The organism is Nocardia sp. NPDC050435, from assembly GCF_040655395.1.
Classification (GTDB): Bacteria; Actinomycetota; Actinomycetes; order Mycobacteriales; family Mycobacteriaceae; genus Nocardia.
Genome location: NZ_JBFAJW010000005.1, coordinates 626,446 through 682,358, shown reverse-complemented (window position 1 = coordinate 682,358; position 55,913 = coordinate 626,446). Strand labels below are relative to the sequence as shown.

Here is a 55,913-nt window from a genome sequence, read left to right as displayed (position 1 = left end):
CCAGGTCGGGTAGCGCGGTGAAGTCTGACATATCTTCTCCCTCAACTCTTCTCGATGAAGCGGCCCGCCGTGGACTCGCTCTCGACGGCGACGCCGCGCAGCCAGGTGGTGCGCACGACGCCCGAGAGCTCACGCCCGGCGTAGGCCGTGATCTTGTTCTTGTGCTGCAACGCCGCCGGTTCGACGGTGAACGGCGCGTCCGGATCGAAGGCCACCAGATCGGCGTCGACGCCGACCGCGAGGCGGCCCTTGTGGTCCAGACCGACCAGCTCGGCGGGCGCGACGGCCATCCAGCGGATCACGTCGGTGAGGCCGAAGCCCCGGGCGCGCGCGGCGGTCCAGACCGCGGGCAGGCCGATCTGCAGCGAGGAGACCCCGCCCCAGGCACTGGCGAAATCCCCCTCCTTCATGGCGGGCGGGCACGGCGAGTGGTCGGAGACCACGCACGTCAGCACCCCATCGGCCAGGCCCTGCCACAGCGCGTCCTGGTTGGCGGAATCCCGGATGGGCGGACAGCATTTGAACGCCGTCGTGTGCGCCTCGGCCGCGGCCAGCGTCAGGTAGTGCGGGCAGGTCTCGGCGGTGATCCGGACGCCGCGCGCCTGCGCGGCCGCCAGCGGTTCCAGGCAGCCCGCCGCCGAGACGTGCAGGATGTGGGTGCGCGCGCCGGTTTTCTCCGCCAGCTCGATGACGGCCTGCACCGCCGCGACTTCCGCTGCCCCGGGCCGTGATTCCAGGAAAGCGTCGTAGGACCCGTCGGCGGGCTCTTCCAGCCTACCCGGATCCTCGGCGTGCACGATCAACAGCCCGTCGAAGGCGGCGAGTTCGCCCATCACCTCCTCGATCTCGGTGAGCGACAGCGGCGGGAACTCGTCCACGCCCGAGGGCGAGAGGAAGCACTTGAACCCGAACACGCCCGATTCGTGCAGCGGGCGTAGCGATTTCAGGTTCCCCGGGATGGCACCGCCCCAGAAACCCACGTCCACCCGGCATTGCCCGGTGGCCGCCGTGCGCTTCTCCCGCAGCGCGGGCACGTCGACCGTGGGCGGCAGCGAGTTCAGCGGCATGTCGATGATCGTCGTGACACCGCCCGCCGCAGCGGCTTTCGTCGCCGAGGTGAAACCCTCCCAGTCGGTGCGGCCGGGTTCGTTGACGTGCACGTGCGAGTCGACCAGGCCCGGCAGCAGCACCAGATCACCCAGATCGGTGCTCGTGGCTGCCGCCAATTCCGCCTCGTACGCGGCGATCTCCGCGATGCGCCCGTCCCGCACGGCGATCGCCGCGGGACGGATCCCCTCCGGCAGCACCGCGCGCCGAGACCGGATCACCAAGTCGTACATGCTCACTCCTTGCCCGTCATGGAACCCACCGCGGCGCCGATCAGTCCCGCGGTGGCGCCCACCACACCCGCGACGATGCCCACCTCGGTGGCGATGCCCAGCGCGCCCGCGGTCGCGCCGACCGAGCCGGCGGTGGCGCCGACCAGTGCCGAGGCGACACCCACGGTCTTGCCGGCCACCGCTGGAAAGGCGCGCCGGGCGGGGACGGCCTGCCTATCCATGGCCACCCGCCACCTTGCGCAATTCGGTTTCGGCCAGCCACTTTCCGGCCACCGCGCCGGCCAGCCGCTCCAGCATCGGCCCGGCGAAGGCCATGCAGCGGGTGCGGTCGGACTCGAGATCGGTCAGGGCGTAGGCCTGTTCGATGTCGATCCGGCGCAGCTGCTCGTCGCTGATCTCGCGGTGCCCGGCGACCGCGACCACCGGGACACCGGCGGTCTTCGCGATCCGGGCCACCCCGACCGGCGCCTTGCCGTGCAGGGTCTGCTGATCCAGCGCGCCCTCGCCGGTGATCACCAGGCGCGCGCCGTCGACCTGCGCGGCGAAACCGAGCTGGTCCAGGATCATGTCGATGCCCGGGCGGGCCTGTGCGCCGAGGAACGCCATCGCCGCGTAGCCGACGCCGCCGGCCGCCCCGGCGCCCGGCCGCTCGGCCACATCGACGCCGAGATCGCGCTTGACGATCATGGCCAGCCGCGCGAGCCCGCGCTCCAGATCCTCGACGTCGGTCTGCCGCGCGCCCTTCTGCCGGGCGTAGACATTGGCCGCGCCCCGCGTGCCGAGCAGCGGGTTGTCGACGTCGGAGGCCACCGTCACCAGCGGCACCCGCACCATCTCGCTGGCGTCGATGCGGGCCAGCCGCCGCAGCGCCGCCCCGCCCGGCGGCAACTGGTCGCCGCGCTCGTCGAGGAATTTCACGCCGAGCGCCGACATCATGCCCGCGCCGCCGTCGGTGCAGGCGCTGCCGCCCAGTCCGAGCAGGATCCGCCGGGCGCCGCGCTGGGCGGCGGCCCGGATCAGCTCGCCGGTGCCGGTGCTGGCGACGGTCCGCGAGGTCGACGAGGTCGGCGGGTGCGGCATCTTGCGCACGCCCGACGCCTCGGCGAGTTCGATCACGGCGGTCTGGTCGCGCATCGCGAACGACGCGACCACCTGATCGCCGATCGGCCCGGTCACGCTGGTGCGGAAGCGGGCGAACCCCGACGCCACCACGGCGTCGACGGTGCCGTCGCCCCCGTCGGCGACCGGAACGGTCACCACGGGGACATCCGGGCGCACCCGGCGCAGGCCGGCGGCCACGTGCTCGGCCACCTCGGGAGCGGTCAGCGAGCCCTTGAACTTGTCGGGCGCGATGACCACATACCCCTCCCGCCACCGGGGGCGCGGTGCACGCCGGGGGCTGATCACCTGCCGCCTCCGACGGTTTCGGGCTCGGGCAGCGCGGCGATGGCGGTGGGCGCGTCGTCCAGCGACTCGGCCAGCTCCTCGAACTCCATGATGTTGTCGATCTCGAGGCCCATGGACACGTTGGTGACGCGCTCCAGGATGACCTCCACGACCACCGGCACCTTGTGCTCGGCCATCAGGCCCTTGGCCTGCTCCAGCGCGGAACCCAGCTTGTCCGGCTCGGTGACCCGGATCGCCTTGCAGCCCAGGCCCTCCACCACCTTCACGTGGTCCACGCCGTAGCCGGCGACCTCGGGGCTGTTGATGTTGTCGAAGTCGAGCTGGACGTAGTAGTCCATGGAGAAGTTGCGCTGTGCCTGCCGGATCAACCCCAGGTAGGAGTTGTTCACCACGACGTGGATGTAGGGGATGCCGAACTGCGCGCCGACCGCCAATTCCTCGATCAGGAACTGGAAGTCGTAGTCGCCGGAGAGCGCGACCACGGTCGCGTCCTTGTCGGCGGTGGCGACGCCGAGCGCGGCGGGCAGGGTCCAGCCCAGCGGTCCGGCCTGGCCGGCGTTGATCCAGTGCCGCGGGTGGTAGACGTGCAGCAGCTGCGCCGCCTGGATCTGAGACAGGCCGATGGTGCTGACGTAGCGGATCTCGGGTCCGAACGCCTTGTTCATCTCCTCGTAGACGCGCTGCGGCTTGATCGGCACCGAATCGAAGTGCGTCTTGCGCAGCCCCTCGTTCTTGCGGTGCTTGCACTGCTTGGCCCAGTCGGCGCGGCTGGGCAGGGTCTCGGCGGCCTTGCGCTCACGCGCGACCTCGAGGAACACCCGCAGCGCGGCGCCGGCATCGGAGGTGATGCCGAAGTCGGGTGCGAAGACCCGGCCGATCTGCGTCGGCTCGATGTCGACGTGCACGAAAGTGCGGCCCTTGGTGTAGGTTTCGACGCCGCCGGTGTGCCGGTTGGCCCACCGGTTGCCGATGCCGAGCACGAAATCGGACTCGAGCATGGTGGCGTTGCCGTACCGGTGCGAGGTCTGCAGGCCGACCATGCCCGCGTGCAGCGGGTGGTCGTCGGCGATCGTTCCCCAGCCCATCAGGGTCGGGACCACCGGGATGCCGGTCAGTTCGGCGAACTCCACGAGCAGTTCGGCCGCGTCGGCGTTCACGATGCCGCCGCCGGCGACGATCAGCGGACGTTCCGCGGCGGCCAGCATGTCCAGGACCTTCTCGGCCTGGGCCCGCGAGGCGGCGGGCTTGTGCACCTGCAGCGGCTCGTAGGTGTCGATGTCGAACTCGATCTCGGCGAGCTGCACGTCGATCGGCAGGTCGATCAGCACCGGCCCCGGGCGACCCTCGCGCATGAGGTGGAACGCCTTCTGGAAGGTGCCGGGCACCTGCGCGGGCTCGAGCACGGTGACGGCCCACTTGCTGACCGGCTTGGCGATCGAGGCGATGTCGACCGCCTGGAAGTCCTCCTTGTGCAGCTTGGACACCGGCGCCTGGCCGGTGATGCACAGGATCGGAATGGAATCCGCACTGGCGGAGTACAACCCGGTGATCATGTCGGTGCCGGCCGGGCCGGAGGTGCCGATGCAGATGCCGATGTTGCCGGCCTCGGCGCGGGTGTAGCCCTCGGCCATGTGCGAGGCCGCCTCGACGTGGCGGGCCAGCACGTGCTTGAGCCCGCCGTGCGCGCGCATGGCGCTGTAGAACGGGTTGATCGCGGCGCCGGGCAGGCCGAAAGCCTGTGTCGCGCCTTCTTTTTCGAGGATCAGGACCGCCGCGTCGACGGTGCGCATTCGCGCCATATCAGTTCTCCCTGGGGTTGGTCGCCGCGTACCGGCGGTCGGGCGCGTACGGCCCGTCGATGCGCACCCAGCCCGCCGGGATCCGCACCGCGCACTGCGCGTGCTGGATCACCGGCTGAGCCTGTGTTGCTTGGGTTTTCACGCGTTGTCCCGCTTCGACAACGCCTCGGCGACCAGCAGCAGACCGGAGTGATCCAGGTTGCCGTAGCCCATGGCGCGCGCGGCGGCGATGAGCTGCGCGGTCAGCGCGCCCATCGGGATGGCGACCTCGGCCTCGCGCGCGGCGGCCAGGATGATGCCCATGTCCTTGTGGTGCAGGTCGATCCGGAAACCGGGGACGAACGAGCGCTCCAGCATGGTCTTGCGCTTGAGCTCGAGGATCTTGGAGCCCGCCAGGCCGCCGGCCAGCACGTCCAGGCCCTTGGCCGCGTCCGCGCCCAGGTTCTCCATCAGCAGGATGGCCTCGGCCACCAGGGCGTAGGTGCCGCCCACGACCAGCTGGTTGGCCGCCTTGACGACCTGACCGGCGCCGTTCGGGCCGACCAGCTCGAAGGTCTTGCCGACCGCCTCGAAGATCGGCTTGGCCGCTTCGAAGTCGGCTTCGGCGCCGCCGACCATGATGGACAGCGCCGCGTTCTTCGCGCCCGGCTCACCGCCGGAGACCGGCGCGTCCAGCACGCGCAGGCCCTTCTTCGCGCCCTCGGTGGCGGTCCACTTGGAGGTCTTGGGGGTGATGGTGGAGAAGTCGATGTAGAGGGTGCCCTCGGCGGCGTGCTCGAGCACGTCGGCGAACACGGACTCCACGTGCTCGTCCTGCGGGAGCATCGTGATCACGATGTCCTTGTCCCGCACGGCTTCCGCCGCGCCGGAGGCGATGTTGCCGCCCGCGGCCTTCAGCTTGTCCAGGGCGGCGGAGCTGTGGTCGTAGCCGGTGACCTCGTGGCCCGCGGCGACCAGGTGGCCCGCCATCGGGCCGCCCATGATGCCCAGTCCGACGAATCCGATTTTGCTCATTTGATCCAGCTCCAATCCAGGTCTGCGTCTTTGTATTCCAGGCCGATACGGCCCTGGTAGCCCGCCTTGTCGAGGCTCGCGAAGAGCGCGTCGAAGTCGAGGTCGCCGGTGCCGGGGCGGCCGCGGCCGGGGTTGTCGGCGATCTGCACGTGGCCGAGGCGATCGGCGTAGGTGGCGATCACCTGGTGCAGGTCCTCCCCCATCCGGGACAGGTGGTAGAGGTCGCACAGGAACTTCACGTTCGGCTCGCCCACGGCGTCGATGACGCGCACCGCGTGCTCGGCCGAGACGATCGGGTAGTCCGGGGACTCCGGCGCGTTCAGCGCCTCCAGCAGCACCACCGCGTCGATGCGCGCGGCGGCCTGGGCGGCCAGGCGCAGGTTCTCCAGCGCCAGCTCGTCCTGCTTGGCCGGGTCCTCGCCCTCGACCCGGTTGCCGTAGAGCGCGTTGAGCGCCTTGCAGCCGGTCCGCTCGGCGATGCCGACGGCGACCTCGATGTTGTCGCGGAAGGTGGTGACCGCGCTGGGCACCGAGACCAGGCCGCGCCCGGCCGGGATCAGGTCGATGAAGTTCAGCCCGACCAATTGCACACCGGCGTCGGCGAGCGCGGCGACGAACGCGTCGATCTCCTTGTCGCCCGGCGTCGGATCGGTGCCGAAGGGCCACCAGAATTCGACGGCGTCGAAACCGGCGGCCTTGGCCGCGGCCGGACGCTCCAGCAATGGCAGATCAGTGAAAAGAATCGAGCAGTTGACGTCGAACTTCGGCATTCTCAGGCTCCTTTCTTGTATTTCTTCCAGCTGCCGATCTCGGTGATATCGATCAGCTCCGGGTAGGAGGTCGGCGGCTTGCGCATCACCATGGACAGCACCGAGCGGTTGTCCTGCAGCTCGATCACGCCGAGCTCCAGCTCCGGCGGCTCGGCCGGCAGCAGCTTCTCCCGCAGCACCTCCAGCGAGATGTCGAACAGCTCGCCCGAGATCGGCGCGCCGCCGTCGGCCACCGGCGCGAGACCGGGGAAACGGTCGCCCACCGAATAGAAGCGGTAGCGCGCGGCGGTTTCCGCTTCGCCGGCGAACGGGGCGCCACCGAGCAGGTAATTCAGAGGTCCTCCGCGCATGGCGGAGCCGTTCAGGAAAATCAAAGGCATAGCGATTGTCTTTCTAGTGACGGATATCGTCGTCGAACCGGTCGCCGAGTTCGTCGAGCCGGTCCTCGGCCGCGCCGAACACCGACGCGCCTTTCTTCTTGCCGGCCCGGATCTCGTTGAACGCCACGTTCAACACGATCGCCACCACGGCCGTCGCACTGATCCCGGACTCCAGGACCACCGCGATCGACTTCGGGAAGGCGTGCCAGAAGTCCGGCGCCGCAATGGGAATCAGGCCCACGGCCACGCCGACCGCGACGATGACCATGTTCAGGTTGTCCTCGTAGTCCACCCGCGAGAGGGTGCGGATGCCGCTGGCCGCCACCGTGCCGAAGAGCACGATCGCCGCGCCGCCGAGGACCGGATACGGAATCCCGGCGACCACCGCGCCGACCACGGGCAGCAGCCCGAGCAGCGCGAGGATGACACCGCCGACCGCGACCACGTAGCGGCTCTTGATTCCGGTCAGCGCGACCAGGCCCACGTTCTGTGCGAAGGCGCTGCACGGGAACGAACCCACCAGCGGCGCCGCCGCGCTCGAGACCATGTCCGCGCGCAGGCCGTTGGCCAGCCGCTTCTTGTCGACCTCGGTCGGCAGGATCTCGCCGATGGCGAGAATGTCGGCGGTGGCCTCGGTCATGATCACGAACATCACGATCGTCATGGCGACGATCGCGCCCACTTCGAAGGTGGGCGAACCGAAATGCAGGATCGAGGGCAGCGCGACCAGCTTGGCCTCGCCGACTCCGGAGAAGTCGGCCTTGCCGGTGACCACGGCGACCAGCGTGCCGACGATCAGGCCGATCAGGATGGACAGCCGCGAGATCGCGCCCTGGAACACCCGGCTGATCACCAGGATGATGACCAGCGTCATGCCGGCGTAGCCGATGTTGGTCATCGACCCGTAGTCGCCGGCCTTCGCGTCGCCGCCCATTGCCCACCGGAACGCCACCGGCATCAGCGACAGCCCGATCACCGTGATGATCGTGCCGGTCACCACGGCTGGGAACAGTCGCACCAGGTGCGCGAAGAACGACGAGGCGATCAGGCCGATGATGCCCGCGACGATGATCGCGCCGAACACCGGCCGCAGCCCGCCCTCGGTCGCGATGGACACCATCGTCGAGACACTGACGAACGAGATGCCCTGCACGATGGGCAATCTGGAGCCGAACGGCCCCAGGCCCAGCGTCTGCAGCATGGTGGCCAGGCCCGAGACGAACAGTCCGGCGGTCACCAGCAGCGCCATGTCGGAGGCGGACAGTCCCGCGGCTCCGCCGATGATCAGCGGCGGCGCGATGACACCGCCGTACATCGTCAGGATGTGCTGCAGCCCGTAGGCGATCAGTTGCAGCGGTGGATATTTCGTGTCTTCCGGCCGGACCGTCTCGGTTGAAGCGAGCCCCGGGGACTTGCTACGGCGGTTGAACATGGGCGTCGCCTCTCCGCGATCAGCAAAAACCGGGCACGCCGTGCCAGGCGGAGCCGGCATCGGTGGCGTCGTCACGGACTACGGAGGCCTCGATCAGGCCGTAGGGCCGATCGGCGGCGATGAACACCTCGTTGTTGTTCTCCAGGGCGAAGGGGCTCAGGTCCACCAGGAAGTGGTGCTTGTTCGGCGCGGAGAACTTGATCTCGGCGACCTCGCGGTGCTGCTCGAGCACGGCGCGGCCCATGCTGTAGAGGGTCTGCTGCAGCGCGTAGGAGTGCACGGCGGCGAACTGGCGCAGCAGGATCGAGCGGATCGAGTCGTAGGACTTGTCGAAGTCCGGCACGTCGGCGGAGTCGTAGCGCCACTTGGCGACCAGCGAGGTGGCCATGATCCGGTCGTTGGTCGGCTGCAGGGTCGTGTACTTGTCCTTGAAGTACCCGTGGAACTCCGAGCCGGTGGTCTTGAGCAGCACCAGGTCCTTGATGCCGGAGATCACGTGGGCGCGGCGGTCCGGACCGGTGCCGTCGACGTTCACGATGGTGGTGCGCACGCCGGCGCCGCTCTTGACGAAGGAGTGATCGTGGCCGAGGCCGTCGACCGGGATGCGGTCCCAGGCGTACTCGTCGATCTCCACGCGGGCGCCGTCGGCGCCGGGGCAGCGGGCGATGAAGTGGTCGGCCAGGGTCAGGCCGTAGTTCTCGATCGCGCCGATCTCCTTCTCCTTGGCGAAGGCGAAGGCGGTGTTCTTCTGGGTGTCGGTGGGGAGCACGTCCTTCTGATCACCGGTGATGTGCGCGTCCTCGAAGCGGCCGCGCAGCGCCGAGGAGACGTTCAGATCGCGGATCTGGTGGCGCGCGGTGTCGCGGTAGACGCGGACGACACGGCTCTCGGCCTTGCCGTACTGGTTGGTTCCAAGCTGGATGGCCATGGGTGAGGATCAGCTCCCTCGGTAGGTGGAGTAGGCGAACGGGCTCAGCAGAAGGGGAATGTGGAAGTGGCTTCCCGCCGGGCCACCGGGGGTGAAGGTGATGATCGCTTCGGGGAAGAAGCAGTCCTGCCCGGTGGCGGCGGCGTAGCTGGCGACGTCGAAAACCAGTCGGTAGGAACCGGTTTCGAGTTCGTCGGGGCCGAACTCGCCGACCCGGCCGTCGGCGTTGGTGACCGCCTGGGCCAGCAGCACCGGCTGCCCGTCCTTGACGTGCTCCAGCCGGACCGGCACACCGGCGCCGGGCTTTCCGAGGGCCGTGTCGAGCACGTGCGTGGTAATCGCACTCATGCCGTGGCCACCTCCATCTCATCGATTGCCTTGCGCAGCCGCAGGATCGCGATCTTGCGCAGTTCCTCCGCGACGACGGCCGCTTCGGTCTCGTCGTCGTTGCCGAGGCGCTCGTGCAGGGCGGCCAGGATCTGCTCGCCGGACAGGCCGGTGGCGCAGATCAGGAAGACCCGGCCGAAGCGCTGCTCGTAGGCCTGGTTGCCGGACATCAGGGCGGCCGCGGTGGCCAGGTCCTGGCTGACGCCGGACTGTTCGCCGCGGGACCATTTCGCGTCGACGCTGCTGCCGTTCGCCCGTTCGCCGATGCGCGGGTGCGCGGCGAGGGCGCGGTCGACGTCGGCACGGGTGAAGCTGCGGGCGGCGGCGTCGGCCACCTCCAGCAGGAGTTCCAGATCGGCGTACGGCCGGCCCGCCAAGACGGCGTCGGCCCAAGCCGGAACGTCGCAGCAAGCCAGCAGAACCGGCCGGAGTTGTGCACTCGCAGTCGAATTGAACGCTGCGGAAGTTCCCATTGCCTGGCCTTTCTCGTGTAGCGGAGGTCACATCCGCTTACTCCGAGAAGAGTGGCACAGGTCTCAGTTGAAAATCAACAGTTTGTTGAATTTTGGGGTGAAAGTCCAAGTGGCGGGCTCACACCACGGCTCCGTTGAGCGGGTCCTACAGGACCCGAGCTCAGGAACGCGTTCGATTCAGGTAGTTGTACACCGTGAACCGGGTGACGCCGAGCGCTTCGGCGACAGTCTCCGCGGATTTGCGGTAGCTGAACGCGCCGCGCTCTTCCAGCAAACGCACAGCACGCTGCTTGTCGGCGCGCTTGAGTTCGGTCAGGGAGCTGCCCAGCTCCGCCGCCACATCCTCGAGCAGCCGGGCCAGACCGCCCTCGCTCGCGGGCTCCGCCTCCGCGGGCCCGCCGATGCGCACACCGGCCAGCGTCGCGCCCTCCCACACCAGCGGAATGTCCTCGGGGCCACAGTCGTCGGGCGGCACCAGCCTGCCGTTCACCCGCTGCAGCAGCGGTGTGATCGTCACCAGCACCGGATGGGAGGCGTCCAGTCGCAGATCAGTCATCGGCGTCTCGTTCCACCTGCAAGGTCACCCTGGTCGCGCCGTGCGCGAAACCGGTGGCGAGCACTTCACGCAGCAAATCCAGCAGCTTCTCGCTGGGCCCGGACACCGAGGTGCCCAGCGGGCCGAAATCGCAATCGAGACCGGCGGCTTCGAGCACGGCCAAGGTCTCGGCGGCGTGCGGCGGCGGATCGCCTTCGCCATGGAACGGCTCGGTGGTGAATTCAGCACGCAGCCACATGGGCACAGGTTACCCGCGCTTCCGGCTCGGACGGACAGGGACGAACGCACAGCGCCTCGCGGCACAGCCCCCCGGAGGGAGCCGTGCCGCGAGGCCGCGTGCGGAGGTGGGACCTACCCGAGCAGCAGCTCGATGGCGTTGATGCCGAAGTAGGCCAGGAAGACCGCGCTGACCGCGTACAGCAGCCAGTGCACCTCGCTGAACTTGCCGCGGGCCGCCTTGATCACCACGTAGGCGATCAGGCCCGCGCCGACACCGTTGGTGATCGAGTAGGTGAACGGCATGAGCGCGATGGTCAGGAAGGCGGGGACCGCGACTTCCAGGTCGTTCCAGTCGATCTTGCGCGCCTGGGTCATCATCAGCGCGCCCACCAGCACCAGCGCCGGGGCGGCGGCCTGGATCGGCACCACCGCGGCGATCGGGGTGAAGAAGATCGCGGCGATGAACAGGCCGCCGGTCACCACGCTGGTCAGGCCGGTACGGGCGCCCTCACCGACACCCGTCGCCGACTCGACGTAGACCGTCGCGCCCGCGCCGCCGGCGGCGCCGCCGATCACCTGGCCGACACCGTCGACCGTCAGCACCTTGCCCAAGCCGGGCATGGTGCCCTTCTCATCGAGCAGTTCGGCCTCGTCGCAGACGCCGAAGATGGTGCCCATCGCGTCGAAGAAGCCGGTCAGCACCAGGGTGAACAGCACGATCGAGGCGGTCAGCGCGCCGGCGGAGGCGAAGCCGCCGATCAGGTCGACATCGAACATCAGGCCGAAATCGGGTGCGGCGAAGAGCTTTTCGGGCGTCTCCGGCACCACGGGGCCCCACGACTTGGGATCGATCGTGGCGTTGGCGTTGATGACCACCGCGAGCACGGTGGCGATCGCGATGCTGATCAGCATGGCGCCGGGCACCTTGCGGATGAACAGCGCCAGCATGACCAGCAGGCCGACCGCGAAAACCACCACGGGCCAGCCACTGAGGTGACCGCCGGAACCCAGCGTGACCGGCGGGCCGGTGGCCTCGCCGTGGCCCACCACACCCGCCGAGACCAGGCCGATCAGCGCGATGAACATGCCGATGCCGACGCCGATGGCGTTCTTCAAGGCCACCGGAATCGCGTTGATGATCATGGTGCGCAGGCCGGTGGCGGCCATGATCACGATGACCACGCCCATCAGGATGACCAGACCCATGGCCTGCGGCCAGGTCATGTGCGGAGCCGCCTGGAAGGCGACCACCGGGACCAGACCGAGCCCGGCCGCCAGCGCCAGCGGCACGTTGCCGACCAGACCCATGAGCACGGTGCTCAGCCCGGCCGAGAAGGCGGTCGCCGTGGTCAGCTGGGCGATCGAGAGCTTGTCACCGTTGATGTCGGTGACGCCGCCGAGAATCAGCGGCACCAGCAGGATGACGTAGGCCATCGCCACGAACGTGGTGATACCACCGCGAACCTCGCGCGAGAGCGAGGATTTCCGCTCGCTGATGCGGAAAAACCGGTCATACCAGGCTTTTCCGGGCGCCGCCGGCTCTTCGGCGACGGGCTTGGTCTCTATCTGGGTCATTGGGCTTGCCCTCCTCAGGGCGTGGCCGACCTGCGTTCCGGTTGATGTTCCGTCGCGCCGGCGGTTATGCGGTTGTGGGACACCGCCGCCTCGTTGCGAAAGATGCGGCGTCCCCGTTGATCAACAGCTCCGGAACGTGCGTTCCGGTGGTTCCGGCACCCGGATGAGGTGCACGGAGATCTCCCGCGGGCGGCGCGCGTCACGGCGGACGGCGACGCCCGCGGGAGTGGCGGAGCGCATGGGTGGCACTCCGGCGCCACGCAACCCGGATGGGGTACGCGGCTGGGAATCGTCCCGAATCTCCGGCCGCTGTGGCGGCGTGGCGAGACGCGGGATCGGACTGTGGTTCTCGCGGCGCTCGCCGATGACCCCCTCAATCAGGACATCGGCGTACTCCGGGAGCACCGCGGAGGAAGCGACTGTCATCGGGTTCCCTCCTGCAGCAAGCGTTTACGGGCATCGGCGCCGGCGCGGCCGGTCGCGTCGTGGGCGACGGTGCGCAATTCGTTGTTCTCGACCACGGTGTGCCCGCCGACCAGCAGCCGGGCCAGCGGCGGCGTGGGGCCGAAGACCAGGGTGCAGACCGGGTCCTCGATGGCCGAGCGGAAGCCGTCGACGCGCCAGACGGCGATATCGGCGAGCTTGCCCACCTCGAGCGAGCCGATCTCGTTCTGCCGCCCCAGGTTTCGCGCGCCGCCGAGCGTGCCGATCTCCAGGGCCTGGCGGGCGGTGAACGCCTTCGGGCCGCGCACCGCCCGCTGGAACAGCAGCGCCTGGCGCATCTCCCCGGCCAGCGAGGTCAATTCGCTCGAGGCCGCGCCGTCCACGCCGAGGCCCACGGGCGCGCCCGCGGCCATCAGTTCGGTGACGCGGGCGATGCCCGCGCCCAAGCGGGCGTTGGAGGTCGGGCAGTGCGCGGAACCGGTGCCGGTCTCGGCGAAGCGGCGGATATCGGCGTCGTGCAGGTGCACCGCGTGCGCGAACCACACGTCGTCGCCGAGCCAGCCCAGCTTCGCCATGTATTCGACCGGGGTGCAACCCATCTGCTCGAGGCAGTGCTGCTCCTCGTCCAGCGTCTCGGCCAGGTGGGTGTGCAGCCGCACGCCCTTGTCCCGGGCGAGCGCGGCCGACTCGGTCATCAGCTCGGCGGTCACCGAGAACGGCGAGCACGGCGCGACGGCGACCCGCAGCATCGAGTCGAAGGACGGATCATGGTACTTGTCGATGACTTCGGCAGTGTGGGAAAGGATTTCGTCGCGGGTCTCCACCACCGAGTCCGGCGGCAGGCCGCCGTCGGACTGCCCGCGATCCATCGAACCGCGGCACGGCTGGAATCGGATGCCGATCTCCCGCGCGGCGCGGATCTCCGCGTCGAAGAGATCGCCCCGGTCCTTGGGGAAGATGTAGTGGTGGTCGGTGCTGGTGGTGCAGCCGCTCAGCGCCAGCCAGCCCAGGCCCGCCGAGGCCGCCCCGTAGACCACCTCGGCGTCCATCCGCGCCCACAGCTGGTAGAGGCCCGTCAGCCATTCGAACAGCGTCGCGTCCTGGAACAGGCCCTGGCTCGCCCACTGGTAGAGGTGGTGGTGGGTGTTGACCAGGCCCGGGGTGACGAGGCAGCCGGCGCCGTTGATGCGTTCCGCGCCCTCGACTTTCGGCGCCGGCCCAGCACCCAGCGCGGTGATCCGGCCGTTCTCGGCGACCAGATATCCCGAGGGGATCTCGGGCCCGGCGACCGGGGCGATGTACGCGTTCTCGATGACAGTTTTCATTCGACTGCTGCCTTTGCGATGGTTTCCGGAATGCGCATCAGGCGGCCATCCGCCCGCAGACAGCATCGATCACCGCATAGCTGACCGGTAGCGCGGGGTGGTCATCCCCGGTTCGGCGGTTTTTGTCGAACTCGAACTCGGCGGTTTTCTCGGCTCCGTCCGGGGCAGTCCCGGGACAGGGGCGAACAGCCTCGAGCACCAGCGCCTCGGCCCGGCACGCGGGTCGCGGTAAATCCATGTCCGTAAGTACAGCTGGCCGGAAAGTGAACAGGTAGGAACAAGAAATCTGAACTGTGGCCCAGTTCACACCCCGAGGTTTGTACGTATCTCCAAATGCGGTGGGCACCCGCCCCACTGTTAGCGTAGAAAACTGTGCGATTACGTTCCCTGCTCACCATGACGGCCCTCGGTCTCGAGCTCCTCACCGGGGAGGAAGACCTGGACCGATTCGTGCGCTGGGTGGTAACCACCGACCTCCTGGACCCGAGCCGCTACCTGTCCGGCGGCGAACTCGTGCTGTCCGGTCTGCAATGGCGCGACGACCCGTCCGACAGCGAGACCTTCGTCGGCGCACTCGCCCGAGCCGGGGTCGCGGGCCTGGCCGCCGGTGACGCGCGTTACGGCGAGATCCCCCAGGACATCGTCGAGGCCTGCCGCCGGCATCGCATCCCGCTGTTCTCGGTACCCGAGAACATCGCCTTCGCGACCGTCACCGAGCAGATCACCCGCAACCTCTCCACCGGCCGCGCGGCCGACCTGAGCGCGGTGCTGGACCGGCACCGGCAGCTGGTCGCGGGCAGCGGGCTCGGTTCGGTGCTGGACCTGATCGAGCGCGACCTCGGCATGAGCTGCTGGGTGATGTCCTCGACCGGGCGCGTGGTCGCCGGGTCGAGCGCGCCGCCGGCCGACGTCACCGCGGCCTTCCTCAACGCCCGCCGGCTGCCCCTGGTGGTGCGCGAGGACGAGGCCCCGTTCTCGGTGTTCGCGGTCGACGAGCACAGCACCTCGCGGGTCGCGGACTGGTTCCTGGTCTTCCAGGGCGACTACTCCGAGTGGTCCGAGGAACGCCGCGCGCTGCCCGGCGAACTGGCTGCCGTGGTGTCGCTGGAACGCGCGCGCCTGGACGACCGGCAGAGCGCCGAGGGCCGCCTCGCCCAGGAACTCATCGAGCTGATCGTCTCCGACGCCAAGCCGGCCGAGATCATCTCGCGCCTGGAACTGACCGGGCTCGGCCCCGGCGAGACCTACATCGCGGTCGCCGCGGCGGCCGAGGGCGACACTCTGCGGCCCGGTGAATTACGTGTCCTGTTGCGCGAAATCCTTTACGGCAGGCGGCCCGCCGCCGGCGTGGTGGACGGCGAGGCCATCGCGCTGATCCCGGCGCGCGCCTCGATCCTGGACGAAATCCAGCTGGCGATCGCCGAATTGGCGCCCGGACTGGGCGCCGGCCGGCTCTTCGTCGGCGTCAGCGGCGTGGTCGACGGCGAAGGCCTGCGCGGCGCGGTCGAGGAGGCTCGCTATGCCCGGCGCATGGCCGCGCGCGGCGATCAGCCCGCGGGCGTGGTGGGCCACGATCAGCTCGCCACCCACATGCTGCTGCTGGCCAGCGTCCCCGACGAGGTGCGACGGATGTTCCGCACCCGGCTGCTGGACCCGCTGAGCAGCTACGACCAGGACAACCGCGCCGACCTGGTGCACACCCTGGAGACCTTCCTGCAATCCTCGGGCTCCTGGACCAAGTCCGCGGAGTTGCTGCACGTGCACGTCAACACGCTGCGCTACCGCATCCAGCGGATCGAGGAGCTCACCGAACGCGACCTGTCCCGGCTCGAGGACCGCGTCGACTTCTTCCTGGCGCTGGCGCTGCGCTGAGGACCGCGGCGGCGCAGAGGGCGATCAGGGCGAACGCCTGGGTGGTCTTCGGGCCGAGGGTGCCGACTGTCGCCCAGGTCGACGTGACGCCCGCCAGGGTGCCGAGGATCAAGATGAGCGCGGCGGGCCTGCACTGAATGCGGCGTCCGGCCAGGCCGCCACGACGTTCGGCCGGAGCGCGGACTCGAGCTGCTGCGGGGTCCCGCCCGGCTCGGGCGCTGCCCGTGGGGTCGTCCCGCACCGTGGGCAGTAGGTCCGCAAAGGCACCGACCAGGAGAAATGCCAGCAGCACATCGCCCGGGCGATGCCAGCCCGCCACCACCAGCTGCACCCCGATCAGTGTGGCCCAGCCCGCCACCACCACCGCGATCCACGGGCGCAGAAGTGCGGGGGCGACCTTGACCAAGACCACGGCGACGGCGACGGCGGCCGTCGCGTGTCCGCTGGGGGCGGCGTTCGCGGCGGCCCACTGCGCGGCCCCGTCCAGCTGCGGCCGGTCGAGCACGACCGTGCGCAGCAGCCTGGCCAGCAGAATCATCGACGGCGGGAACGCCAGATAAAGCATTGTCCGCCAACGCAATCCACACACGACACCGAGCAGCCCGATCAGGGTGGCAGTCCCGATCCACATCGCGGGACTGGAAACCCACGGTATCCGCGCCCATGCGGGCACCGGCAGTACCGACAGCCGCGACCGCGCGGCCAGGAACACCTGCTGATCCCATTCCTGCCCGGCCGTGGTCCAGGCCGTCACCCCGTAGACGAGCGCGGCCGCCGCGAAGAACCCGACCGCCAACAACGTCGGCACGCGGGTCCGTCGCGAAGCCCGCACACCGGATTCGTCGCGGGGCCGAGGCGGCAGACGTCGGAGTGGTTCCGTCGGAGCGTGGGTCAGCAGTCGCCGGGGACGCCGCGGCGGTCTGGTCACGGACACAGGGTGCGCACCTGGTTCGCGGAGTCCCGGGCCAGGACGCACCCGCCGTCGACCGTGCCCAGCCCGGGGACGGTGTAGGGCGCGGTACCGAAGTTGGCGACCACGACGAGGCGGTCGCCGAAGCCCGTGCGCTGCACCAGTTTGTCCTCGGTCAGCCAGCCGAAGTCGGTGAGCGCCGTGGTGCCCGCGGCGTCCTGGAGGAAGCGGAAGTACTGCTGCGCGCGGGCCATCGACGGGCCCCACTCGGCCAGGGTGTCGAGGTTGACGTTGTAGTTGAGCGGCGCGTTGTAGAGCATCGCGGCCAGGGTGCGCCGCTTCGCCAGGGCCGGAAACTTGTTCAGCCCCAGTTCCCAGCGGTCCGTGCTGACCACCGCGTCGTGAAACACCGCCTGGTACATCGGAATCCGGTATCCGAAGTCGAACATCCGGTCGGCGAGCGACGCGGGGAGTTCGACCGGCTGCAAGAAGTTCGCGGGTCCGTTCGCGCCGTACCACGCGCCCCAGCGCTGCTTGTCGCGCTGTAGTGCCCAGAGTCCGTCGGCGATCGGGGTCGAGGAGCCGTGGCTGAACGCGACGGCCGAATTCGCCCAGGCCCCCACGGTTTCGGAGCCGACGACGAATCGGGGCAGCAGGGCGCGCAGCCGCGCCAGGCGGTGCTCGCGGTCGTCCTGCTCGGTCATCGGATGCCGGGGCGAGTAGTCGCGGAAGGTCTCGCCGGTGGCGTCGACGTCGACGAAGTAGCTGTTCACGCCGTCCGCGCTCATCTGCTGTTCGCGCTGGGCCAGCAGGTCCGGGCGCTGGGCCAGCGCGGCGGAGCTCAGGTAGCAGCCGCGACCACCGAAACCGGTCTCGGGCTTGCCGTTCGCGTCGAGCACGCAGCCCTCCGGCCACAGGGGTGCGGGCCATCGTGACGTGGGCGCGTCGATCGCGCCGGCCGGGTCCTGCACGTTGGAGAAGGTGTCGTACGGGCCGATCAGGTATCCGGCCCGCTTCGCGGCCTCGATCGCGTCCGCGCCGATCCGCGGGTCGCCCGAGTCGTAGCCGAGCCAGAGCCGGTCCAGGCCCGCCTCCCGCAATGCCCGCACGCCGCGCGCGCTCCGGGCGTCACCCCACAGGTAGACGTGGAACGCGCCGAGCAGCTTCGCCACCTCGGGGTTCTGCCGGATCTTGGCGTCGAGCGAGCTGAGCCCGCCGTGGCCGGCCAGCCAGCGCCGGTAGTCCAGCGCGCTGTCGATCGGGCCGCCGCGGGTGGGGTCGAGTACGACGGTGTAGGTGCCGGTCGCGGCGGCCGGGTCGAAGTCGTGGCGCACCGTGAGGCCGAGCCGCCGGTCGCGGTCGGTGAAGGTGACGGTGCTGCCCAGGTCGGTCGGGATGATGTAGCTCGCGCCGGTGCCCGGGTGTGCGCCGGTGAAGCCGAGGCCGGGGAAGGTCAGGTCCTGGAGGCGGCGGCCGGCGGGGTCGACGACGCCGGAATCGGGATCGGTCCAGAGCGGGTCGCCGACGGGGATGTTCAGCCCGTCGCCCTCGGGCACCTGGATCGCCTGGGCCTCTGCCGGGACGACCGGCCAGGTCAGCGTGGCCGGCGTGGTGGCGGTGAGGTCGAGGGCGAGCCGGTCGCCGTCGGCGCGGGCCGAGACCTCGAGGCCCGCGCCGGGCAGTGACCAGCGCACCCGGTCTCCGTCCCTGGTGAGCGCGCCCGGCGTGCCCAGCGCTTCGGCCGCCCCCTCGGACAGCGGTCCTGCGTCCGAGTCGACGCGCAGCGTGGCCGGGTCCACCTCGATGGTGTGCTCGGCGGTAACCAATCGGGGCTTCCCGTCGACGAGCTGCACTGTCGCGGGGGCGGTCCGGTCGCTCCGCAGCAGTCCGCAGCCCGACGCGGCGAGAGCCGTCGCACCGCAGAGCAACATCACCGCATACCGTGTTGGTCGTGTTCGCACTGTTTTCCTAGGCACCCGGGCGAAGGTAGAGAGCGACGATGAGCGATTTATTAGAGGCGCCGCGCGTCCTGGTCGTCGACGACGACCCGAACGTCCGCGACGCCCTTGGTGACGCGCTGTCGGCGCTCGACCGCTACCAGGTGGAACGGGCCGCCGACGGCCTGGCCGCCTGGCGGATCCTCGAGGACGGGCCGGTCGACGCCATCGTCCTGGATCTCTCCATGCCGCGCCTGGACGGCTCCGCGCTCTGCCGCCGCCTGCGCGCCGCCGGCGACGCCACCCCGATCCTCATCCTGACCGCCCACGACACCACCGCCGACCGCATCCAGGGCCTGGACGCCGGCGCCGACGACTACCTCGGCAAGCCCTACGACCTCGGCGAACTCCGCGCCCGCGTCCGCGCCCTGCTGCGCCGCGCGCAGCACCGCGCACCCGCGGACAGCGCGGACGTCGAGCTCGGCCCCCTGCTGCTGCACGCGCACTCGCGCCAGGCCACCCGCGCGGGGGCCGTCGTCGCCCAGTTCACCATGACCGAATTCGCCGTGCTGGACCTGCTCGCCCGCAACACCGGCCTGGTGCTGTCCCGCGACACCATCGCCGAACGCGTCTGGGGCGGCGCCCTCCCCCAGACCAGCAACGCCATCGACGTCTACATCCGCTACCTCCGCCGCAAGCTCGACGCCGCGGGCTGCCCGGGCGTGATCCACACCGTGCGGGGCATCGGCTACCAGGTTCGGACATCGTAATGCGCTCATCACCAAGGCATTTCGCCTCGCGTCGCGTTCCGGCGGGCGCGGCCGGTTGCGCGCCGACAGCATCCGGTGGCATGCGCCTGCGCCGCTTGTCCTTACGTCAGCGAGTGGCGGTGCTGGCCGCCGCTGCCGCCACGCTGCTGGCGACCGGGATGGCGGTGGGGGCGTTTCTGCTGTTCCAGCGCGAGGTCCATCGGCAGGTCGATCAGACGCTCGTGCAGGCGGCGACGTCGACGGTCCGGGCGGAGCAGCACGATACCTGGGTGCCGGAGCAGGCGGGCACGTGTCAGTGGCTGACCTCGCCGCCGTGCAGCCGATTCGTCTCCGGCACAAATGATTCCGGCGACGGGCTGGCCGTCACTGCGGGCGAGGCCGCGATCGCCCGCGACGGCGGCCGGATGTTCGAGGATCGCGACTACCGCGGCCACCCGGTGCGCGTACTCACCGCCGCGACCGGAGACGGTCGCGCCGTGCAGGTCTGGACCCGCACCGACGGCATGGCCGCGAGCATCCGCACCTACGCCCGGATGCTCGCGCTCGGCGTGCTCGCCGCCGTCGTACTGGCCTGTACCGCCGGATATCTGGTGACCCGCTTCGGCCTGCGCCCGCTCGGCGCGGTCGCCGGCGTCGCACGCCGGGTGGCGCGCACCGCCGACCCCGGCGAACGGCTGCCGGTGCGCGGCGAGGACGAACTCGCGGATCTGGCAACGAGTTTCAACGAGATGCTCGCCGCGCTGGCCGCCGCGCAGGCCGCGCAGCGGCAGCTGATCGCCGACGCCTCGCACGAGCTCCGCACACCGCTCACCGCGCTGCGCTCCGACATCGAATTGCTCGGCGCGCCCGGTCTTTCCGAGTCCGGCGCGCAGCGGGCCCGGGCCCGCGTCCGCTCGGGCATCGACACCCTGACCGAACTCGTCACCAACCTGCTGGATCTGGCGCGGATCGAGGAGGCCGGACGGAATCCACCTCGCGAACCGCTCCCGCTCGACGATCTCGTCGAACAGGCCGCCGCCCGGTACCCGCACGCCGCCCTGGTGCGCGATCTCGCGCCGCTCGACGTCCACGGCAACCGCACCCACCTGCTGAGTCTGCTCACCAACCTGATCGACAACGCCCTGAAATACGGTGCGCCGCCAGTGGTCATCACGATCCGCGACCGGACCCTCTCGGTCGCCGACCACGGACCCGGCGTCTCCGGCGACGACGCCGGCCGGATCTTCGATCGCTTCTACCGCTCCCCCACCGTCTCGGCCGTCCCGGGCTCCGGTCTCGGCCTGGCCATCGTGGCGCGCGTCGCGCACACGCACGGCATCACGGTGACCACGCGGCGGACCGAACCGACGGGCCTCACCGTCGACCTGCGCTTCCCCGCGACCGGGTAGAACTCCCGCGCTCCGTTCGCGAGGCGAAAGAGTGGGTAGTCCCCCTTCGGAAGATGCCGACCTGACCGGTCGGTCGTTTCACCGAAGGGATATCCATGATTTCGACGAAGGCAGCGGCGACAGCCGGGATCGCGGCGGCCGCGGCGGCGGGCCTGTGCGCCACGGCCGCGCCCGCCGCGGCGGTCTACGACGTGCGCGAGTTCCCCACCGTGTACACCCTGGGCCAGGACGGCCTGTGCTTCGGCCGGATCCAATCGGCCATCGGCCCGGAAGGCCAGGGCCTGGCCAGTTTCCAGGTCGACGCCCAGCTCTACGGCGTGGGGTCGTGCTCGGTCCCGCTCACCCTGGACTGGCGCAACCTCGACACCGGCGAGACCGGCACCCGCACCGTCACGGTGCCGGGTCCGGGCTCCTGGAACATCGGGCGCTCGGCCATGTTCCGACCCGGCGGCGTCGGCCAGTTCGTCGCCACCCTGCGCGTCGGGCCTGCTCACCTGCCCGAACCCGGCACGATCACCTTCCGCGTGGACTGATCACCGTGCTCCGGACCACTCTCGGTGGTCCGGAGCGGGGTCGATGTAGTACGTTCGCTTTATATAGATCGAGCCTTCTACATCGCCGAGGAGAACTCCCATGTCCGACGAACTCTTCACCTTCGCAACGGAAATCGTGCGTGCCAGCAAATACGGGTTTCTGACGACCACCGCCGCGGGCGTACCGCACACTCGCCTGGTACAGACCATGCAGGTCGACGCCGACGGCACGATCTGGATCGGAACGAGCCCCGAATCGCGCAAAGCGCGGGAGATCGCCGCGCAACCCGAGGTGTCCTACGCCGTCGAGGACCGGGCCACGCTGGCCTACACCTGCCTGTACGCGACCGCCGAAATCATCGACGACACGGTCGAATCGAACGCCAAGTGGCAGCCGGGCTACGAGGTCTTCTTCCCGGGCGGCCCGGACGGCGGCGACTTCGTGCTGCTGCGGCTGCGCCCGCACGCCGCGGAGGTCATGGACTTTACGCGGCAGATCCACCCTGCCCCTTACGGATTGGTGCCCGCGCGCGCCGAGCGCTGAGGCTCAATCCGCGACAGCGCCCGGCCGCCGCGAGTGCGCGTAGATGCTGACGCCCATCAGCAGCGCCATCAGGACACCCGCCACAGGCACCGGGTGCGGCGTGAAACTCGCGCCCAGCACGAACAGGCCCAGGAGCGGCATGGTCCAGGCGAAGGGAGCGTTCGCGCCGTGCGGCCGGACCATCAGCCACCAGACCACCAGCAGGTAGCAGAACACCGGGATGGTGACGGCCAGGCCCGCCTGGGTCGTGGACAGCTCCGCATGGTGCTCCACCTGGGCGATATTCACCGACAGGCCCGCGCCCACCGCCGCGCCGGCCGCGAAGATCACATAGTGGCCGTAGCCCCATCGGAACGCGACCGCGGCCGAGGTCAGCAGCTCACCGGCGTTGAGCGAGAAGTAGACCCACCACATCGCGAACACGATGAGCAGTCCGCCGCCCGCGATCAGCAGCAGTTCGGTGTTGGTGACGGCGGCGAAGGCGTCGCGAAAGGCATTGGTGGCGGACAGGATCGTCTCGCCGAGCACGATGATGGTCAGCAGCCCGTAGCGTTCGGCGATGTGATGCGGATGCCACGGCATGTGCCAGGCGCGCTCCGCCCACAGCGGCACCAGCAGCTCGGCCGCCGCCATGACCAGGAATCCCCAGGTGCGCAACTGGTCCGGCAGCCCGAAGATGACCACGGCCCAGCCGAGCATGCACGCCGATTCCCCGCCCGCGTAGCGCAGCATGGCGATCCGGCCCTGCGGATGGGCCACCGCCGCCCGTACCTGCTGGGCCACCAGCCCGACCCGCATCACCAGGTAGCCGGCGAACACGATCCCGAAGTCGCCGTCGTCGAAGGCGCGCGGCACGCCGGCGGCCAGCACCAGCACGCCGGTCATCACCAGCAGCGTGGACAACCGGTAGGGCACGTCGTCGGTGTCGAAGGCGGAGGCGAACCAGGTGAAGGTCATCCAGGCCCACCAGATCGCGAAGAACACCAGGAAGTAGCTCAGCACCCCGTGCGCGAAATGCCCCTCGGCCAGCGCGTGCTCGAGCCGGAGCGCGAGTTGCGCGATCGCGACGACGAAGCACAGATCCAGTAGCAACTCGAGCGGCGTCGCCGCCCGGTGCCGCTCCTGTGGACTGCGCGGCACCATCGAATGCCGCCACGTCCACCCGCCGGTCGCCTGCTCGGTCATAGGGGCATCGTAGGGACGCGCCGAAGGTGGCGGCGGTCCGGCGCGCGGGACGGGTCAGAAGGCGCGGGGCTGCGGCCGGGCGACTTCCAGCTGCGCGGCGACGGGCAGGATCGTGGTCTCACCGTTCGCCGGGCCGACCAGCTGCACGGCCAGCGGCAACCCCTCGGTGCCGACGCCGACGGGGATCGAGGCGGCCGGATGCCCGGTGACGTTCCACATCCCGGTGTAGGCGGCCATCGGCATGGACCGCAGCAGCGCCCGCACCGCGCCCGCACCGTCGAGCACGCCCACCCGCGGCGGGCGGATGGCGATCACCGGCGTCAGCAGCAGATCGCACTCGGTGAAGAGCCGGTCGACCTTGCGCGCCAGCGCCTCGCCCCGGCGGATCGCCCGCTCGATCACCGGACGACGGGCCCAGGCGCCGAGGGCGACGGTCTCGCGGGTGCGGCGTTCCAGCCGCGCCGGGTCGTCCACCAGCTCGGCTTCGGCGCGGACGCCCCCGAAGAACTGCGGCAGGAACGCGGGCGTGGGATCGGGGTAGCGCGGGTCGATCTCGAACACGGTGTGCCCCAGACCGGCTAGCAACTCGGCCGTGTCCAGCACCGCCTGGACGTGCTGCGGATCCGGTTTCGACAGCGGCACCGGCGATTTCGTGCTGTACCCGATGCGCAGCGCGGGCGCGGGCTGCGCGGCGGCCGCGGCGAAGGACATGATCGGGTCCGGCGCCTGGAAGCGATCGCGCGGGGTGCTGCCCCGGATCACGTCGTAGACCAGCGCGCTGTCGTGCACGCTGCGCGCCAGCGGCCCGATCACCCCGAGCGCCCACCACAGGTGCTCGTTGGGTGCGGTCGGGACGCGCCCGCGCTGGGACTTCAGCCCGAACAGCCCGCAGCACGCCGCGGGGATCCGGATCGACCCGCCGCCGTCGCCGCCGATCGCGACCGGCACCAGCCCCGCCGCCACGGCCGCTGCCGACCCGCCGCTGGACCCGCCCGTGGAGCGGTCGCGGTCCCACGGATTGCGGGTGACGCCGTGGGTGGTGGACTCGGTGAAGGGCCACTGCCCGAACTCCGGCATGGCGGTCTTGCCGACGATGATCGCACCGGCCGCGCGCAGCCGCCGCACGACTTCGCAGTCCGCGGCGGCGGGCCGATGATTGGCGCGGGTGCCGTAGGTCGTCACCTCGCCCGCCAGATCGAGTTCCTCCTTGATCGCGATCGGCACGCCGTGCAGCGGCCCGAGATCGGCCCCGGCCGCGCGTTCCCGGTCGCGCTCGGCGGCCTCGGTGACCGCCCGCGCCCGCAGCACGGTGCTGAAGGCGTTGAGGTCGGACTCCTCGAGGCCGCGCAGGGTCGCCTCGACCAGTTCGGCGGCCGAGATCTCCCCGCTACCGAGTAGCTCCCGTTGCTCGCGCACTCCCGCGGACACGATTTCACGCATGCTCGACCCGATTCTCCGGTCCGGCCGTCACGACCGGATCACCTGTGTGGCTGTCGAGCCTAGTACCTGCGCCGATACCGCCGAGGCGGCATCACGGTTTCATAACGGCCGCAACGGGGTAACCGGAGGGTATGACGGACTACCGACCTACCCGGATTGCCGGTATGGAACCGGGGACCGCCGCTTTGGCTTCATCGACGTGCCTGGCCTTCTCGGCCGGGATCGCCGCCATCACGCGGTCAACCGGCATCACCCTCGCCGCCTGCGCCAGCTTGGCGATCGGGCTCGCCCTCGTTCTGAACATCCTCCCGCACAAGGCTTAGCGCCGCTTCACCCGGGCGCGTCACCGTAGACGGTGAGCCAGATCGCGCGGCCCAGCGCCGTGGCCAGCACCTCGTCGCCCACCGCCTGCGCGTCGGAGAAATTCACCGCGATCGCGCGCTCCACCATCGAGGTCAGCACGAGCGCTGTTGCGGCGGCGTCCAATTCGCCGCTCACCCGGCCGCGCCGCTGGTCGGCTTCGAGCCGCTCGCGCACCACGCCCATGAACAGGGCCACCCGCGCACGCCAGTACGCGCCGACATCGCGGTCGTAGGCGGCCACCTCGGTGAGCGCCAGCAGCAGGTAGCGATGCTCGCGGAAGCCCGCGATCATCGCGCGGATCGCCGCGACCACGCCGGCCCGCTCGTCGGCGTGCTCGGCGCCCCACCACAATTCGGCCGCACCGAAGAGTTCGGCGGTGGCCAGGTCGGCCATGCGGATGAGCAGCTGACTCTTGTCCGGAAAGTAGCGGTAGAAGGTCGAGCGCGCGATCCGCGCGGTGGCGGCGATGCGCTGCACCGCGATCTCGGTGAACGGAATGCCCTCGGCGAGTAGCTGTTCCAGCGCGCCGAGCACCCGCTGTTCCAGCTCCGCGCGGCGGTCGTCGCCGGGGCCGCGGGCCGTGCGCGCGGGACGCGTCAGCGAGGGCATCGGAGGTCCGGTGTCGAGACGGCCATGGGTGCCATTGTGCTCCTTTCCTTTCCGTCCGGCCGATACGGCTTCTGACCCAGACAGGTGTTGACTTTCGGCCGCGCCGCGCTCACTATCGGACACAGTGTCCGAGACATAGTGACCGAGGCGGATCATGATCGAATACGTAGCCCTCGCAGTCGATTTCGATCGCGCCCCGATGTTCGGGCACCCGGCATGACGGCCACCCAGCAGGTCGACGCGATCGTGGTCGGCGCCCGGTGCGCGGGCTCGGCCGCCGCCATCGCCCTCGCCCGGGCCGGGCGTCACGTCGTCGCCCTGGACAGCGCCCGGTTCCCCTCGGACACGCTCTCCACCCACCTGCTGTGGCCGGCGGGCGTGGCCGAACTGCATACGCTGGGCGCGGCGGACGCGATCGACGCCCTCGGCGCACCGCGGTTGACCGTGGCGCGGGCGGGCGGCTCCGGCTTCTGCGTCAGCTCTCCGTTCAGCCCGGTCGAGGGCGTCGACCACGCCCTGTGCGTGCGGCGGCCCGGCCTGGACGCCGCGCTGGTCGAGACCGCTCGCGCGGCCGGGGCCGAGGTGCGCGAGCAGGCGCGGGTCGGCGAACTGCTCTGGGCGCGCGGCCGAGTCGCCGGCGTCCGCTACACCGATCGCGCCGACGGCACGCTGGAGCTGCGCGCACCCCTGGTGATCGGCGCGGACGGCCGCCGCAGCACCGTCGCCAAGCTGGTCGGCGCGCAACAGCCCTACCTGCGCGCGCCGAGCGGGCGGGACTGCTACTTCGCCTATTGGCGCGACGCCGATCCCAGCCAGCGCCACGTCGCCGCGCAGTGGCGCGCCGGAGCCGATCTCGGCACCGCCTTTCCCTGCGACGACGGACTGCTGCTGAGCCTGGTCCAGCCGCCCGCGACCAACCCCGGGCCCGCGCAGTCCGAGGCCCGGTATGTGGCCGCGATCGAACGGCTCCCGCCGCTGGCGCGGCGGCTCGCGGGCTGCACCCGGGTGAGCCGGGTGCGCGCGGCGACCGGCATCGAGTCCTACTTCCGCCGCGCCAGCGGCCCGGGCTGGGCCCTGCCCGGCGACGCCGGGCATTTCAAGGATCCCGTGACCGCCCAGGGCATTCGCGACGCGCTCCGCTACGGCCGCCTGCTCGGCGCGGCGGTCGCGCCCGTGCTCGACGACCCCATCGCCCTGGACCGCGCACTACTGGACTGGGAGCGGCAGCGCGCGGGCGAATGCCTCGACATGTACCAGTGGACCAACCGCCTGGCCCGCGCCGAGCCGATGCGCCCACTCGAGATCGAGCTGTACCGGGCCGCCCAGCACGAGGCCGCCCTGGCCTTGGCCGCCACCGAAATATTCTCCCGCACAACGACACCCAAACAACTCCTGACCCCCGCCCGGATCACCACGCTCACCGCGCACGCGCTGCGCCGCGGCGACCGCACCGGTGTGCTGGTGAACCTGGGGCAGGAGATCCGCGACGCCGCCGCCGAATGGTTGCAGGCGCGCACCGCCGCCCAGGCGATTCCGCTCTCCCCCGCTCCCGTGCCTGCCGCCCGCTCGGCCGCGCAGGCCTGCGGTCCCGTTTCCAGGAGCTAGACATGCACGATTCCCCGCCCGCGCTCAGCCGCCGCGAGGTGCTCCGCGGCGCGCTCGTCCTCGGCGCCGCCGGCGGCCTGAGCGCCGCACCCGCCCAGGCCGCGCCCCGCCGCTCCCCCGCGTTGCACACCGCCGGGCGCTCGGTGGCGATCTTCGGCGGCGGTGTGGCCGGACTGTCCGCGGCCCACGAACTCATCGAAAGAGGTTACGCGGTCACCGTTTACGAGCCCGCACACCTCGGCGGCAAGGCGCGCAGCATGGGTGTGCCGGGCACCGGCGCGGGCGGCCGCGCCGACCTCCCGGGCGAGCACGGCTTCCGGTTCTTCCCCGGCTGCTATCAGAACATTCCCGACACCATGAGCCGGATCCCGTTCCCCGGCAACGCCAACGGCGTCGCCGGGAATCTGGTGCGGGTGGACGGCGCGGTCGCCGGATTCCGCGATCTGCCGCCGATTTTCGCGCCCGTGGAGCTGAGCGGACTGCGCCACCTCACGCCGGAGCTGTTGCAGCTCGCCCTGATCAGCGCGTTCGGCTTCGTCCCGCAGTTGCCGCCGCACGAGCTGGCGTTCTTCGCCCGGCAGATCGCGTTGTGGTTCACCTCCTCCGACGAACGCCGCTACGGGCAATGGGAATACGTGACCTGGGAGGCGATGCTGCAGGCGCGGGGCAAGTCGGCGGCCTATCGCGAATATCTGGTCAGCGCTCTGACCCGGATCACCGTCGCCGCCAAGCCGCACCTGAGTTCGGCGCGCACCATCGGCACCATCGGCGAGGCCCTGGTGCTGGCCGGATCGGGCCTGATCCCGCAGTTCAGCGGGGGCGTGGACCGGATTCTGAACGGGCCGACGAACGAGGTGTGGATCGACCCGTGGGTGGCCTACTTGCGTTCGCGCGGTGTGGTTTTCGTCCTCGGACAGCGAGCGTCGCGGCTCCGGCTGCGCGACGGCGTCATCGCGGGGGTGACGGTGACGGGGACCGGCGGCACATCGACCGTGCAGGCCGACTGGTACGTCTGCGCCATGCCGGTCGAGAAGGCCGTGCCGCTGCTCAGCGGTGACATCCTCGACGCCGACCCGCACCTGGCGGGCATGGCCGAGCTGATCACCGACTGGATGGTCGGCATCCAGTACTTCCTGCGCGAACCGACGCGGCTACCGCAGGGACACATCGCCGCGCTCGGCACGCCCTGGGCCATTACCGCCCTGCGCCAGGCGCCGATGTGGCGCGGCGATTTCGCGGCCCGCTACGGCGACGGCAGCGTCCGGGAATGCCTGTCGGTGGACGTCTCGGACTGGGATACGCCGGGCATCCTCTACGGCCGCTCCGCCAAGGACTGCTCGGCGGAGGAGATCGCCCGCGAGGTCTGGGCGCAGTTGCGCGGCTGGCTGGGCACCTCGACCGACTGGCTGCACGACGCCGACATCCACTCCTGGCACCTGGATCCCGGCATCTCCTGGTCCGGCGGCGGCATCCACAACGAGACTCCGCTGCTGGTGAACACCGTGGGGTCCTACGATCACCGCCCGCACGCGCACTGCGCGATACCGAATCTGTTCTTCGGCGGCGACCACGTCCGCTCGCACATCGACCTGGCCACGATGGAGAGCGCCAACGAGTCCGGCCGCGCCGCCACCAACGCCATCCTGGACGCGGCCGGCGATTCCGCGCCGCGGGCCACCATCGCGCCCCTGGTGTCGCTCCCGGCCTTCGAACCCCTCAAGCGCCTCGACGCCGACCGCTTCCGCCACGGGCTGCCGCACATCATGGACAGCTGATCACTTCTCGCCCAGCCGTTTGGCCAGCCGGACGTTGTCGGCGCGCAGCACCGCGTTGTCGTCCTCGAGATCGAGGATGCGGCCGATCCCGGCGATGTTGATCCCGGCGGCGGCCAGCATGGTGATGCGTTCCAGCCGGGCGAGATCGTCACCGCTGTAGCGGCGGGTGCCGCCGTCGCTGCGCGACGGCGTGAGCAGGCCGTGCCGCTCGTAGAGCCGCAGCGTCTGCACGGCGACGCCGGACAGGCCCGCGGCCACCGAGATGCCGTACACCCCGGCCGCGGGATCGGGTAGGTGGGCCTTGGCGGCTCGATCCTGGTTCATGCGGTTGCTCTCCCTCTGTGCTGCGAGGACAGATTATCTGAACTCGAGTCTTGCACTGTTGTGCGGAGATTGCTATAACAAATCTATGCCTGGAGGCACAGATAATCTCCGGCACAACCTAGAACGATGGGAGTGAAACTGAGATGGCGACCATGCTGATGCGTACCGATCCGTTCCGCGATCTGGACCGTCTCGCGCAGCAGGTCCTCGGCACCGCGGCCCGCCCCGCGGTGATGCCGATGGACGCCTGGCGCGTCGGGGACGAGTTCGTCGTCGAGTTCGATCTGCCCGGGATCGATATCGATTCCCTGGACCTCGACGTCGAACGCAACCTGCTGACGGTGCGCGCCGAGCGCCCCGCCCTGGACGCGAACCGGGAAATGATCGCCGCCGAGCGCTCGCGCGGCGTCTTCACCCGGCAATTGTTCCTCGGTGAGCACCTGGACACCGAGCAGATCCGCGCCGACTACACCGATGGCGTGCTGCGGCTGAGCATTCCGGTCGCCGAGCAGGCCAAGCCGCGCAAGATCGAGATCGCGCGCGGGAACGGGCGCCAGCGCGTCCTCGACGCCTGACCGGTAGCCGGACGTACGCTCCCCGCAGTGACTGGTCCCGCGGGTGTGTCTCGATCGTGACGATCGAGACACACCCGCGCCGGATACCTCCCGTGGTCGGGCGAAGCCGACTACGCTGACCAGCAGGTGCCGGGCGCCGGTGCCGAATTCGACAACGAAGTCGTACCGCTCGCCGAGCGGATCGCATGAGCATCGGACACCGCCGAGTACGACCCCGCCCTGCCGGGTCGTCCCCCTTCCCTACATCGGGCATCCCTTCGCTTATCGAGGTTTACCCCCGCGCGGCACGGGAATTACTGCCGCCGTTCACATCTCGTGCAGCGCGCGAGATGTGCGGGGGTGAAAGCAGTCAGCACCTGAGAGACAACTTCAGACACTCGGAGGAATCCAGATCGTGGCCAGTCTCGACAACCGCACCACTGTCCCCCGCCCGCGCGAAGATGCCGAATCCGATACCGAAACCCCGATCGTCTGGCCCGACCCGAGTCCGCTGGACTCCTGGTGGGAGCAGGTGATGGGCCCCGATGCCCGGCCCGCCCGCCGCAGCGTCGCCTGACCGAGCCGAAATCAGTGCGTAGTTTGGTGGCGGAATCGAACTCCGCAACCGTTGCTACGCACTGCATTTCGATCCCTCAGGGCAGCGGCGCCGGCGTCCGGCCGCCGGTGCGCGCCCGCAGCTCCAGCATGCGTGCGCCCACGTCCTGAAGTTGTTTGCGGCCCAGATGTTCTCGCATCCGGGGAAACAGCGTGTTCTCCTCCTCGTCCATATGCTGCTCGACGTGCTCGATGAGCACCCTGGTCTTGGCCGTGAAACGGGCGTCGCCGGGTGACATGACGGCCAGTTCGGCCATCAGTACCTCGGCGATGTGGTGCTCCTCGTAGGACTCGAGAATGGCGGCCTCCAGCCCGGGAACGAGCGCCTGCAATTCCGGATACAGGCACTCGTTCTCGAGCCAAGTGTGCACGGTCAGCAACTCGATGATCCGCGCGACCACCAGCCCGCGCGTGCGATGCGCCGCCGCGCTCGCTTCCTCGAATTCGCGGAACAGCGTCCGCACCGCCGTATGGTCCGCACGCAGCACAACGATCGCGTCGGTGGACATCGAAACTCCCTCGCGGTGAAAACAGGACTCTGCCCAGTCCTGCCCACGCAGACGCCACGAAACCGCACCGATCAGGGTTGGTCGAGCAATTCATCCCGTAGTCGCCGGCGCAGGATCTTGCCGACCGGGTTACGTGGCAGCGCCGCGACGAGCTCCAGCCGTTCCGGGAGCTTGAACGACGCGATGTCGCGGGCCCGCAGATGGTCGGTGAGCTCGCCGAGAGTGATGCTCGCGCCCGGCTTGGGCACGACTATCGCACAACATTTCTCACCGAGCACAGAATCGGGATATCCCACAATGGCGACCTCGGCGATCGCGGGGTGATCCTGGAGCAGACCCTCGATCTCGGCGGGCGCGATGTTCATGCCGCCCCGGATCACGATCTCCTTGAGCCGGTCGACGAAGCGCAGGTACCGGCCGTCCGCGCCGCAGAGTTCGAAGACGTCGCCGCTGCACAGGTAGCCCTCGGCGTCGAACGGCGTGCTCGCCGCGGTGCCGGGCAGGTAGCCGCCGAAGACCGCGGGCCCCTTCAGGCGCAGCTCACCCTGCGCGCCGATCTCGTCGACCTGGACACCGGTGCTCGGATCGACCAGCCGCACAGCGGTATTGGCAGCCAGCCGGCTCGCCCAGGTGTGTCCCGGCGCACTGTAATTGGGCAGGTGCTGGGCGCGCAGGACCGGATCGGGGATGTCGGCCGGCGCGCCCATCAGGCTCACGCCCTCGTTGGATCCGAAGAAGTTGAGCACCTCGATGCCGAATCGTTCCTGCCACTCCCGCACCACGCCCGGCGGCAGCGGCGCGCCGCCGGAACCGACTCGGCGCAGCGAGGACAGATCGGCCAGGCCGCGCAGATCCTCGCGCTGCAAGAGCATCGTGAGCAGCGCCGGCGGCATCGAGGTGTGGGTCACACCGTGCTTCTGGATCTGCCCGAGGAACACCGGCAGATCCAGCGGGTGGTGCTGCACCAGGTGCCCGCCGCCGAGCAGCCACGGCAGCAGCGAGCCCGCGAACCCCGCCATGTTGACCAGCGGAAACGGATTGAGAATGACCGACTCCGGCCCGGTCTCCAAGCCGTCCTGCGGGCCCCAGCCGATGGCCAGCCAGTCGCCGTGGCAGCGCGGCACACCCTTGGGCGCGGCCTCGGTGCCGCTGGTCCAGCAGATCGTCACCCGATCGTTGACCGTGACCCGCAGGGACGCGAGGTATTCGCGCAGCGCCGCGGGATCGGGGGCCGCGTCCGGGTGCAAGCTCGCCGCGCCGTCCCGATCGACGGTGTACACGGTGCGCAACCCCAGGCCCGAGACCTCCTCTGCCGGTGCGCGATCCGCCAACCGCGACACGGTGATCATCGCCACCGCGCCCGAGGCGGCGACGATGCCCGAGATCTCGTGTCCTCGATAGGACACGGGCATCGGCGTGGCCACCGCGCCCAAACGCCACAGCGCGAGATAGCTGGCAACGAGTGCCACCGAATTCGGCACCAGCACCGCGACCACCTCCCCCTGCCGGATCCCGGTGGCGTGCAGCGCCGCCGCGATCCGCTCCACCCGGTCGTGCAGCTGCCGCCAGGTCAGCTCCTCGGGTTGCGCGCCGGTCAGCGCCTCCAGGTTCGCCGGATCGGTGATCGCCGCCGCGTCCGGCCGGCGCCGGACCCAGTCGTCGAAGACCTCGAGCATGGTCTCCCGCTGCCACCACCCCTTGTCCAGGTATTCGCGGACGACCTGTTCGGGATGGCACGGAGTGACGCCGCGGTCGTCGGCGGCGGGGAGGAACTGATCGGACATGAGCGTGCTTTCTGGAGTGCGAGTGGTTCGGGAGTGCGGACAGGGATTCAGCGCAGGCGGCGGACGACGACGGCGGTCGCCAGCCCCAGGGCGGCGGGGATCACCAGAAGCGCGTATTCGCCGTCGGCGCGGGCCAATTCGTCGAGCGCCAGCGCCAAGAGGTTGCCGCCGGTGGCGCCGAGCGGGTGCCCGAAGGCCAGCGCGCCGCCGTTCGGGTTGACCCGCGCCGGGTCCACGCCCAGTTCGCGGGTGAGCAGCAGCGGTGTGACAGCGAAGGATTCGTTGATCTCGGCGACGTCGAGCTGGGCGGGGCCGATCCCGGCCCGGCGCAGCGCGGCCGCCGCCGCCGGAACGGTGGCGGTCAGCAGCGGTGCGCGGACCGCGGCCTGGGCGGTCGCGGCGATCACCGCGAGCGGCTCGCGGCCCAGCCGGGCGGCGGCGCGGCGACTGCCGAGCACCGCGGCGGACGCGCCGTCGGCGAGCTGCGGCGCGGTCGCGAGCGTGTGCAGGCCCGCCGCGGGGCGCGTGATCTCCGGGAGCCGACGCGCGACGCGGTCCCAGGCCGGATCGTCCGCGCCGAAAAGCGCGGGCAGACTGCCGAACGCCTCGGGGCTCGCGTCGGCGCGGGCGCCCTCGTCCGCAGTGAGCAGGATTTCCCCGCCCTTGCGCACGGGCACCAGCGAGCCGCCCGCCACGGCGGCCATCGCCCGCCGGTGCGAGCGCACCGCGTAGGCGTCGAGTTCGGCGCGGCCGAATCCGGAGACCGCGGCCGTCAGATCGGCCGACACCCCGATGGTCACGAACCCGGTGCGCTCCCCCAGATCCGGATCGAGCGCGATCGCCGGCCGATCGGCCAGCATCGGCACTCGCGACATCGATTCCACGCCACCGGCGACCACGACCTCCGCACTGCCGGAGACGATCCGTGCGGCGGCGCTGTCGAGGGCGTCCAGCCCCGAACAGCACAACCGCGACACCACCCCGCCCGGCACCGCATCCGGCCACCCCGCCCACTGCACCGCCGCCCGCGCCAGGTCCCCACCCTGCTCCCCGGTCACCGTACTGATCCCGACGATCACGTCCTCGACCAGTTCCACAGGCAGCGAACGCTTTTCGAGCGCCCGCAACAACTGACCGAACAACTCGTACGGCGGCACCCCCGCCAACGTCCCACCCGACCGCCGCACCCGCCCCCGAGGCAGGCGAACCGCGTCGTACACATAGGCACCGTTCACAACCGTCCCCCACGCTCAGCACGATGCACCGTGCACTCCGGCTCGGCCGCCTCGTCCCGATCGGCCACCAGATCTCGAGCAGCCGCTGCCCCAGGATCGATCTCGGCAAGTGGCGGACGCTCCGCCGCAGCGCGGTCGATGCGGCGACCCACATGTCCGACCGCGTCGCCGGAGTCGGCGAGCACCTGCGCGGCAGCCGTGTCCCGGCGGTCGGCGGAGAAATCCGGGCCCGTGGTCGCGACAGGCTCTGCATCGGCAGACGGGACACCAGCGACTGGGTCGGTGGAGCCGACGGCGAAGACCGCGCCCGCAGTCTCGACGGGCTCGGCACCGGCAGACCACATATCAGCGACTGCCTCAGAGGAGCCGACGGCGAAATCCGCGCCCGCAGTCCCGACGGGCTCGGCACCGGCAGACCAGACATCAGCGACTGCCTCAGAGGTGCCGACGGCGCGGCCCAGTCCGTCGGCGTTATCACTGCGGGCCGGAGTTGGGCTGGGCACAGCGGTGGGGTTGCCGCGGACGAGGGTCGCGTCAGGCGCGGCGGAGTCGCCGCGAACCACAGCCGGGCCAGGCGCGACGGAGCCGCCCCGAACCACAGCCGCGTCAGGCGCGACGGAGTCGCCGCGAACCACAGTCGCGTCAGGTGCGGCGAGGCCCTCGAGGTCGGCGATGGCACGCAGGGTGGTGCGGCCGCCGGGGTCGGTGGCGGATGTTGCCGGGACGATGACTATTTCGTCGGCACCCGCGGCTCGGTATTCGGCGAGGCGGGTCGTCAGTTCTGTTCGGTCGCCGAACATTCCGACGGCGGAGGGCAGGTCGTCGGGGACGGCGGCGAGGATTTCGCGGGGGTGCGCGCCGGAGCGGGCCAGGTCGGTGACGGATTCGAAACCGGCTTCGGCGAACATTTCCCGGTAGCCCGGGGCGGCGAGGTAGCCGACGATGCCGCGGCGGACCGTGGTGCGCAGGTCGGGGGTCGGGTCGAGGGCGGCGGTCACCCAGACGGCGATGCGCGGGGTGGGGCGGCCGGCGGAACGGGCTGCCGCGCGCAGGGTTTCGGCGCAGCGCCGGACCTGGGCGGGTGTCACCAGATTCAGGACGACGCGGTCGGCGGTGCGGGCGGCGCAGGTCAGGGCGCGGGGGCCGAAAGCGGCGACGGTCAGGCTCGCGCCGGGGGCGGGCAGGCGCAGGCGGTAGCCGCGGGTGGATTCGATCCGGCCGTCGTAGGACACTTTCTCACCCGCCAGCAGTCCGCGCAGGATCACGGCGGATTCTTCGAGATGCCGTGCGGGACTGCGCCGTCGGCGTCCGTGCCACTGCTCGACCAGCACGGTGCTGGAGGTGCCGAGGGCGACATCGACCGATCGTCCGGTCAGCGCGGCGACGCTCGCGACGCCCATCGCGAGGGTGGCGGGGGTGCGCACGTCGACGGCGAACGGCCCCAGGCACAGCGGCAGATCGCCGGTCCGCGCGCCGACAGCGGCGGCCAGGGCGAACGCGTCGAAGGTCGCCATCTCGCCGATCCACAGCTGGTGGAAGCCGAGTTCTGCGGTCGCGGCGGCTACTTCGAGCGCGTCCATCGGGTTGCGGTCCTGCCAATACGGCAGGCTGACACTCAGCGCCGGAAGCACGGCGCTCAACCGTGATTCTCGGCGGGGGCGGCGGCAGCCCGCATCCGGTCGCCGCTGACCCAGGTGGCGTGGAAGCCCAGCGGCACCCGCACCGGCAGGCCGAGGCGGCAGACGGGCCCGGTCGCGAGATCGGCGGCGTCGTAGATCCAGACCTCGGACGCGCCGGTGGTGATGTCGGTGGCGAACATGGTGAGCCAGGCGTCGTCCTCCGCCCCACCGGCCCGCGGCACCACGGTGACCTCGCTGCCCGCGATTCCGGCCCCGAATTCCACCGTCTGCTTCGCGCCGATGCGCACGTCGTATTTCACGACGGCGTCGAAGAGCATGGTGTGATCCACCGAGAGCCGCATCTGATACGACCAGCGGTTGGCGTGCCCGGTCATGCCCTGCTCGATGGCGGGGAACTCGGTGTTCACGTCGTCCATCGGCTCCTCGGCGGTCGCGCCGGTGCGCAGGTTGAACCGATAGCGGTGCAGCGTCGCCTCGGGCCGCAGGTAGGCCAGCAGCTGAGCGAGCGGGTTGGTGCGGTCGGTGACCGGGCTGGGCTTGGACACCCGGCACGCCACCAGCACGATCTCCTCGCCCTCTTCCCAGGCGTTGACGGAGTGGTAGATGTAGCCGGGCGCCGCCTCGAACCAGCGCACCGCGCTCGCGTCGCCGCGGCGGGGCAGGATCGCGAAGCGGCTGGGCAGTTCCCGGTCGAAGAACAGTTTGAAGCGGCCGGCCGCCGCGGCGCGGGGATCGTTGTAGAGCGGCAGATCCATCAGGATCGAGTAGTTCTCGGTGATCGCCATGTCGTGCGGCAGGCGCGGGCCGGGCAACTCGATTCCGGTGAAGTGGCCGACGGTGCCGTCCGGGTCGGCGACGCCGTAGCGCAGGTAGGGCGCGTGGATGCCGTAGTCGAAGAAGATCAGCTCCTCGGTGCGCTCGTCGACCTTGGCGTGCGCCGACATCTCGCAGCTGAGGGTGGACCCGAGGGTGTCGACGCCGCGGGTCTCCAGCGTGATCGGGTCCAGCGCATAGGGTTTGCCCGCGCGGTACCAGGTGGCCAGCAGATTGCCGTGATGGAAGACCACGTCGGTGTTGGCGGAGTTGCGTTCGCGGCGGTCGCCGGGCGGGTTGTCGTCCCAGGGTTCGATCACGCCGCGCCACAGCGCGGTGCCCGCCGCGCGCTCGGCCTCGAATTCGGCGGTGCGCACGAACCGGTTGCGGTAACTCGCGCGGCCGTTCTCGAAGTGCACGGCGTGCAGCATGCCGTCCCCGTCGAACCAGTGGTAGCGGCCCAGCGGCGCGAACTGCGGGTTCGGCCCGTTGCGCACGTAGACGCCGTCCAGGTCGGCGGGCACCGCCCCGTGCAGCACGGGCAGGTCGGCCACGGTGACCTCGTGCGCGGTCGGCGCGTAGGGGCCTTCCAGATACGGGTTGGCGAACGCCTCGGCGGCGGGAGCGACAAGTTCTTCGTTCAGCGACATCAACTGCTCCTAGTTAGTACAGTTAATGAAGTGATACAGGTCTCATGATGGAGCTGTCAAGGGTGCATAGGAGATCGATCGGGCCAGAGCAAGCGCCCGGCGAATCAGCCGCGCCGCTCCGGCAGCGGTTCGAAAACGACGGCGTCCCGGCTCAATCGGTCGTCACAGCCGCGGCAGCGCAGCGCCGGGCGCAGCGCCGCGCCGCACGCGCTGTGCCGGATCAGCACGCCCGGTTCTGCCCCGGGCCGCGCCGTCGCCGACCAGGCCAGTAGAAAGGCATACACCCCGAACAGCGCCCGCCCGCGCGGCGTCAGCCGATATTCGCGCCCACCAGCGGATTTCCGCAGGATTCCGGCCGCGCACAGGCGGGCCAGCCGATCGGTCAGGGTGGTCGGCGAGATATCCAGATTCGCCCGGAAATCGCTGAAGCGGCGGATGCCCGCCAGCGCCAGACCGGTCACCGCCGCGCTCCAGCGGTCGCCGATCGCGACCATCACCTCCGCGAACAGCTCCCGATCCGAGGGCGCCGCCGCGCTGGAGCGCCGCCGGCCGCTCGCGCCCAGCGCCCACACCACATCGGGCCGCAGTTCGACCGCGGTCTCGTGCGGGGTGACGGTGACCCCGCAGCCCCGGCACAGGACCACGGCCGGACCACGATGCCCGCACGCGCCGTGCACCAGCTCCGGTTGCCGCGCACCCGTCGGCGACCACTCACGGTGCCAGCCCCACAGGCACACCAGGATCTCCCAGGTCGCCGAACCCAGGTCGGTGAGCAGGTATTCGGATCGATCCGCCGCGTTCGGCTGCGGCACCCGCCGCAGCAGTCCGGCCTCGACCAGGTCGTTGAGCCGGGAGGTCAGCATCGCGGGCGGGGCGCCGGTGCGCTCGATCCACTGGTTGAACCGGCGCGCGTCGTAGAGGAACGCGTCGCGCAGGATCGCCAGCGTGAGCCGATCGCCGAGCAGGTCGAAGGTGGCGGCGACGGGGTCGAGAGCAGCGGACACCTCCGGTAGCGACATCGCACCTCCTCCTTCGAACCCGTGCCCGCTCGCAGTCAATCACAGGCAAGCGGCGCGGCCGGTGCGCAGGTCTTGCGCTCGATGCCGGAACAATGTACTTCATTAACTGTAGTAAAAAGACTGACAGAAGGCGGTAGCCGGATGAGTTCGGTATGGATCGCGGGCGGATACCAGTCCGATTTCGCCCGCAACATCAGCAAAGAGGGCGGCGACACCGCGACGCTCATGGCCGAGACGCTCGAGCACACCTTCGCCGCCACCGGCATCGCCCCGGACCGGATCCAGGTCATCCACGTGGGCAACGCCTTCGGCCAGCTCTTCACCGGGCAGGGCCAGCTCGGCGGTCTCCCGGCCACGGTGTGCGCGGAACTGTGGGGCGTGCCCGCCACCCGGCACGAGGGCGCGTGCGCGTCCGGCTCCCTGGCGCTGCTGGCCGCCATGGCCGATCTCGAATCCGGCCGCTACGACTGCGCGCTGGTGGTCGGCATCGAGTTGGAGAAGACCGTCCCCGGCGATGTCGGCGCGCGGCACATGGGCGCGGCGGCCTGGGCCGGGCACGAGGGCCAGACGGCGAAGTTCATGTGGCCCTTCATGTTCGGTGAGATCGCCGAGGCGTATCACCGCCGCTACGGCCTGGATCCCGCCATGCTCTGGGCCATCGCCGAACTCAACGCCCGCAACGCTCGCACCAACCCCAACGCGCAGACCCGCGAATGGGCCTACGGCCCCGCGAGTTTCACCGCGGACCCGATCGCCAACCCGGTCGTCGAGGGCCGCATGCACAAGGTCGACTGCGGCCCGATGACCGACGGCGCGGCCGCGGTGGTGCTCGTCGGGCAGCGGTTCCTGGACCGCAACCCGCTACCCGGGCCGCTGTCCCGGATCACCGGCTGGGGTCATCGCACGGTCGGACTTCCGTTGTCGGCCAAGCTGTCCCGCAGCACGGAGTATCTGCTCCCGCACGTGCGCGCCACGATCGAGGACGCGTTCGGCCGGGCCGGCCTCGCCGGCGTCGACGACCTCGATCTCATCGAAACCCACGACTGCTTCACCATCAGCGAGTACCTCGCCATCGACCACTTCGGCATCACCGCGCCCGGCCGGAGCTGGGAGGCCATCGACGGCGGCGACCTGGAAATCGGCGGGCGCATCCCGATGAACCCCAGCGGCGGCCTGCTCGGCGGCGGTCACCCCGTCGGCGCGACCGGGGTGCGCATGCTGCTCGACGGCCACAAGCAGGTCACCGGCCAGGCCGCCAACCAGGTCGCCGGTGCGCGGCGGGCCGCCACCCTCAACTTCGGCGGCAGCACCACCACGACGGCGGCCTTCGTGGTCGAGCCGGACCCTCAGAGGTGATAGCGGACGGTCGGGCTCCACAGGATGTAGCTGTCGATGCCGGCGGCGGCGGTGGCGTCGATCTGCGCCTGCACCTCGGCCGGGCCGTAGTTCACGCCGAGGCTGAAATCCTGTAGCCACGGAATGACTTCCGCGCCTGTGCCCGCGGTGAGCCGCACGAAGTCGCCCAGCGAGGCGAAGATGATGTCGTAGGGTTGCGCGTTCGGGTTCGCCACGCCGTATTCACCGGCGTTCCAGTGCGAGGGGTACAGCATCGGCGCGACGTAGTCGACGTACTTCGCGATCATCGGGATGTCCTGCGCGATTTGATCCGGTCGGGTGGAGGCGATGCCGAACACGGCCGCGCCGAGCACCGCGCCCGCCTCGTGCAGCGGATCCCGGCTCTCGCGCAGGAACTCGGCGATCGAGGTGCTCGGGTCGGTCGCGATGCCCGGGAAGCGCATCTGGCTCAGCGGCCCGTCCGGCCGCCGCACGTAGTCGTACATCACGTCGTCGAAGCCCAGCTTCGCCGCCTCGGCCGCGAGATCGATGTTGTATCTGCGGATTTCGGGATGGGCGAAGTTGGTGAACGCGACCGGCCCGTAATGACTGGAGTACGGCTGCCCACCGGCGTTCTGCACCACCCAGTCCTGACGGCCGCTGTTCCAGGCCCACTCGGCGACCGTCGGGTCCCGGAAGGCCACGATCCGCCCGACCACCCGCAGGCCCATGTCGTGCAGTTGCCGCAGCGCGGCGGGCGCGTCGTAAATGGCGGTGGCGGCACCGGATTCGCGCGCCAGCGGGACCTGCGAGTCGTAGCCGACGACGCCGTCCTCGTCCTTGATGTCGAGCTGCACGGTGTCGATGCGGCCCGTGCGCGCCAGCTCCAGCACGCTCTCCCGCAGGCCGTCGTGCGACCACGCGTGCGCGGTGACGTGCACCGCGCGGGTGCGCGGAATGTCCACGCCCGCCTGCACCGGCACCGTCGTGACATTGCCCGCCGCGTCGACGGCCTTCAGCTCCAGGCCCGCGGGCGAATTCGGCAGCGAGACCTCGAACGCGCCGTCGGCGCCCGGGGTGATCGCCCGGGTACCGAGGGTGAGCTGCTGCGCGCCCTGCACGCTGCCGCGCAGCACGAAGGGCTGCCGGTAGGAGGTCGGCGCCGGCTGGGCGTCGACCAGCAGCACCGGCGCGGTGGTGTCGACGGTGAAGGCGCGGGAGGTCCGCGGGCCGTCGCGCAGGAGATCGCCGGGCACGGTGGCGGTCAGCCGGTGCTCACCGTCGGTGAGCGGGCCGGGCCGGGCCAGCACCGCATCGCCCTCGACCGAGACCGCCACCGGCTCCCCGTCGAGTTCCACCCGCACCGCGTGCGGATCCACGCCGCGCGCGTCGACGCGAATCACCAGGTCTGCCAGCGCTTGCGCGGTGAGCGGCCGGTCCGGCAATCCGGCCACGGGCAGCTCGCCGGGGTCACCGCGCCAGGCTCCCACCGCGACCGCACCCACACCGACCGCCACCACTACCGCGACCGCGATCAGCACTGTCCGCTGACGACCGGACCGCGGAACCCGTTTCAGCAACGCGCACACCAACTTTCGTTTCAGGGGACTCTACTATCGCCGCCCCGGCGCGACCGCCGCCGGTTTTCCCCGATCTTGGGCAGCACATCGTTATGCGTCGATTGCGAATTGGTCGCGGCTCGGCCGAGCGGACACCGGGCCGGACGAATCGCCCGTACCGTAGGCCGGTGGTGAGTGGGATGGTGCGAAGTGTGCTGGCGGCCTTGATTTTCGCGACGGCGGGGTGCGCGGGAACGCAGCCGCAGGCCGCACCGCCACCAGCACCGCCACCGGCCCCGGCCGCTCCGCCCACGGTGCCGCCCGCGCAGGTGCGGGCCGACGAGCTCGGGCTGGTCCCGGTGCTGATGTATCACCAGCTGCTGCCCGCGCCGAGCGGCGAATACGACCAGACCCCCGCCGAATTCCGGGACGAGCTCGAGCGCCTGTACCGGGAGGGCTACCGCCCGGTGACGGCGGCCGAGTACATCTCGGGCGAGATCGACATCCCCGCGGGCACCCACCCGGTGGTGCTCACGTTCGACGATTCGACCCTGAGCCAGTTCACCTTCGGGCCCGACGGCGAGCCCGCCGCCGACTGCGCGGCCGGCATCCTCGAGGAATTCCGCGCCCGCTACCCCGATTTCCGCCCGCGCGCGACGTTCTACGTGAACAACGAGCCCTTCGGCGCGGATCCGCGCGCGCTGTCGTGGCTGGCCGAACACGGCCACGAGATCGGCTCGCACACCGCCAGTCACGCCAACCTGGCCCGGCTCGACGACGCGGGGGTGCAGCGCGAGTTCGCCGAGAATGTCCGCGCGATCGAGGCGGCCGTGCCCGGGAAACCGGTGCGCACCATGGCGTTACCGCTCGGCATCGCGCCCGGCGAGCGTGCACTCGCGGTGGCGGGGTCCTGGGCGGGGACCGCCTATCGTTTCGACGCGGTCATGCTCGTCGGCGCGGAGCCCGCACCCTCGCCGTACGGGCCCGTCGATCCCACGGGCGTGCCCCGGATCCGCTCCGGCAAGGGCGCGGTGCCGTTCGACTCGGCCTACTGGCTGGACTGGCTCGCCGCCAATCCCGAGCGGCGCTACACCTCCGACGGCGACGCCGCCAAGATCAGTTACCCCGCCGCCGACTCGGCCGCGCTCGCCGCGAACTGGGCGCCGCGCGGCAATCCCTACTGAGTCAGGACACGAGCTCCGCGCTGTCGACGAGGTAGCCGTCGCCGGTCGAAACGAGCTGTGCCACCCGGGTTTCGGTCGCGACCGTGCCGTTGTCGTAGCGCAGGGTCAGCCGGTAGGTCACGCTGAGCCGATCGGTGTTCAGGACCACCACGCCGGTCGAGGCGACGGTGTTCCAGAAGTCCCGGTAGTTCGAGTAGCTACCGATGAAGTTCTGATATCGCGGGGTCAGGCGAGCCCAGGCGGCGGCGACCTCGGACGGGAGCAGGGCGTAGTGCTCCTGCACGAAGGCCGCCGCACCGTCGGCGGGCGCGGGCGGCGGCGGTGGCGGGGCTGTGGTCGTCGTCAGGGCGACCGTCGTGGTGAGTCGCGTCGCCGAGGTGGTGGTTCCGGCCGGGGGTGGCAACTGGACGCCGGTCGTCGTCTCGGGCCCGCCGCCGTCCGGCCAGCGACTCACCACGACCGCGGTGACGCCCAGCACCGCCAGCACCACCGCCACGGCCACGAGAACCGCGATCCGGCGCGGACTGCTCGTGGCCTCCGGTGACGGAGCGCGGTTCACCGCGGTCGGTTCGAACCGCGCCGGAGCGAAGACTGTCGCCGGCGCGGCTACCGGTGCGGCGAGGGCCGCTCGGGCGGCGGCGGCCAGTTCCCCGGCGGTGGGATATCGCCGCGCCGGATCCTTGGCCATGCCGCGCTCGATCACCGCGTCGAAAGCGGCGGAGACGTTGCCGCCGGAGGGGCGCGGCGGCGGCTCGGTCAGGTGCGCCGCGATCTGCCGCTCCGCGCTCTCCCCCGGGAACGGCTTCGCGCCGGTGAGGCATTCGTAGAGCACGCACGCCAGGGCATAAACGTCGGCGCGGCCGTCGTAGCTGGTCTGGCTGAGCCGCTCCGGCGCCATGTAGGCGAAGGTGCCGATGGTCGCGCCGGTCGTGGTGAGGCTGGTCTCGCCGGTGCCCGCCGCGATCCCGAAATCGATGAGGTAGGCGAAATCCGCCGCGGTGACAAGCACATTGGACGGTTTCACGTCCCGGTGCACCAGGCCCGCCTGGTGCGCCGCGTCCAGGGCGGCGGCCACCTGCTCGAGATAGGACACCGCCTTCGCCGGCGGCAGCGCACCGCCGAGCGCGAGCAGCGAACTCAGATCGGTGCCCTCGACCAGGCGCATATCCAGATAGAGGCGGCCCTCGATCTCGCCGTAGTCGTGGATCGGGATGACGTGCGGCTCGCTCAGCCGCGCCGCCGCCTGCGCTTCCCGCCGGAACCGCTCCCGGTACACCTTGTCGTGGGCGAACTGCGGCGGCAGCACCTTGAGCGCGACCACCCGGTCGGTCCCGGTGTCGAAGGCCCGGTACACCTCCCCCATGCCGCCCGCGCCCAGCAGATCGACCAGGCGGTAGCGCCCGAACGGTGTTCCATCCACCCTGTACGCCTACCACACCGGCGCGCCCGCGGCCGAGCGCGCGGCGGAATTCGGCGGACGGCTGTGACCGGCGTCTTTCCGGCTATCCGGTTTACCCGGCGCTCCTGCGGGCAGTCGAACAGGAGAACGCGGGAGAAGGGACCTCCGATGCTCCGATACCCAGCGGCTGTGGTGGAGAACGTCTTCGGAGTCGTGGCACGACTGCGCGGCGCCCGGGTGTTTCACCCCGACGGCCTCTACCTGACCGGCAGACTGCGGGCCGATAGCGAATTCGAGCACCTCTTCGGCGCCGGCGATCAGCCCGTGACCGCCCGGCTGTCCAAGGGAACAGCGATGCCCGCGGGTCTGCCCGACGTGCTGGGCCTGGCCTTCCGAGTGCCGACCCGGGACAACCGCCCCTGGGATTTCGCCCTCGCCACCACCGGCACCGGCGCCCTGAGCCGCTTCCTGGTGACACCGGCCCGCGGCTGGCGGACCGCCCGCTTCGGCAGCCTGCTGCCGTACCGGTTCGACAGCTCCGACCCCACCTGGATCTTCGCCGAACCCGATCACGCGCAACCGGATACGGCCTCGCTGACGGCCCTGGACGGCCACGTCGAGGACAACCTGCTGACCTTCCTGCTCACCGCCAGCAGCTATGCCAAGCCGCACCGCAAATTCGCCGAACTGACCCTGTGCCAGGACGAAGCGGTCGAGCACCCCGTGGACTACTTCGACCCGGTCCTGCACTGCCCGCCGGGTGTCCGCATGGTCCCCGGCGCGGTGAACACCCTGCGGGAACTGGCCTACACCGGCAGCCGCCGCGGCCGGCACCAGATCCCCTGACCACCGCGAACCCGGCGACGTCGATCCCGCGTTTCGGCAGCGAATAGCTATACGATTGCCGATGGCAGGGAGCGGGGTGGCGCGGTACCGGTCGGCGCGCTCCGCGGGCGGATGCGCGGAAGGCGGCACGGATGGATGTTCGCGGACGTGGGAGCGGGCTCGCGGTGCTGGCGCTGGTCCTCGCGGCGGTCACGGTGAGCGGATGCTCGAGCGCGAGAGTGCAGGTCGGACGGGCACATTTCGCCCAGCACAAATCGCTGGCCGTGGCCGAGCTGTGGGATCCCTGCGTCGGCATCCCGGAGAACATCCTGCACGATTCCGGCTTCGATCCGGACACCAAACTCAATCAGGCCGAGCACGCGGAGGGCAAGGGCGACAAGGGTTGCCGGTGGCGCGGCGGCCCCGGCGAACTGAACGCGTTCTCGCACACCCTGCCGCTGAGCCAGCTCTCCGCCGACTACCTGCCCGACCCCCGCGCGGTCACCATCGACGACCGCTTCGCCACCGAAACCCGTGACCCCGTCCACAACACCTGCGGCGTCGGCTTCGACACCGCCGAGGGCACGGTCTTCCTCCAGCTCACCGCCCGCGCCCCGCACACCGTCGAGGACTCCTGCGCCGAAGTCGCCGACCTCACCCGCAAGCTGCGGATCCACCTACCCGGAGACTGACCGCCGGCGACGAATTCCGGCGGGCCACGGTTTGCCCGCCCCGATCCGGGAAAGGTCCGGGGTATGGGGTTTTCAGCTTCGATCACGGTGGCCTTGTTCGATCTCGACGGTGTGCTGACCGATACCGCACAGGTGCACCGGCGGGCCTGGAAGGAAACGTTCGACGCGTTCCTGGCCCGGCGGCTCGGCGACGGGTACGAACCGTTCGGCCCCGAGGACTATCTGCGGTACGTGGACGGACGACCACGCGCGGACGGGGTACGGGAGTTCCTGCGCTCGCGCGACATCACGCTGCCCGAGGGCGAACCCGCCGATCTGCCCGGGGATTCCACCGTGCACGGGATCGGCAACCAGAAGAATCAGCTGCTGCTGTCGGTGATCGACCGCGACGGGATCGTCGTCTATCCCGAAGCGCACGACTACGTGTCGCGACTGCGCGCGGCAGGGCTGGGCATCGGGGTGGTCACCTCCTCGGCCAACGCCGAGGCCGTGCTCGCGGCCGCGAAGCTGGCGCCGCTGGTGGACGTCCGGATCGACGGCGTCACGATCGCTCGCGACGGCCTGCGCGGCAAGCCCGCCCCCGACTCGTTCCTCGCCGGTGCCGCCGCCCTCGGCGTGCGGCCGGAGCACGCCGTCGTCTTCGAGGACGCGGTGGCCGGCGTGGAAGCCGGTCGCGCGGGCGAGTTCGGCTACGTGGTCGGCGTCGACCGGGTGCGCGACGGCAAACACGCCGACGCGCTGCGTGCGGGCGGCGCCGATATCGTCGTCACCGACCTGACCGACCTCGAGGAGCAGTGATGGCCGACGACAAGGGTTTCGAGATCGCCCCGTGGGAACTGCGCTGGCGCGGACTGGATCTGGAGGCGCTGCACCGCACCGAGTCGATCTTCGCGCTCTCCAACGGGCACATCGGGCTGCGCGGCAGCTTCGAGGAGGGCGAGCCGGTGGGCAAGCCCGGCACCTACCTCAACGGCTTCTACGAGACGCGCGAATTCCCCTATGCCGAAAGCGGTTACGGCTATCCCGGGAACGGGCAGACGATGGTCAACGTCACCGACGGCAAGATCATCCGGCTGCTCGTCCAGGACGAACCGCTGGACCTGCGCTACGGGACGGCGACCGAGCACGAACGGGTCCTGGACTTCCGGTCCGGCACGCTGCGCCGCCACACCGTGTGGACCTCGCCCACCGGCCGCCGCGTGCGGATCACCTCCGAGCGGCTGGTGTCGTTCACCGATCGGGCATTGGCCGCGATCCGCTACGAGGTGCAACCGCTGGACGACGATCTCGATCTGGTCATCCAATCGGATCTGCTGGCCAACGAACCGGTGCCGTCGCAGGCCGGTGATCCGCGGCTGGCCGCGGAGCTGGATCATCCGCTGGTCGCGGACTTCGCGGCGGCCCGGGATCTGAGCGCGGTGCTGGCCCATCACACCCGGCGGTCCGGGCTGCGCCTGGCGGCGGGCATGCACCACGAACTGCGCTCGGCCCGCGAGCCGCGCTGCGACGTGCACGCCGAGGACGATCTGGCCCGGCTGACCATCGCCGTCGACGTGGCCCGGGGCGATACGCTGTGCCTGACCAAGTATCTCGCCTACGGCTGGTCCAGCCGCCGGTCCACCCCGGCCCTGCGCGCCCAGGTGGACGCCGCGCTGGCCGCGGGCCTGGAAACCGGCTGGGACGAACTGCTCACCCGCCAGCGCGCCTACCTGGACACCTTCTGGGACCACGCCGACATCGAGATCGACGGCGATCCCGAACTCCAGCAGGCGGTGCGCTTCGCCATGTTCCACGTGCTGCAGGCCGGGGCGCGCGGGGAGACCCGTGCCATTCCGGCCAAGGGCCTCACCGGGCCGGGCTACGACGGGCACGCGTTCTGGGACACCGAAACCTATGTGCTGCCGGTGCTGATGTACACCAACCCGATCGCCGCCGGTGACGCGCTGCGGTGGCGGCACACGACCCTGGATCAGGCCCGGCAGCGCGCGCACGAGCTGGGCCAGCCTGGGGCGATGTTCCCGTGGCGGTCGATCAACGGCGAAGAGGGCTCCGGGTATTGGCCGACCGGTACGGCCGCGGTACACGTCAACGCCGATATCGCCGACGCGGTGGTGCGCTATCTCGCCGCCACCGGCGACGAGCGCTTCGAAACCGAGTGCGGCGTCGAGTTGCTCGTGGAGACCGCGCGGTTGTGGGCCGGGCTCGGGCATTTCGACTCCAGCGGGGTGTTCCGCATCGATCGGGTCACCGGGCCCGACGAGTACTCGGCGCTGGCCGACAACAACACCTACACCAATCTGATGGCGCAGCAGAACCTGCACGAGGCGGCCGAGGCGTGCGCGCGGCGGCCCGAGATCGCGCGGCGGCTCGAGGTCGAGGACACCGAGATCGCGACCTGGCGCGACGCCGCCAAACGCATGGCGGTGCCGTACAACTCGGAGCTGGAGGTGCACGAGCAGTCCGAGGGCAGCACCCGTCAGGCGCGGTGGGATTTCGACGCGACGCCGCCGGAGAAGTACCCGCTGCTGCTCAACTACCACTATTTCGACCTGTATCGGAAGCAGGTGGTGAAGCAGGCCGATCTGACGCTGGCGATGTATCTGCGCCCGGAGATGTTCACCCCCGAGCAGAAAGCGCGCAATTTCGACTACTACGAGACGCTCACGGTGCGCGACTCGTCACTGTCGGCGTGCCCGCAGGCCGTGCTCGCCGCCGAGGTCGGCCACCTGGACCTGGCCTACGCCTACTTCGGCGAGACCGCCCTCACCGACCTGCACGACCTGCACCACAACGTCTCCAACGGCCTGCACATCGCCTCCCTGGCCGGCACCTGGATCTGCTGCGTCGGCGGCTTCGGCGGCATGCGCACCGCCGGCGGCAACCTCTGCTTCTCCCCCCGCCTCCCGGCCGAACTCGACCGCCTCGCCTTCCGCATCCTCTGGCGCGACAGCCGCATCTCCGTCGAAATCACCCCCACCGCAGCCACCTACCGCCTCCTCTCCGGCCCACCCCTCCCCCTCCAGCACCACGGCTCCCCCTTCCACCTCACCGATTCCCCCACCACCCTCGACATCCCCCAGCTCCCTGAGAAACCCTGGCCCGCCCTCCCGAAGGGCCGCGCCCCCTACGACCGCAGCAACGGCTGCCGCCACACTCCGTAGCAACCCTGCATGAACACGAAAACGAGGAGACCGGCATGCAGGGGCGTGGACAGCAGGCTCACGGCGCCGGTGAATCCGGCGATCAGAATCGCCGCGGCCAACAGCCAAGCACCCGCGAAGACGCAGCCGAGCACAGTGCGCGCGGCGCCCGTCGGCGCTGCCCGCCACGTCAAGGCGAGTCCGACGACCTGCACGACGAACACCACCGCCATCGCGGCCACGACCACGGGCGCGCCGGCTGCGTCGGCCACCACGCTGCCGAAGCCCAGGCCGATGCTCAGAATCATCGACATGGCACCGACCTGGATCAGCAATCTCCGGCGATGCCGCTCGCGGCGCTGACTCGGAGATTGCAGAACCGGCACGACTCCCCCTGAAACCGCCTGTGGCACAACGACTGGCGAAGCCAGCTTAGCGTCAGGCTCGGGTGTCGGTGGTGACGGGGCGGCCGGTGGCCAGGAGCAGGAGGTCGAGGATGGGGGCCTGGATTTCCTCGGGGCCCGTGCCGTGGGTGAAGGTGGTGTCGGTGGCAACGAGGCGGGTGCCGCGCAGGCGCTTGCGGGCGCCGTAGAAGACGGATTTCAGGGCGTACTCGAGCGGGGCGACGACGCGCTCGGGTGGGGTGCGGTAGTCGCGGCCGAGCGGGCGGGCGATGTCCTGGCCGTGCACGATGATGTCGACCAGCGGGTCCAGGACGCCGGCGCCGGGTGAGCGGCGGTGGCAGTCCGCGCTCTCGCGCAGTTGGGTGAGGAGCTCGGCGGGGGTGAACTGGGCGGCGCGCCGGATCGCGGCGTCCGCGTTGGCCCGGTCCCAGTTGCCGCGGGCCCGGATCACGTCCACCAGGGTGCCGCGCAGGCTGTCGCGGGTGGACAGGGTGAGGTGCGCGAGCACCTGGTGCACGTTCCAGCCGCCGCACAGCGACTGGCGCTCCCATTCCGCGGCGGTCAAACCGTCGAGGAAATCGGCGAGCGCCAGTCGCTCCGCGCGGATCTGCTGCTGGATCAGGTCATGGTCCATGGTTTCGAGTCTCCCGGTAGCAGGTGTGTCCACCATGCAGACCGGGCAGCGCGCCGAAATTCATCGGCGCACTCAGGGAAACCAGGCGTCCAGCCGCATCGCGGTCGGAATGCTGCCGCTGATCCGCATCCGGCGCGTCGCCAGCAGATGCACGCCGTTGGCCTGGCGGGCGATCAACCGGAGAAAGGGCACGTCACCGAGGGTGATGGTGACGACCGGCTCGGCCGGGGTGGGGCCGGGCGCGGCGGTACACACACCGTGCCGGATGTGCATGTCCCAGGCGTCGGGCCCGCCGCCGATCAGCCAGCGGATGACGACGTCGACCTGCGCCGTCTTGCCGGAATCGACGCCCGCGCACCAGATCTCGAAGATCCGCGCGAGAATCCGCGCCCGCTGCTCCGGATCGTCCATGAGCCGGCGCAGGTCCCGGTCCGAGGACGAGGTGACCAGCTGCTGGAACTCGGCTTCGGTGGTGTCGCTGTTCACCGGCCACCGCCCAGCCGCTCGGCGGGCCGCCGCCGGACCTGGTCGAGCAGTTTCCCGCCCTCGGGCCCAACGACGCGCTGATACCCGGATCCGAGCACCCGCTGGATCAGATCCAGCAGCCAGGCGTCCTTCCCGACCAGTACCCGGGCGCGGCCGGCCCGGACACCGGCCAGGATGGTCCGGGCCGCCGCGACCGGCGACACTCCCGGGTCCCGGTCGAACGCGGCCGCCAGGACATCCACATCGATGCCGGCGGCCGCGTCCGAGTTCCGCACGATGGCGGTCTTGACGCCGCCCGGGCACACACAGGTGACGCGCACCGGGTGCCCGGCGGCGCGCAACTCCATGCGCAATGCCTCGGTGTAGCCGCGCACCGCGAATTTCGCGGCGCTGTAGGCACTCTGGCCGGGGAACGCGACCAGCCCGAACACGCTGGAGATGTTGACCAGGTGCCCGTCGCCGGAGGCGATCAGATGCGGCAGGAACGCCTTGCTGCCGTGGGCCACGCCCCAGAAGTTCACCGCCAGCACCCGTTCCAGGTCGGCGAACTCGGTGTCGAGCACCTCGCCGGTGAACGAGATGCCCGCGTTGTTGATCACCAGGTGCACCGCGCCGAACTGCGCGGCCACCCGGTCGGCGTAGGCGGTCACCGCCGCCCGGTCCCGCACGTCCAGGGTCTCGGCGCGGACCTCGCCGCCGAGGTCGCGCACCTGCTGCACCGTCGCCGCCAGCCCGACCTCGTCGATGTCGGAGAGCGCCAGCCGCGCGCCGGAGGCGGCCAGCTGCCGGGCCAGCGCCTGCCCGATCCCCGAGCCCGCGCCGGTGACCACCGCGGTCTTGCCGACGAATTCGCTCATCGGCCGTCACCGCCGACCTCGACCAGCGGCGGCGCGCTGATCCGGGCGCCCTTGGCCGGGGCGAAGGCCACGTGCTTGGAGCTGGCCGCCTCCGGCGCCTGCCGATCGGTGACGATCGCCCGCTTGGCCAGCAGCACGCGCAGCACCTCGGTCGCCTCCATCAGCGCGAAGTTCGCGCCCACACAGCGCCGGGCGCCGCCGCCGAAGGGTGCCCAGAGCCCGGGCGGGATCGGGCCCTCGAGGAATCGTTCGGGCCGGAACCGGTGCGGCTCGGGGAAATTCACCGGATCGTTCTGCACGATCCCGATCATCGGCATGACCGTGCTGCCCTTGGCCAGCCGGAAGCCCTCGAGTTCCACGTCCTCGGTGAGCGTCCAGGTCACCTCGAAGATCACCGGGTGCATCCGCAGCGACTCCTTGACCACCGCCTCCAGGTACGCGGTGTCGTCGAGCACCGCGGCCTTGGCGGCCTCGCGCGCCACCTGCTGATCCCGGGCCAGCTCGTGCAGCGCCCAGGCCAGCCCGGTCGCGGTGGTCTCGTGGCCCGCGATCAGCAGCGTGATGAGCTGATCGCGGATCTCGAGATCGGAGAGCCCGTCCGGGCCGCCGCCGGCCACCAGCAGCCGCGAGAGCACATCGGTGCGCTCGCCGAGATCGTCGGCGGCGCGCCGCTCGGCGATCACCTCGTAGACGAGCGCGTCGATCTGCTCGACCAGCCGCATCGCGGCGCGCCACGGCCCGACGCGGTGCGCGCCGGGCACATTCAGGCCCATCAGGACGATCAGGTCCATGTCCAGCAGCCGGCCCAGCAGCGTGCGCATCCGGTCGAAGCGCGGCCCGTCGGCGATGCCGAAGGTCACCCGCGACATGATGTCGAGCGTCAATTCCCGCATCCGGTCGTGACTTTCGAAGGTCGCGGCCACCGGCCAGCTGTCCACCTCGGCGTGGGTCAGCTCGCGCACCATGTCCTGGTAGCCGCGCACCGCGTTGCGCCCGAACAGCGGCGCCATGAGCTTGCGCAACCGCTTGTGCTCGTCGCCGTCGACCATGAACACCGACTTGTGCCCCATCACCGGCGCCATCACCCGATTGCCCTCGCCCGCCGAGAATTTCGCCGGCGGCGCGGCGAACATGGCGGCGATGTGCTTGGGATCGTAGAGCAGGACCACCTTGCGCCACGGGTAGACGTCCACCGAGACGACATCGCCGAACTTGGCCCGCAGGCTCGCCGCCCAGCGGTGCCGCCACCAGGTGAACACCACCGACTGCACCACCGCGGGCAGCCAGGGCCCCGGGGGCGCGGCCAGCAGCGTGCCGCGCCCGGTTTCGATCCGTTCCATCAACATGTTTCGGGTCTGCCTTTCACTCCTGCTCCGCCGTGCCGGTCACGCGAGGAACAGCCCGTGCTCTTCCATCTCACCGATGCACTTGGCGAAGGCGTCGGCGATGTGGTCGAGGTCGGCGGTGGTGTGCGCGGCATTGAGGAACATGCCGTGCAGCTCGGGGAAGTAGACGCCGTACTTGCGCATGTAGTACGCCAGCGCCAGGCTCGCCTTGATGTTGGTGCCGGCGATCTTGTCGCGCACCAGCTTCGGGGTCGCGTAGTCGAAGGCGATGTTGAACATCGAGTGCGAGCCCTTCACCTTGCAGGCGATGCCGAGCTCGTCGGCGGCGGCCTTCATGTCGCCGATGAGTTTCTGGGTGTTGGCCTCGAGCTCGGTGTAGATGTGCTGGTTGGCGCCCAGGTATTCCAGCACCGCCTTGCCGGCGGCGGTGGTGATCGAGTTGCCGGACATGGTGCCGCCGACGAAGGCGCGCTCGTCCACGTCGCGGAACGGGTCGCCGGTGGTGCGGCCGGTCTCCATGAATTCCGGCCGGCCCGCGACCGCGCCGCAGGGCAGGCCGCCGCCGATGATCTTGCCCAGCGCGGTCAGGTCGGGGCGCACCCCGGCCAGGTGCTGCGCGCCGCCGAAGTGCACGCGGAAACCGGTGACCACCTCGTCGAAGATCAGCACGATGCCGTGCCGGGTGCAGGTCTCGCGCAGCTGGGTCAGGAACGCGGTGTCATAGCTCAGCGTCGCGCCGGGCATGGGCTCGACGATGACCGCCGCCAGCTCGTGCGCGTGCTTTTCGATGGTCTCGAACGCCGAGGGGTGACCGTACTGCAGCAGCACGGTGCTCTCGGTCACGGCCTTCTGACCGCCGGCCGAATTGATCGGCGCGGGCTGGTATTTCGCGCCGCTGAAAACGAACCAGGAACTGACCGTGCCCTGATCGGAGAACCCGTGGTAGTGGCCCTCGAACTTGGCGACCCGATCCCGGCGGGTGTGCGCTCGCGCGATGCGCAGCGCCACCTGCACGGCCTCGGTGCCCGAGTTGCACAGCACCACGTTCGACAGCGGGTCGAAGGCGTCGGCGATGATCTCCGCGAGCTCGAGTTCGGACTGGTTGCCCATGGCGTTCACGCCGCCCTTGGCCGCGGCCTTCTGGATCGCCTCGACGGCGACCTCGGGGGCGTAACCCAGGATGTGCGGGCCGTAACCGCAGGACAGGTCGATGTACTCGTTGCCGTCGATGTCGCGGACCTTCGAGCCCTTGGCCTCCTCGATGATCATCGGGTACTGGCTCGGCATCACGTAGCGGTCCAGGTGCGTCGGCGCGATCAGCGCCCGCTCCGGGTTGTTCTTGGCCGCAATCGATTTCGGGCTCATTTTGCCGATGACCTCGTCGAACTCGGCCTGCAGCTCGGCGTTCATGTACGGGGAGTACTTGTCGTTGAAGCGCCGGGCGTTGGCCCAGATGTCGATCTCGGGGTCGACCACCGTGACGAAGCCCTCACCGGTGAGGAAGGCCAGCGACAGCAGGGTGAAGCGGGTGGTCGGCCGGGCGCCGTAGCTCGCGACCAGGTTGCTCGCGTCGTCGAAGAACGACATCGTCGACCAGCGATCGCTCTGCTCCTTGAAGTGATGCGCCAGAATGGCTTCCAGCTTCCGGGCGTACTCCTCCCAGTGCTGGTCCAGGGTGCCGCGGTCGTCGATGAACGCGTCGGTGAACCGGCTCACGGCCAGATGCCATTCCTGGCGGGTGCAGGCGAAGTAGAAGGCCGCCAGGCCCCACTTGTCCTCTTCGTTCAGCTCGCCGACCAGACCGAAGTCCAGCACCACGATCTCGCCGTTGGCGCGGAACATGATGTTGCCCGGATGCGGGTCGACGTGGAACAGGCCGTGGAAGTAGGCCATGGTGTCGAACATGTCCTGCAGCCGGCGGGCCAGCTCCGGGCGATGCTCGGCGTCGATGAGCTCGTGCACCTTCTCGCCGGAGACCGCCTCGACGAACTCCATCACCAGCACCCGATCGCTGGAGTACTCCTCGTAGACCCGGGGCACCCGCACGAACGGATGGGAGATGAAGTTCTCCGCGATGGCCTGCTGGCGGCCGGCTTCGGCGCGCATGTCGGTCTGGCCGGTCAGGTAGGGGCGCAGTTCGCCGAACAGCGCCGGGGCGTCCAGCTTGCGGACCGCCGGGACCAGCGTGTCGGCCGCGCCGAGCAGCACGCCGAGCACCGCCGCGCTGGCCCGCAGCCGCTCCGGCACACCGTGCTTGACCACCTTGAGCGCGACCTTCTCGCCCGTGATCAGCGTGGCGCGGTGCACCTGCGCGACCGAGCCGACCGCGACCGGCTCCCAATCGAAGTCGGCGAACAGTTCGCCGACCGGCGCGCGCAGTTCCTGGCGCAGCGTCTCGGTGAGCTCGGCCCGGCTCATCGGCGCGAGCCCGGAGAAGAAGTCGCGGAACTCGTCGGTGGCGTCCTTGGACAGCAGGCCGGTCTGGGTGCCGAGCACCTGGCCCGCCTTCACATACAGCGGACCCATCCGCAGCAGGTAGCCGCGCAGCAGCCGGGCCGCCGCCTTGCGGTCGGCGCCCTTCTTGGCCGCGCCGCTGAAAACGTAACGGGCGCCGTACAAACCGGTCCACCACAGCAGGCGACCGGCCTCGACGGCGGCCAGACCCGGGGCGGCCAGGTTGGATGTGGATTTCGCGTTCATGTCATTCCTCCAGAGTTCTCAGAGCCCGTAGGGCGCGCAGGCCGCGACGAAGTAGCCGTCGGCGGCAAGGAACAGGGCGTGGCGGGCGTTGCCCCGCGGTTCGGCGTCCAGCCAGGCGCGGTAGGCGAACGGCAGCGCCGCGCTGTGCGGGTCCGCGTGCGTGTCCGGCGTGTGCACCTCGTCGATACCGGCCGCGGCGGCAACGGTTTTCGCGAAACCGGGGCGCGGTTCGCTCGCGAGCAGCACGCACTCGCCCGGATCCAGGCCCTCCTGCTCCAGGCAGCGGACCACGACCTCGGTCGCGATATCGAGGCCGCGCTCCTGGGCCGCCTCGTCCGGCGGCGTCAGCGCCAGGACGCGGGAGCCGTCGGATCCCATGGTCGTCAGCGGCATGTAGCCGGTCGGGACGCGCGGTGCGGTGGTGCGGGCCCGGTAGACCGATCCGAAGCCGGTCTCGTCGGGGCTCGGGCCGACCAGCACCGCGGCCGCGCTGGTCAGGTACGGGAACTCCGGGTTCTCCAGCCGGGACGGGTGCCCCTCGCCGGCGACGATGACCGCCTTGCGCGGGCCCGTCACCGCGGCCATCTGCACCGCGTCCAGGAACCCGCACGGCCCGTTCATGATGTCGAAGGACAGCGCGGGCGAGCGCTGCCCGTGGTACTGCAGATTGATGCCGGCCTTCTTCTGGATGAGCGCGGCGACGGCGGGCTCGACGATGTTGTCGTCGCGGTGGATGCCGGTGTTCAGCAGCAGCCCCACCTCACCGTTGTCGACACCCGACCGGTCCAGGACCTCCCGGACGGCCAGTGCGGAGCGTTCCACCGAGCTCGCGCCCGACGAGGCGCCGAGGGTGACCGAGGAAATAATCGATACGCGCATGATCAAGCCTTCAATGCGGAGACACGAACGGACATGTGGCCGTACACCATTCCGGAGGCGGACGGCACGATCAGGACCTTCTGGCCGGGCGCGATGGTGCCCCGCTTCAGATGGTCGTGCAGAGCGATGAAATGCGACGTGGACGCGGTGTTGCCGTAGCGCTCCAGCACGGTGAGACTCTCCGGCGCGGGCCGGCCCGACTCCCGTTCGAGCAGCGCGTTGATGTAATCCAGCGCTCGGGCGCTGAACTGGTGGTGAATGATGAAGTCGAGTTTCTCGGCGTCGATGTCACCGCCCCGCTCACGCAGGTAGTCCAGGTACCAGGTGATGCCCTGGAGATAACGCTCCTC

At 70.4% G+C, this 55,913-nt stretch carries 56 protein-coding genes (2 of these 56 only partly in view); 16 read left to right on the top strand and 40 right to left on the bottom strand.

All coding sequences use genetic code 11. The annotated features are described in order from the left end of the window. From alc to AB0I43_RS19150, 18 genes are all read right to left on the bottom strand, one after another. Window positions 1-31, bottom strand: partial view of an allantoicase gene (gene alc / locus AB0I43_RS19235; RefSeq protein ID WP_356979645.1) — the 5' end (the start) only. Its footprint begins 989 nt before the window's first position; the window shows 31 of its 1,020 coding nt (coding positions 1-31); the start codon lies at window positions 29-31; its stop codon lies off the left edge, out of view. A 10-nt stretch (window positions 32-41) separates the two neighbouring features. Then, the gene (gene allB, locus AB0I43_RS19230; RefSeq protein WP_356979647.1) at window positions 42-1,340 is read right to left on the bottom strand and encodes an allantoinase AllB; all 1,299 of its coding nucleotides are present in this window, start codon (window positions 1,338-1,340) and stop codon (window positions 42-44) included. Window positions 1,341-1,342: 2 nt separating this feature from the next. Then, window positions 1,343-1,561, bottom strand: coding sequence for a hypothetical protein (locus AB0I43_RS19225; protein WP_356979648.1), 219 nt, complete (start codon window positions 1,559-1,561; stop codon window positions 1,343-1,345). Further along, window positions 1,554-2,699 (bottom strand): glycerate kinase, encoded by a 1,146-nt coding sequence (locus AB0I43_RS19220; protein ID WP_356979649.1) that lies wholly within the window; start codon window positions 2,697-2,699, stop codon window positions 1,554-1,556. The genes AB0I43_RS19225 and AB0I43_RS19220 overlap by 8 nt, the downstream gene beginning before the upstream one ends. 44 nt (window positions 2,700-2,743) lie before the next feature. Then, entirely contained in the window at window positions 2,744-4,546 is a 1,803-nt protein-coding gene (gene gcl / locus AB0I43_RS19215) for a glyoxylate carboligase (RefSeq protein WP_356979651.1), read from the bottom strand. 1 nt (window position 4,547) lies between these two features. Further along, complete coding sequence (locus AB0I43_RS19210) at window positions 4,548-4,688, bottom strand: hypothetical protein (protein ID WP_356979653.1); 141 nt, start codon at window positions 4,686-4,688, stop codon at window positions 4,548-4,550. Further along, a complete protein-coding gene (locus AB0I43_RS19205; protein WP_356979655.1) occupies window positions 4,685-5,560 on the bottom strand; it encodes an NAD(P)-dependent oxidoreductase in 876 nt (291 codons plus the stop codon). Before AB0I43_RS19205 ends, AB0I43_RS19210 begins: the two co-directional genes overlap by 4 nt. Next, window positions 5,557-6,330, bottom strand: a complete 774-nt coding sequence (locus tag AB0I43_RS19200) for a TIM barrel protein (RefSeq protein WP_356979657.1) — start codon at window positions 6,328-6,330, stop codon at window positions 5,557-5,559. Before AB0I43_RS19200 ends, AB0I43_RS19205 begins: the two co-directional genes overlap by 4 nt. A 2-nt stretch (window positions 6,331-6,332) precedes the next feature. Next, window positions 6,333-6,710 (bottom strand): gamma-glutamylcyclotransferase, encoded by a 378-nt coding sequence (locus AB0I43_RS19195; protein WP_357432469.1) that lies wholly within the window; start codon window positions 6,708-6,710, stop codon window positions 6,333-6,335. Between the two features lie 13 nt (window positions 6,711-6,723). Next, the gene (locus tag AB0I43_RS19190; RefSeq protein ID WP_356979661.1) at window positions 6,724-8,142 is read right to left on the bottom strand and encodes a nucleobase:cation symporter-2 family protein; all 1,419 of its coding nucleotides are present in this window, start codon (window positions 8,140-8,142) and stop codon (window positions 6,724-6,726) included. 19 nt (window positions 8,143-8,161) lie between these two features. Further along, the gene (gene pucL, locus AB0I43_RS19185) at window positions 8,162-9,070 is read right to left on the bottom strand and encodes a factor-independent urate hydroxylase (protein WP_356979662.1); all 909 of its coding nucleotides are present in this window, start codon (window positions 9,068-9,070) and stop codon (window positions 8,162-8,164) included. Window positions 9,071-9,079: 9 nt separating this feature from the next. Then, window positions 9,080-9,418 carry a hydroxyisourate hydrolase gene (gene uraH / locus AB0I43_RS19180; protein ID WP_356979663.1) on the bottom strand — a complete coding sequence of 113 codons (339 nt, stop codon included), beginning with the start codon at window positions 9,416-9,418 and terminating at the stop codon, window positions 9,080-9,082. Continuing rightward, window positions 9,415-9,930, bottom strand: a complete 516-nt coding sequence (gene uraD / locus AB0I43_RS19175; RefSeq protein ID WP_356979664.1) for a 2-oxo-4-hydroxy-4-carboxy-5-ureidoimidazoline decarboxylase — start codon at window positions 9,928-9,930, stop codon at window positions 9,415-9,417. Before uraD ends, uraH begins: the two co-directional genes overlap by 4 nt. 160 nt (window positions 9,931-10,090) lie before the next feature. Beyond that, a complete protein-coding gene (locus tag AB0I43_RS19170; protein WP_356979666.1) occupies window positions 10,091-10,486 on the bottom strand; it encodes a helix-turn-helix domain-containing protein in 396 nt (131 codons plus the stop codon). Then, entirely contained in the window at window positions 10,479-10,724 is a 246-nt protein-coding gene (locus tag AB0I43_RS19165) for a thiamine-binding protein (protein ID WP_356979667.1), read from the bottom strand. Before AB0I43_RS19165 ends, AB0I43_RS19170 begins: the two co-directional genes overlap by 8 nt. Before the next feature lie 113 nt (window positions 10,725-10,837). Beyond that, complete coding sequence (locus tag AB0I43_RS19160; RefSeq protein ID WP_357432468.1) at window positions 10,838-12,280, bottom strand: NCS2 family permease; 1,443 nt, start codon at window positions 12,278-12,280, stop codon at window positions 10,838-10,840. A 120-nt stretch (window positions 12,281-12,400) separates the two neighbouring features. After that, the gene (locus AB0I43_RS19155; protein WP_356979669.1) at window positions 12,401-12,706 is read right to left on the bottom strand and encodes a hypothetical protein; all 306 of its coding nucleotides are present in this window, start codon (window positions 12,704-12,706) and stop codon (window positions 12,401-12,403) included. Then, complete coding sequence (locus tag AB0I43_RS19150) at window positions 12,703-14,049, bottom strand: 8-oxoguanine deaminase (protein WP_356979670.1); 1,347 nt, start codon at window positions 14,047-14,049, stop codon at window positions 12,703-12,705. Before AB0I43_RS19150 ends, AB0I43_RS19155 begins: the two co-directional genes overlap by 4 nt. Window positions 14,050-14,421: 372 nt before the next feature. Here AB0I43_RS19150 and AB0I43_RS19145 point away from each other — a divergent pair, with 372 nt between their 5' ends. Beyond that, window positions 14,422-15,921, top strand: coding sequence for a PucR family transcriptional regulator ligand-binding domain-containing protein (locus AB0I43_RS19145; protein ID WP_356979671.1), 1,500 nt, complete (start codon window positions 14,422-14,424; stop codon window positions 15,919-15,921). Here the strand turns inward: AB0I43_RS19145 and AB0I43_RS19140 are convergent. Then, a complete protein-coding gene (locus AB0I43_RS19140) occupies window positions 15,854-16,729 on the bottom strand; it encodes a phosphatase PAP2 family protein (protein ID WP_356979672.1) in 876 nt (291 codons plus the stop codon). The genes AB0I43_RS19145 and AB0I43_RS19140 overlap by 68 nt on opposite strands. 116 nt (window positions 16,730-16,845) lie before the next feature. Then, complete coding sequence (locus AB0I43_RS19135) at window positions 16,846-18,762, bottom strand: glycoside hydrolase (RefSeq protein WP_356979674.1); 1,917 nt, start codon at window positions 18,760-18,762, stop codon at window positions 16,846-16,848. Window positions 18,763-18,830: 68 nt separating this feature from the next. Between AB0I43_RS19135 and AB0I43_RS19130 the strand changes: the two genes are divergently transcribed. From AB0I43_RS19130 to AB0I43_RS19115, 4 genes are all read left to right on the top strand, one after another. After that, window positions 18,831-19,538, top strand: a complete 708-nt coding sequence (locus tag AB0I43_RS19130; protein ID WP_356979675.1) for a response regulator transcription factor — start codon at window positions 18,831-18,833, stop codon at window positions 19,536-19,538. An 80-nt stretch (window positions 19,539-19,618) separates the two neighbouring features. Next, window positions 19,619-20,926 (top strand): HAMP domain-containing sensor histidine kinase, encoded by a 1,308-nt coding sequence (locus AB0I43_RS19125; protein WP_356979677.1) that lies wholly within the window; start codon window positions 19,619-19,621, stop codon window positions 20,924-20,926. Between the two features lie 95 nt (window positions 20,927-21,021). Then, on the top strand, window positions 21,022-21,459 hold the full coding sequence (locus tag AB0I43_RS19120) for a hypothetical protein (RefSeq protein WP_356979679.1): 438 nt from the start codon (window positions 21,022-21,024) through the stop codon (window positions 21,457-21,459). Window positions 21,460-21,559: 100 nt separating this feature from the next. Next, window positions 21,560-22,003, top strand: a complete 444-nt coding sequence (locus AB0I43_RS19115) for a pyridoxamine 5'-phosphate oxidase family protein (protein WP_356979681.1) — start codon at window positions 21,560-21,562, stop codon at window positions 22,001-22,003. Between the two features lie 3 nt (window positions 22,004-22,006). On the opposite strand, the gene AB0I43_RS19110 is transcribed toward AB0I43_RS19115, so the two are convergent. Continuing rightward, complete coding sequence (locus AB0I43_RS19110) at window positions 22,007-23,188, bottom strand: low temperature requirement protein A (RefSeq protein WP_356979682.1); 1,182 nt, start codon at window positions 23,186-23,188, stop codon at window positions 22,007-22,009. A 54-nt stretch (window positions 23,189-23,242) separates the two neighbouring features. Next, complete coding sequence (locus tag AB0I43_RS19105) at window positions 23,243-24,628, bottom strand: amidase (protein WP_356979683.1); 1,386 nt, start codon at window positions 24,626-24,628, stop codon at window positions 23,243-23,245. Between the two features lie 131 nt (window positions 24,629-24,759). Between AB0I43_RS19105 and AB0I43_RS19100 the strand changes: the two genes are divergently transcribed. After that, a complete protein-coding gene (locus AB0I43_RS19100) occupies window positions 24,760-24,951 on the top strand; it encodes a hypothetical protein (protein WP_356979684.1) in 192 nt (63 codons plus the stop codon). 7 nt (window positions 24,952-24,958) lie between these two features. On the opposite strand, the gene AB0I43_RS19095 is transcribed toward AB0I43_RS19100, so the two are convergent. Further along, a complete protein-coding gene (locus AB0I43_RS19095) occupies window positions 24,959-25,600 on the bottom strand; it encodes a TetR/AcrR family transcriptional regulator (protein WP_356979686.1) in 642 nt (213 codons plus the stop codon). A gap of 216 nt (window positions 25,601-25,816) precedes the next feature. Here AB0I43_RS19095 and AB0I43_RS19090 point away from each other — a divergent pair, with 216 nt between their 5' ends. Both AB0I43_RS19090 and AB0I43_RS19085 read left to right on the top strand, forming a co-directional pair. Beyond that, window positions 25,817-27,205, top strand: coding sequence for an FAD-dependent monooxygenase (locus tag AB0I43_RS19090; RefSeq protein WP_356979688.1), 1,389 nt, complete (start codon window positions 25,817-25,819; stop codon window positions 27,203-27,205). A 2-nt stretch (window positions 27,206-27,207) separates the two neighbouring features. Next, the gene (locus tag AB0I43_RS19085; protein ID WP_356979690.1) at window positions 27,208-28,980 is read left to right on the top strand and encodes an FAD-dependent oxidoreductase; all 1,773 of its coding nucleotides are present in this window, start codon (window positions 27,208-27,210) and stop codon (window positions 28,978-28,980) included. Here the strand turns inward: AB0I43_RS19085 and AB0I43_RS19080 are convergent, their stop codons facing one another. Beyond that, window positions 28,981-29,304: a MerR family transcriptional regulator gene (locus AB0I43_RS19080; RefSeq protein ID WP_356979692.1), complete on the bottom strand. Its 324-nt coding sequence runs from the start codon at window positions 29,302-29,304 to the stop codon at window positions 28,981-28,983. 152 nt (window positions 29,305-29,456) lie between these two features. On the opposite strand from AB0I43_RS19080, the gene AB0I43_RS19075 reads away from it, so the two are divergent. Both AB0I43_RS19075 and AB0I43_RS19070 read left to right on the top strand, forming a co-directional pair. After that, on the top strand, window positions 29,457-29,879 hold the full coding sequence (locus AB0I43_RS19075) for an Hsp20 family protein (protein WP_356979694.1): 423 nt from the start codon (window positions 29,457-29,459) through the stop codon (window positions 29,877-29,879). A gap of 394 nt (window positions 29,880-30,273) precedes the next feature. Continuing rightward, the gene (locus AB0I43_RS19070; RefSeq protein ID WP_356979696.1) at window positions 30,274-30,435 is read left to right on the top strand and encodes a hypothetical protein; all 162 of its coding nucleotides are present in this window, start codon (window positions 30,274-30,276) and stop codon (window positions 30,433-30,435) included. 76 nt (window positions 30,436-30,511) lie between these two features. Here AB0I43_RS19070 and AB0I43_RS19065 read toward each other — a convergent pair whose 3' ends face one another. From AB0I43_RS19065 to AB0I43_RS19040, 6 genes are all read right to left on the bottom strand, one after another. Beyond that, window positions 30,512-30,982 (bottom strand): hemerythrin domain-containing protein, encoded by a 471-nt coding sequence (locus AB0I43_RS19065; protein WP_356979698.1) that lies wholly within the window; start codon window positions 30,980-30,982, stop codon window positions 30,512-30,514. 71 nt (window positions 30,983-31,053) lie between these two features. Continuing rightward, on the bottom strand, window positions 31,054-32,766 hold the full coding sequence (locus AB0I43_RS19060) for a class I adenylate-forming enzyme family protein (RefSeq protein WP_356979700.1): 1,713 nt from the start codon (window positions 32,764-32,766) through the stop codon (window positions 31,054-31,056). A 47-nt stretch (window positions 32,767-32,813) separates the two neighbouring features. Then, a complete protein-coding gene (locus AB0I43_RS19055) occupies window positions 32,814-33,986 on the bottom strand; it encodes an acetyl-CoA C-acyltransferase (protein WP_357432467.1) in 1,173 nt (390 codons plus the stop codon). 11 nt (window positions 33,987-33,997) lie between these two features. Further along, window positions 33,998-35,632, bottom strand: a complete 1,635-nt coding sequence (locus AB0I43_RS19050; protein ID WP_356979843.1) for an LLM class F420-dependent oxidoreductase — start codon at window positions 35,630-35,632, stop codon at window positions 33,998-34,000. A 5-nt stretch (window positions 35,633-35,637) separates the two neighbouring features. Then, entirely contained in the window at window positions 35,638-37,104 is a 1,467-nt protein-coding gene (locus AB0I43_RS19045) for a carotenoid oxygenase family protein (RefSeq protein WP_356979704.1), read from the bottom strand. Window positions 37,105-37,208: 104 nt separating this feature from the next. Further along, window positions 37,209-38,123: a helix-turn-helix domain-containing protein gene (locus tag AB0I43_RS19040; protein ID WP_356979706.1), complete on the bottom strand. Its 915-nt coding sequence runs from the start codon at window positions 38,121-38,123 to the stop codon at window positions 37,209-37,211. A 141-nt stretch (window positions 38,124-38,264) separates the two neighbouring features. Here AB0I43_RS19040 and AB0I43_RS19035 point away from each other — a divergent pair, with 141 nt between their 5' ends. Further along, window positions 38,265-39,479: an acetyl-CoA acetyltransferase gene (locus AB0I43_RS19035; protein WP_356979708.1), complete on the top strand. Its 1,215-nt coding sequence runs from the start codon at window positions 38,265-38,267 to the stop codon at window positions 39,477-39,479. Here the strand turns inward: AB0I43_RS19035 and AB0I43_RS19030 are convergent. Continuing rightward, a complete protein-coding gene (locus AB0I43_RS19030) occupies window positions 39,470-41,038 on the bottom strand; it encodes a putative glycoside hydrolase (protein WP_356979710.1) in 1,569 nt (522 codons plus the stop codon). The two genes, AB0I43_RS19035 and AB0I43_RS19030, sit on opposite strands and share 10 nt — an antisense overlap. Window positions 41,039-41,217: 179 nt before the next feature. Here AB0I43_RS19030 and AB0I43_RS19025 point away from each other — a divergent pair, with 179 nt between their 5' ends. Beyond that, entirely contained in the window at window positions 41,218-42,201 is a 984-nt protein-coding gene (locus tag AB0I43_RS19025) for a polysaccharide deacetylase family protein (protein ID WP_356979712.1), read from the top strand. 1 nt (window position 42,202) lies between these two features. On the opposite strand, the gene AB0I43_RS19020 is transcribed toward AB0I43_RS19025, so the two are convergent. Further along, window positions 42,203-43,621: a serine/threonine-protein kinase gene (locus tag AB0I43_RS19020; protein ID WP_356979714.1), complete on the bottom strand. Its 1,419-nt coding sequence runs from the start codon at window positions 43,619-43,621 to the stop codon at window positions 42,203-42,205. Between the two features lie 147 nt (window positions 43,622-43,768). Between AB0I43_RS19020 and AB0I43_RS19015 the strand changes: the two genes are divergently transcribed. The 4 genes from AB0I43_RS19015 to AB0I43_RS19000 all read left to right on the top strand — a co-directional run bounded on the left by AB0I43_RS19015 (window position 43,769) and on the right by AB0I43_RS19000 (window position 48,278). Beyond that, the gene (locus AB0I43_RS19015; RefSeq protein WP_356979716.1) at window positions 43,769-44,446 is read left to right on the top strand and encodes a phosphodiesterase; all 678 of its coding nucleotides are present in this window, start codon (window positions 43,769-43,771) and stop codon (window positions 44,444-44,446) included. Window positions 44,447-44,577: 131 nt separating this feature from the next. Next, the gene (locus AB0I43_RS19010; RefSeq protein WP_356979718.1) at window positions 44,578-45,117 is read left to right on the top strand and encodes a DUF3558 family protein; all 540 of its coding nucleotides are present in this window, start codon (window positions 44,578-44,580) and stop codon (window positions 45,115-45,117) included. A gap of 63 nt (window positions 45,118-45,180) precedes the next feature. Then, complete coding sequence (locus tag AB0I43_RS19005) at window positions 45,181-45,915, top strand: beta-phosphoglucomutase family hydrolase (protein ID WP_356979720.1); 735 nt, start codon at window positions 45,181-45,183, stop codon at window positions 45,913-45,915. Then, window positions 45,915-48,278 carry a glycosyl hydrolase family 65 protein gene (locus tag AB0I43_RS19000; protein WP_356979722.1) on the top strand — a complete coding sequence of 788 codons (2,364 nt, stop codon included), beginning with the start codon at window positions 45,915-45,917 and terminating at the stop codon, window positions 48,276-48,278. Before AB0I43_RS19005 ends, AB0I43_RS19000 begins: the two co-directional genes overlap by 1 nt. On the opposite strand, the gene AB0I43_RS18995 is transcribed toward AB0I43_RS19000, so the two are convergent. From AB0I43_RS18995 to AB0I43_RS18960, 8 genes are all read right to left on the bottom strand, one after another. Further along, window positions 48,242-48,571 (bottom strand): hypothetical protein, encoded by a 330-nt coding sequence (locus tag AB0I43_RS18995; protein ID WP_356979723.1) that lies wholly within the window; start codon window positions 48,569-48,571, stop codon window positions 48,242-48,244. The two genes, AB0I43_RS19000 and AB0I43_RS18995, sit on opposite strands and share 37 nt — an antisense overlap. A gap of 124 nt (window positions 48,572-48,695) precedes the next feature. Then, complete coding sequence (locus AB0I43_RS18990; protein WP_356979725.1) at window positions 48,696-49,295, bottom strand: maleylpyruvate isomerase family mycothiol-dependent enzyme; 600 nt, start codon at window positions 49,293-49,295, stop codon at window positions 48,696-48,698. Between the two features lie 72 nt (window positions 49,296-49,367). Next, entirely contained in the window at window positions 49,368-49,781 is a 414-nt protein-coding gene (locus tag AB0I43_RS18985) for an SCP2 sterol-binding domain-containing protein (protein ID WP_356979727.1), read from the bottom strand. Next, window positions 49,778-50,638, bottom strand: coding sequence for an SDR family NAD(P)-dependent oxidoreductase (locus AB0I43_RS18980; RefSeq protein ID WP_356979729.1), 861 nt, complete (start codon window positions 50,636-50,638; stop codon window positions 49,778-49,780). The genes AB0I43_RS18985 and AB0I43_RS18980 overlap by 4 nt, the downstream gene beginning before the upstream one ends. Beyond that, window positions 50,635-51,978, bottom strand: coding sequence for a cytochrome P450 (locus AB0I43_RS18975; protein ID WP_356979731.1), 1,344 nt, complete (start codon window positions 51,976-51,978; stop codon window positions 50,635-50,637). The genes AB0I43_RS18980 and AB0I43_RS18975 overlap by 4 nt, the downstream gene beginning before the upstream one ends. 45 nt (window positions 51,979-52,023) lie before the next feature. Further along, entirely contained in the window at window positions 52,024-54,684 is a 2,661-nt protein-coding gene (locus AB0I43_RS18970; protein WP_356979733.1) for an aminotransferase class III-fold pyridoxal phosphate-dependent enzyme, read from the bottom strand. A gap of 18 nt (window positions 54,685-54,702) precedes the next feature. Beyond that, window positions 54,703-55,563: a hypothetical protein gene (locus AB0I43_RS18965; RefSeq protein ID WP_356979734.1), complete on the bottom strand. Its 861-nt coding sequence runs from the start codon at window positions 55,561-55,563 to the stop codon at window positions 54,703-54,705. Between the two features lie 2 nt (window positions 55,564-55,565). Then, a protein-coding gene (locus AB0I43_RS18960; RefSeq protein ID WP_356979736.1) for a 3-oxoacyl-[acyl-carrier-protein] synthase III C-terminal domain-containing protein crosses the window boundary here: on the bottom strand, window positions 55,566-55,913 show its end. 732 nt of this gene lie beyond the right edge of the window; only the last 348 of its 1,080 coding nucleotides appear in the window; its start codon lies beyond the right edge, outside the window; it ends in the stop codon at window positions 55,566-55,568.

Coding starts and splice junctions, on each gene's coding strand:
- AB0I43_RS19160 (WP_357432468.1), bottom strand. CDS start 12,280: ATGACCCAGATAGAGACCAAGCCCGTCGCCGAAGAGCCGGCGGCGCCC.
- AB0I43_RS19075 (WP_356979694.1), top strand. CDS start 29,457: ATGCTGATGCGTACCGATCCGTTCCGCGATCTGGACCGTCTCGCGCAG.
- uraD (WP_356979664.1), bottom strand. CDS start 9,930: ATGGGAACTTCCGCAGCGTTCAATTCGACTGCGAGTGCACAACTCCGG.
- AB0I43_RS19045 (WP_356979704.1), bottom strand. CDS start 37,104: ATGTCGCTGAACGAAGAACTTGTCGCTCCCGCCGCCGAGGCGTTCGCC.
- AB0I43_RS19000 (WP_356979722.1), top strand. CDS start 45,915: ATGGCCGACGACAAGGGTTTCGAGATCGCCCCGTGGGAACTGCGCTGG.
- AB0I43_RS19125 (WP_356979677.1), top strand. CDS start 19,619: ATGCGCCTGCGCCGCTTGTCCTTACGTCAGCGAGTGGCGGTGCTGGCC.
- AB0I43_RS19150 (WP_356979670.1), bottom strand. CDS start 14,049: ATGAAAACTGTCATCGAGAACGCGTACATCGCCCCGGTCGCCGGGCCC.
- AB0I43_RS19090 (WP_356979688.1), top strand. CDS start 25,817: ATGACGGCCACCCAGCAGGTCGACGCGATCGTGGTCGGCGCCCGGTGC.
- AB0I43_RS19225 (WP_356979648.1), bottom strand. CDS start 1,561: ATGGATAGGCAGGCCGTCCCCGCCCGGCGCGCCTTTCCAGCGGTGGCC.
- AB0I43_RS19120 (WP_356979679.1), top strand. CDS start 21,022: ATGATTTCGACGAAGGCAGCGGCGACAGCCGGGATCGCGGCGGCCGCG.
- AB0I43_RS19010 (WP_356979718.1), top strand. CDS start 44,578: ATGGATGTTCGCGGACGTGGGAGCGGGCTCGCGGTGCTGGCGCTGGTC.
- pucL (WP_356979662.1), bottom strand. CDS start 9,070: ATGGCCATCCAGCTTGGAACCAACCAGTACGGCAAGGCCGAGAGCCGT.
- AB0I43_RS19065 (WP_356979698.1), bottom strand. CDS start 30,982: ATGTCCACCGACGCGATCGTTGTGCTGCGTGCGGACCATACGGCGGTG.
- AB0I43_RS19205 (WP_356979655.1), bottom strand. CDS start 5,560: ATGAGCAAAATCGGATTCGTCGGACTGGGCATCATGGGCGGCCCGATG.
- AB0I43_RS19105 (WP_356979683.1), bottom strand. CDS start 24,628: ATGCGTGAAATCGTGTCCGCGGGAGTGCGCGAGCAACGGGAGCTACTC.
- AB0I43_RS19035 (WP_356979708.1), top strand. CDS start 38,265: ATGAGTTCGGTATGGATCGCGGGCGGATACCAGTCCGATTTCGCCCGC.
- AB0I43_RS19190 (WP_356979661.1), bottom strand. CDS start 8,142: ATGTTCAACCGCCGTAGCAAGTCCCCGGGGCTCGCTTCAACCGAGACG.
- AB0I43_RS18980 (WP_356979729.1), bottom strand. CDS start 50,638: ATGAGCGAATTCGTCGGCAAGACCGCGGTGGTCACCGGCGCGGGCTCG.
- AB0I43_RS19115 (WP_356979681.1), top strand. CDS start 21,560: ATGTCCGACGAACTCTTCACCTTCGCAACGGAAATCGTGCGTGCCAGC.
- AB0I43_RS19110 (WP_356979682.1), bottom strand. CDS start 23,188: ATGACCGAGCAGGCGACCGGCGGGTGGACGTGGCGGCATTCGATGGTG.
- AB0I43_RS19085 (WP_356979690.1), top strand. CDS start 27,208: ATGCACGATTCCCCGCCCGCGCTCAGCCGCCGCGAGGTGCTCCGCGGC.
- AB0I43_RS19130 (WP_356979675.1), top strand. CDS start 18,831: ATGAGCGATTTATTAGAGGCGCCGCGCGTCCTGGTCGTCGACGACGAC.
- AB0I43_RS19025 (WP_356979712.1), top strand. CDS start 41,218: ATGGTGCGAAGTGTGCTGGCGGCCTTGATTTTCGCGACGGCGGGGTGC.
- AB0I43_RS19200 (WP_356979657.1), bottom strand. CDS start 6,330: ATGCCGAAGTTCGACGTCAACTGCTCGATTCTTTTCACTGATCTGCCA.
- AB0I43_RS18970 (WP_356979733.1), bottom strand. CDS start 54,684: ATGAACGCGAAATCCACATCCAACCTGGCCGCCCCGGGTCTGGCCGCC.
- AB0I43_RS19155 (WP_356979669.1), bottom strand. CDS start 12,706: ATGACAGTCGCTTCCTCCGCGGTGCTCCCGGAGTACGCCGATGTCCTG.
- AB0I43_RS18965 (WP_356979734.1), bottom strand. CDS start 55,563: ATGCGCGTATCGATTATTTCCTCGGTCACCCTCGGCGCCTCGTCGGGC.
- AB0I43_RS19100 (WP_356979684.1), top strand. CDS start 24,760: ATGACGGACTACCGACCTACCCGGATTGCCGGTATGGAACCGGGGACC.
- AB0I43_RS18995 (WP_356979723.1), bottom strand. CDS start 48,571: ATGTCGATGATTCTGAGCATCGGCCTGGGCTTCGGCAGCGTGGTGGCC.
- AB0I43_RS19135 (WP_356979674.1), bottom strand. CDS start 18,762: ATGTTGCTCTGCGGTGCGACGGCTCTCGCCGCGTCGGGCTGCGGACTG.
- AB0I43_RS19170 (WP_356979666.1), bottom strand. CDS start 10,486: ATGACTGATCTGCGACTGGACGCCTCCCATCCGGTGCTGGTGACGATC.
- AB0I43_RS19040 (WP_356979706.1), bottom strand. CDS start 38,123: ATGTCGCTACCGGAGGTGTCCGCTGCTCTCGACCCCGTCGCCGCCACC.
- uraH (WP_356979663.1), bottom strand. CDS start 9,418: ATGAGTGCGATTACCACGCACGTGCTCGACACGGCCCTCGGAAAGCCC.
- gcl (WP_356979651.1), bottom strand. CDS start 4,546: ATGGCGCGAATGCGCACCGTCGACGCGGCGGTCCTGATCCTCGAAAAA.
- AB0I43_RS19005 (WP_356979720.1), top strand. CDS start 45,181: ATGGGGTTTTCAGCTTCGATCACGGTGGCCTTGTTCGATCTCGACGGT.
- AB0I43_RS19060 (WP_356979700.1), bottom strand. CDS start 32,766: ATGTCCGATCAGTTCCTCCCCGCCGCCGACGACCGCGGCGTCACTCCG.
- AB0I43_RS19165 (WP_356979667.1), bottom strand. CDS start 10,724: ATGTGGCTGCGTGCTGAATTCACCACCGAGCCGTTCCATGGCGAAGGC.
- AB0I43_RS19015 (WP_356979716.1), top strand. CDS start 43,769: ATGCTCCGATACCCAGCGGCTGTGGTGGAGAACGTCTTCGGAGTCGTG.
- AB0I43_RS19080 (WP_356979692.1), bottom strand. CDS start 29,304: ATGAACCAGGATCGAGCCGCCAAGGCCCACCTACCCGATCCCGCGGCC.
- AB0I43_RS18990 (WP_356979725.1), bottom strand. CDS start 49,295: ATGGACCATGACCTGATCCAGCAGCAGATCCGCGCGGAGCGACTGGCG.
- AB0I43_RS19195 (WP_357432469.1), bottom strand. CDS start 6,710: ATGCCTTTGATTTTCCTGAACGGCTCCGCCATGCGCGGAGGACCTCTG.
- AB0I43_RS19095 (WP_356979686.1), bottom strand. CDS start 25,600: ATGCCCTCGCTGACGCGTCCCGCGCGCACGGCCCGCGGCCCCGGCGAC.
- allB (WP_356979647.1), bottom strand. CDS start 1,340: ATGTACGACTTGGTGATCCGGTCTCGGCGCGCGGTGCTGCCGGAGGGG.
- AB0I43_RS18975 (WP_356979731.1), bottom strand. CDS start 51,978: ATGGAACGGATCGAAACCGGGCGCGGCACGCTGCTGGCCGCGCCCCCG.